This is a genomic window from Streptomyces ureilyticus (assembly GCF_011045025.1).
Taxonomy (GTDB): domain Bacteria; phylum Actinomycetota; class Actinomycetes; order Streptomycetales; family Streptomycetaceae; genus Streptomyces; species Streptomyces ureilyticus.
Genome location: NZ_JAAKZX010000075.1, coordinates 1 through 40971, shown reverse-complemented (window position 1 = coordinate 40971; position 40971 = coordinate 1). Strand labels below are relative to the sequence as shown.

The 40971-nt window shown below is 70.2% G+C and carries 32 protein-coding genes and 2 pseudogenes; 20 read left to right on the top strand and 14 right to left on the bottom strand.

The window, feature by feature from the left end; all coding sequences use genetic code 11:
- The 6 genes and pseudogenes from G6048_RS23240 to G6048_RS23215 all read left to right on the top strand — a co-directional run.
- A pseudogene (locus G6048_RS23240) lies at positions 1–701 on the top strand (MFS transporter); the annotation flags it as partial.
- Between the two features lie 69 nt (positions 702–770).
- Positions 771–1736: a pirin family protein gene (locus tag G6048_RS23235; protein WP_165341524.1), complete on the top strand. Its 966-nt coding sequence runs from the start codon at positions 771–773 to the stop codon at positions 1734–1736.
- Between the two features lie 393 nt (positions 1737–2129).
- Entirely contained in the window at positions 2130–4934 is a 2805-nt protein-coding gene (gene lanKC, locus G6048_RS23230; RefSeq protein ID WP_165341523.1) for a class III lanthionine synthetase LanKC, read from the top strand.
- Positions 4931–5074: a SapB/AmfS family lanthipeptide gene (locus G6048_RS23225; RefSeq protein ID WP_165341522.1), complete on the top strand. Its 144-nt coding sequence runs from the start codon at positions 4931–4933 to the stop codon at positions 5072–5074. Before lanKC ends, G6048_RS23225 begins: the two co-directional genes overlap by 4 nt.
- Before the next feature lie 142 nt (positions 5075–5216).
- A complete protein-coding gene (locus G6048_RS23220) occupies positions 5217–7004 on the top strand; it encodes an ABC transporter ATP-binding protein (RefSeq protein ID WP_165341521.1) in 1788 nt (595 codons plus the stop codon).
- Entirely contained in the window at positions 6997–8916 is a 1920-nt protein-coding gene (locus tag G6048_RS23215) for an ABC transporter ATP-binding protein (RefSeq protein ID WP_328826740.1), read from the top strand. Before G6048_RS23220 ends, G6048_RS23215 begins: the two co-directional genes overlap by 8 nt.
- Before the next feature lie 33 nt (positions 8917–8949).
- Here the strand turns inward: G6048_RS23215 and G6048_RS49755 are convergent, their stop codons facing one another.
- The 4 genes from G6048_RS49755 to G6048_RS23195 form a co-directional block, all read right to left on the bottom strand.
- Positions 8950–9558: a response regulator transcription factor gene (locus tag G6048_RS49755; RefSeq protein WP_165341520.1), complete on the bottom strand. Its 609-nt coding sequence runs from the start codon at positions 9556–9558 to the stop codon at positions 8950–8952.
- Between the two features lie 311 nt (positions 9559–9869).
- On the bottom strand, positions 9870–11144 hold the full coding sequence (locus tag G6048_RS23205; protein WP_165341519.1) for a sugar ABC transporter permease: 1275 nt from the start codon (positions 11142–11144) through the stop codon (positions 9870–9872).
- A gap of 5 nt (positions 11145–11149) precedes the next feature.
- On the bottom strand, positions 11150–11932 hold the full coding sequence (locus G6048_RS23200; protein ID WP_165341518.1) for an ATP-binding cassette domain-containing protein: 783 nt from the start codon (positions 11930–11932) through the stop codon (positions 11150–11152).
- 37 nt (positions 11933–11969) lie between these two features.
- A complete protein-coding gene (locus tag G6048_RS23195; RefSeq protein WP_165341517.1) occupies positions 11970–13052 on the bottom strand; it encodes a substrate-binding domain-containing protein in 1083 nt (360 codons plus the stop codon).
- A 424-nt stretch (positions 13053–13476) separates the two neighbouring features.
- Between G6048_RS23195 and G6048_RS23190 the strand changes: the two genes are divergently transcribed.
- The 3 genes and pseudogenes from G6048_RS23190 (at position 13477) to G6048_RS23180 (ending at position 18290) form a co-directional block, all read left to right on the top strand.
- A complete protein-coding gene (locus G6048_RS23190; RefSeq protein ID WP_165341516.1) occupies positions 13477–16014 on the top strand; it encodes a SpoIIE family protein phosphatase in 2538 nt (845 codons plus the stop codon).
- Positions 16011–17111 carry a sugar ABC transporter substrate-binding protein gene (locus tag G6048_RS23185; protein WP_165341515.1) on the top strand — a complete coding sequence of 367 codons (1101 nt, stop codon included), beginning with the start codon at positions 16011–16013 and terminating at the stop codon, positions 17109–17111. The genes G6048_RS23190 and G6048_RS23185 overlap by 4 nt, the downstream gene beginning before the upstream one ends.
- 145 nt (positions 17112–17256) lie before the next feature.
- Positions 17257–18290: pseudogene (locus tag G6048_RS23180) on the top strand (DNA topoisomerase IB).
- A gap of 206 nt (positions 18291–18496) precedes the next feature.
- Here G6048_RS23180 and G6048_RS23175 read toward each other — a convergent pair.
- The 8 genes from G6048_RS23175 to rhaI all read right to left on the bottom strand — a co-directional run bounded on the left by G6048_RS23175 (position 18497) and on the right by rhaI (position 27829).
- The gene (locus G6048_RS23175) at positions 18497–19324 is read right to left on the bottom strand and encodes an SAM-dependent methyltransferase (protein ID WP_206342026.1); all 828 of its coding nucleotides are present in this window, start codon (positions 19322–19324) and stop codon (positions 18497–18499) included.
- A 151-nt stretch (positions 19325–19475) separates the two neighbouring features.
- Positions 19476–19784, bottom strand: a complete 309-nt coding sequence (locus tag G6048_RS23170) for a hypothetical protein (protein ID WP_165341514.1) — start codon at positions 19782–19784, stop codon at positions 19476–19478.
- A gap of 117 nt (positions 19785–19901) precedes the next feature.
- Positions 19902–20564 carry a LutC/YkgG family protein gene (locus tag G6048_RS23165; protein ID WP_165341513.1) on the bottom strand — a complete coding sequence of 221 codons (663 nt, stop codon included), beginning with the start codon at positions 20562–20564 and terminating at the stop codon, positions 19902–19904.
- Positions 20561–22039: a LutB/LldF family L-lactate oxidation iron-sulfur protein gene (locus tag G6048_RS23160; protein ID WP_206342025.1), complete on the bottom strand. Its 1479-nt coding sequence runs from the start codon at positions 22037–22039 to the stop codon at positions 20561–20563. The genes G6048_RS23165 and G6048_RS23160 overlap by 4 nt, the downstream gene beginning before the upstream one ends.
- Positions 22040–22079: 40 nt before the next feature.
- A complete protein-coding gene (locus G6048_RS23155; protein WP_165341512.1) occupies positions 22080–22835 on the bottom strand; it encodes a (Fe-S)-binding protein in 756 nt (251 codons plus the stop codon).
- Positions 22836–22938: 103 nt separating this feature from the next.
- On the bottom strand, positions 22939–24402 hold the full coding sequence (locus G6048_RS23150; protein ID WP_206342024.1) for a rhamnulokinase: 1464 nt from the start codon (positions 24400–24402) through the stop codon (positions 22939–22941).
- A gap of 20 nt (positions 24403–24422) precedes the next feature.
- The gene (locus G6048_RS23145) at positions 24423–26462 is read right to left on the bottom strand and encodes a bifunctional aldolase/short-chain dehydrogenase (RefSeq protein ID WP_165341511.1); all 2040 of its coding nucleotides are present in this window, start codon (positions 26460–26462) and stop codon (positions 24423–24425) included.
- 197 nt (positions 26463–26659) lie between these two features.
- Positions 26660–27829, bottom strand: coding sequence for an L-rhamnose isomerase (gene rhaI / locus G6048_RS23140; protein ID WP_165341510.1), 1170 nt, complete (start codon positions 27827–27829; stop codon positions 26660–26662).
- A gap of 273 nt (positions 27830–28102) precedes the next feature.
- On the opposite strand from rhaI, the gene G6048_RS23135 reads away from it, so the two are divergent.
- The 9 genes from G6048_RS23135 to G6048_RS23095 all read left to right on the top strand — a co-directional run bounded on the left by G6048_RS23135 (position 28103) and on the right by G6048_RS23095 (position 37883).
- The gene (locus tag G6048_RS23135; protein WP_165341509.1) at positions 28103–29620 is read left to right on the top strand and encodes a sugar ABC transporter ATP-binding protein; all 1518 of its coding nucleotides are present in this window, start codon (positions 28103–28105) and stop codon (positions 29618–29620) included.
- Positions 29617–30654, top strand: a complete 1038-nt coding sequence (locus G6048_RS23130; RefSeq protein ID WP_165341508.1) for an ABC transporter permease — start codon at positions 29617–29619, stop codon at positions 30652–30654. Before G6048_RS23135 ends, G6048_RS23130 begins: the two co-directional genes overlap by 4 nt.
- Positions 30647–31660: an ABC transporter permease gene (locus G6048_RS23125; RefSeq protein WP_165341507.1), complete on the top strand. Its 1014-nt coding sequence runs from the start codon at positions 30647–30649 to the stop codon at positions 31658–31660. The genes G6048_RS23130 and G6048_RS23125 overlap by 8 nt, the downstream gene beginning before the upstream one ends.
- Before the next feature lie 36 nt (positions 31661–31696).
- The gene (rhaS, locus tag G6048_RS23120) at positions 31697–32782 is read left to right on the top strand and encodes a rhamnose ABC transporter substrate-binding protein (RefSeq protein ID WP_165341506.1); all 1086 of its coding nucleotides are present in this window, start codon (positions 31697–31699) and stop codon (positions 32780–32782) included.
- A 17-nt stretch (positions 32783–32799) separates the two neighbouring features.
- Positions 32800–33120, top strand: a complete 321-nt coding sequence (locus G6048_RS23115) for an L-rhamnose mutarotase (RefSeq protein ID WP_165341505.1) — start codon at positions 32800–32802, stop codon at positions 33118–33120.
- A 67-nt stretch (positions 33121–33187) separates the two neighbouring features.
- On the top strand, positions 33188–34612 hold the full coding sequence (locus tag G6048_RS23110) for a BNR repeat-containing protein (RefSeq protein WP_165341504.1): 1425 nt from the start codon (positions 33188–33190) through the stop codon (positions 34610–34612).
- A 79-nt stretch (positions 34613–34691) separates the two neighbouring features.
- The gene (locus G6048_RS23105; RefSeq protein ID WP_165341503.1) at positions 34692–35717 is read left to right on the top strand and encodes a LacI family DNA-binding transcriptional regulator; all 1026 of its coding nucleotides are present in this window, start codon (positions 34692–34694) and stop codon (positions 35715–35717) included.
- A 56-nt stretch (positions 35718–35773) separates the two neighbouring features.
- Positions 35774–37075 carry an alpha/beta fold hydrolase gene (locus G6048_RS23100; protein ID WP_165341502.1) on the top strand — a complete coding sequence of 434 codons (1302 nt, stop codon included), beginning with the start codon at positions 35774–35776 and terminating at the stop codon, positions 37073–37075.
- A gap of 64 nt (positions 37076–37139) precedes the next feature.
- Positions 37140–37883 (top strand): PIG-L deacetylase family protein, encoded by a 744-nt coding sequence (locus G6048_RS23095; protein ID WP_165341501.1) that lies wholly within the window; start codon positions 37140–37142, stop codon positions 37881–37883.
- An 18-nt stretch (positions 37884–37901) separates the two neighbouring features.
- Here G6048_RS23095 and G6048_RS23090 read toward each other — a convergent pair whose 3' ends face one another.
- Positions 37902–38102, bottom strand: a complete 201-nt coding sequence (locus tag G6048_RS23090; RefSeq protein ID WP_165341500.1) for a DUF5999 family protein — start codon at positions 38100–38102, stop codon at positions 37902–37904.
- 196 nt (positions 38103–38298) lie between these two features.
- Between G6048_RS23090 and G6048_RS23085 the strand changes: the two genes are divergently transcribed.
- Positions 38299–39123: a pentapeptide repeat-containing protein gene (locus tag G6048_RS23085; protein ID WP_165341499.1), complete on the top strand. Its 825-nt coding sequence runs from the start codon at positions 38299–38301 to the stop codon at positions 39121–39123.
- 109 nt (positions 39124–39232) lie between these two features.
- On the top strand, positions 39233–39958 hold the full coding sequence (locus G6048_RS23080) for a DUF2470 domain-containing protein (RefSeq protein WP_165341498.1): 726 nt from the start codon (positions 39233–39235) through the stop codon (positions 39956–39958).
- On the opposite strand, the gene G6048_RS23075 is transcribed toward G6048_RS23080, so the two are convergent.
- The coding region (locus G6048_RS23075; protein WP_165341497.1) for a lactonase family protein at positions 39926–40971 on the bottom strand (1046 nt) is incomplete at its 5' end. The two genes, G6048_RS23080 and G6048_RS23075, sit on opposite strands and share 33 nt — an antisense overlap.

Genomic DNA, 40971 nt, shown 5'->3' with positions numbered 1-40971 from the left:
GGGTGATGTTCGGGGTGTCGGTGGGGTTGCTGTGGGCGGTGCGGGTCGGGCCGGTGGAGGCAGTGGGGCGTGCGGGGGCCGGCGAACGCGCGCCGCGCGGGCGCCTGTTGGGCGAGCTGCGGGACGGTCTTCGGCACCTGCGTGGGCATCAGCGGCTGCGTCGTCTCGTCTGGGTCATCGGGCTCGGCGAGATGTGCTTCAGCGGGCCGCTCTTCGCCGGGCTCGTGCTGCTTGCTGACGAACGGGGCTGGGGCACTGCCGCGCTCGGCTGGATTCTGACCGCGTTCAGTGTCGGCGGAGCCGTGAGTGCGCTGACGATGGCGGTCGCGCGCCACGTGTCCGGAGCCGGGGCCGTACTGGCGGGATCGTTGCTCGTGACCGCCGTAGTGGTCACGGTGCTGGGCCGGATCGGCTCACCCGGAAGCGCCATCGCGCTGGGCGGGCTGCTCGGTGCGGTCAGTGGTGTCGCGATGGTGCTCGGCAATGCCCTGCTGCAAAAGGCGGCCGAGCCCCGGTACCTGGGGCGCCTCACCTCGGTGACGACGCTCTGCACGCTGGGGCTCAGCCCTCTTCTCTACCCGCTCACCGGCCTCGTCGCCGCGGCCTGGGGCGCGGCGACCTTCTTCGCGGCGTGCGGAGCGATCTGCGCACTCGCGGCGGCGACCGCACTCACGCAACCCCTGCGCGGCGCACGCCTTTGAGTCGTGTGCCCTTCGACGGGCGGGCCGATGGCCTGACGGAAACTCCCCCGCAGGGCTAGGTTGAGCGACATGAGCAATCTTGATCGCGAGGCAGTTCCCGCTCTCTGCGGTGGCCGGGGTTTCGTGGTGTCCGAGCCGGTGCGTGAGCTCCTCAGTCCCCGCAAGGTCAAGCTCGGCGAGTCCAGCGAAGTTCGCCGTCTGCTGCCCAACCTGGGTCGACGTATGGTCGGCGCCTGGTGCTTCGTCGATCACTACGGGCCCGACGACATCGCCGACGAGCCCGGTATGCAGGTGCCGCCGCATCCGCACACGGGCCTGCAGACCGTCAGCTGGCTGCACGAGGGCGAGGTGCTGCACCGCGACTCCACCGGCAGTCTTCAGACGATCCGCCCGCGCGAACTCGGCCTGATGACGTCCGGCCGGGCCATCAGTCACTCCGAGGAGAGCCCGCGCTCGCACGCCCGCTTCCTGCACGGCGCGCAACTGTGGGTGGCTCTGCCCGACACCCACCGCCACACCGACCCGCTCTTCGAGCACCACGCCGATCTGCCCGTCGTCACCGCCCCAGGCCTCAGAGCCACGATGATCCTCGGCGCGGTCGACGGCGCCGCCTCACCCGGCACGACGTACACCCCGATCGTCGGCGCCGACCTCGCGCTCGACCACGGCACCGACCTACGCCTCCCGCTGGAGCCGGACTTCGAGTACGCCGTCCTGTCCATGTCCGGCGAGGCGCACGTGGACGGCGTACCACTGCTGCCCGGCTCCATGCTCTACCTCGGCTGCGGCCGCTCCGAACTGCCCCTGCGCGCCGAGTCGGACGCGGGCCTGATGCTCCTCGGCGGCGAGCCCTTCGAGGAGGAGCTGATCATGTGGTGGAACTTCATCGGGCGGACGCAGGAGGAGATCGAGGCGGCTCGGAAGGACTGGATGGAGGGCTCCCGCTTCGGTGAGGTCAAGGGCTACGACGGGGCGCCCCTGCGTGCTCCGGAACTGCCGCCGGTGCCGCTGAAACCACGGGGACGGGTGCGCTGACCTGGGATGATCCGTCCTGAGTACATCACCGGCAGATGCTTTCTCCGTCCCCCTCGGCAGACCCGGTCGAGGGGGACGGACACGTCTGGGCACGGTTGGCCCCGGGGCGCTTGGCGACTTGCCGGTGTTGGCGTCTGTGACCAGGTCTGATCGGGCACTTGCTGACACGGCGGCGACGCAGGAGCCATGCCGCTGGTGGCGCGACCATCAGAACGAGTAGGGGCGCAAGGTACTCGCAGCCGAGCATCGGACCGTGGTGGTCGTCTATGCCTTTCGCGCCGTGACAGGGCTGTCTCCCGAGTGCTGCGTTTGTCATGGGTGACCGATGACAGGCGTGACTGTACGAGGCCGCACACCCGCCGGAGTCTGGTGATGACCCAGCAGAGGAGACACATGGAGAAGCGATACGAGGTCTTCTGTCTCGCCGATGACCACTTCTACGAGACACCGAACCGGCTCTTCGGTGCCGTCGACGGCACACCGCAGCTCTACGAGCCCGCCAGCCGGCCCGCGCCGGACGGCTGGCGCCGGCACCGGTCCGGTGACTGGCTGCACCTGTCGCCGGCCAACGGGCAAACTCCCGCCCAGGGCTGGAAGATCCACGTATCGGCCTGCCTGGACAACGCGGAGAAGGCCGCCTGCGTCGTCTGGGACTACTGCGTCTCCCGCACGATTCCGTTCAAGTTCGTGCCCGGACCGAACCACCTCTTCCTGAGGAACTCGAAGTATGCCGGGCGAGGCACCAGCGGGAAGTTCGCCACCCTCTATCCGAGCGATGAGAAACAACTCCACCGTACTCTCGGGGAGTTGGGCGAGTTACTGGACGGCGAGCCGGGACCGTACATCCTCACCGATCTGCGCTGGCGACAAGGACCCCTGTATGTGAGGTATGGGGGCTTCACCCAGCGGTTCTGCACGGACGCCGACGGGACACTCGTGCCTGCTGTCGAGGACGGCAGCGGCCGGTTGGTGCCGGACCGCAGGGATCCGGTGTTCCACGTCCCGGAGTGGGTGGTCCTGCCCGACTTCCTCGAGCCGGAGCTGGCAGCCCGCAACGCCACGACCACCGGCGGCCTGCCCTACCGGATCGAGCAGGCCCTGCACTTCTCCAACGGGGGCGGGGTCTACGCCGGCCACGACCTGCGGACCGGTGAGAAGGTCGTCCTCAAGGAGGCCCGGCCGCACGCCGGTCTGGCGGCGGACGGCGCGGACGCCGTCACCCGGCTGGAGCGCGAACGGGCGATCCTGGAGCGCCTTTCCGGGTCGGGCGTGGCGCCGGAGGTGCGGGACTGGTTCGTGCTGGACGGCCATCGCTTCTTGGTGATGGAGTACTTGGAGGGGAGCACCCTCAACACGTATTTCGGCCGACGCCATCCGCTGCTCATCGCCGATCCCGATCCTGGCGTGCTCGCCGACTACACCGCCTGGGCGCTGCGCGTGCAGCGGTCCGTCGAGCACGCCCTCGCCTCCGTGCACGACCGCGGGATCGTCTTCAACGACCTGCACCTGTTCAACATCCTCATCGGCCCCGACGAGGAATCCGTGCGCCTGATCGACTTCGAGGCCGCCGCGCACATCGACGAGGACCGCCGTCAGGTCGTCGCCCACCCCGGTTTCCTCGCGCCGGCCGACCGCCGTGGCTTCGCCATCGACCGCTATGCCCTGGCGTGCCTGCGTCTCGCGCTCTTCCTCCCACTGACGACGCTGCTCGGCGTCGACCGCGGTAAGGCCGCCCATCTCGCCGACGCGGCTGCCGCGGAGTTCCCCGTGCCGCGCGCGTTCCTGGCCGACGCCGTACGCGAGATCACCGGGACGCCGCAGTCGCACCGGGACGGAACACCGCAGGGCCGCCGTCGACGGGCCGAACGCTATCTGCCGGTCGACCCTGGCGACTGGCCGCGCAGCCGGGACTCGATGTACCGGGCGCTCATCGCGAGTGCCACACCCGAACGAGACGACCGCCTGTTCCCCGGGGACATCGAGCAGTTCAAGGACGGTGGCGGCACCAGCCTGGCGCACGGGGCGGCAGGCGTCCTGTACGCCCTCGCCGAGACCGGCTGCCCACGCCAAGAGCCGGCCGAGGAGTGGCTGCTGCGGCACACCTCGGCGCCCGGACCCGGCACTCCACTCGGCCTGTTCGACGGGCTGCTCGGCACCGCCTGGGTCCTGGCGCGCCTCGGCCACACCGGACCCGCGCTGGAATTGACCGAGAGGGTGCTGGGCGAGAGATGGCAGCGCCTGGGACCCGACCTGTACGGAGGGCTGGCCGGGGTCGCGCTCGCCTTGGACGAGTTGTCGCGCACCACGGGCGAGACGGTCCTGCACGACCGCGCCCTGGAGGCGGTCCAGTTGCTCGCGGACCGGGCCGAGCACCTCCCCGCCGGCCCGGACCCGCTCCGGGCCCCGCCCGGCGGCGCGAACGGAGCAGGCCGCGGTGAGCGGGCCCGCAGGGCGGACAAGGCCGGTCTGCTGTACGGATCCAGCGGCTCCGCACTGTGCTTCCTGCGGCTGCACGAACGCACGGGGGCACCTGCCCTGCTGGAGCTGGCCGCCCGCCACCTCCGCGCCGATCTGGCGCGCTGCGCGATGGACCGCTCAGGCGCGCTGGCCGTGGACGAAGGCCGCCGCTCCATGCCGTACCTCGGCCGGGGAAGCGTGGGCATCGCCATGGTGCTCGACGACTACCTCGCCCACCACGACGATGAGGGCCTCGCACGTGCCCGCACGGCCATCCTTCCCGCCGCCACGTCACGCTTCTATGCCCAGTCGGGGCTCTTCGGCGGGCGCGCGGGCATGGTGCTGCACCTCGCCCGCACCACCACCCCCGAGGTCGCTCCCCGTCATCTGGCCGACCAGGTGGCCCGTCTGTCCTGGCACGCCGTGCCCTACCGCGGGCAGCTGGCCTTCGCCGGCGATCAGGTGATGCGCCTGTCGATGGACCTCGCCACGGGAACGGCGGGCTGTCTGCTGGCGATCGGCGCCGCGCTCGACGAGCGGCCAGCGGCGTTCCCCTTCCTCCCGCCGCTTCGGCGGCCCCAGAGCCGGTCCCCGCAGCAGGGGGCCGAAACGGAAGATCCACTAACACGTGCTGAGTCCGTACGGACATCACCTGCGCACGTCACCAACGGAGATTCCGCGGGGCGACGCCTTGCCGGGATGCGTACGGAGGCAGCACCGAGCCGAAAGGATGCACCATGACACTGCTCGACCTGCAGACACTCGAGACTCCCGAACCGCCGGAGTCGCCGGAGTCTCCTGAGAACGCCGCTTCGACGGTGAGCAGCGCGAGCCTGCTGCTGTGCTCCGCGAGCACGTCCTCCACCACCCTCTGCCTGTGACCGCCCTGCCCCGACGCGGCCCCGCCCCTGTGACAACCGGGCGTCGGTGACGCACAGGGCGTGCCCTCGGACGGCAGCCGTCGTCCGGGGGCACGCCTGGTGACTGCCGTGCCCCGCGGCCCCTGCCGGGAAGGTCGAAGCGATGCGCCTGGGAGCCCCCCGCCGCCACGAGCCTGGTCCCTCAACCCACCGTTTCCTGCGCGAGGTTGTGCGGCACAGCGCCGGCCGCTGCACGGCGCTGTGCCTGATCGGCGTGGCCACCGCGACTGCGGAGCTGGTCATGCCCTTTCTGCTCGGCCACGCCGTCGACGCGCTGCTGACGGACCGGCAGGCACCGTGGGCCGTGCGCTGGACTGTGCTGGCGGCGGCCCTGACGGGCACGCTCATCGCCGCCCAAGCGGGCGAGGCCCTGCTTACCGGAACGACCGCTGCCCGTACGGCGGCCTGGACGCGCGGGCGGCTGCTGCGTCACATACTGGCGGTCGGGCCGCCCGCCCAGGACCGCTTCTCCCCTGGAGACCTGGCCTCCCGGGTGGTCAGCAACGCCGCACACACCGGCGCGGCTCCGGCAGCCGTCGCCGGGCTGCTGGCCGCCGGGGTCACACCGCTGGGCGCGCTGCTCGTCCTCACGCTCCTCGATCCGTGGCTGGGAGCGGCTTTCATCCTCGGCATGCCCCTACTCGTGCTGTTGCTGCGTGCCTTCGTGCGCGACACCTCCGACAGCGTCTCGCGTTACCAGCGGGTTCAGGGTGAGATGGCCGGCCGTCTACTGGAGACGCTGCGCGGGGCACGCACGGTGGCCGGCGCGGGCACCATCCGGCGTGAAAGGTCCCGCATCCTGCGCCCGCTGCCCGAACTGGGCGGGCACGGACACCGGACCTGGCGAGTCCTGGGCCGTTCGACGGCTCGGGCCGCGGCGATCCTTCCGCTGCTGCAACTCCTCGTCCTGGCCGCCGGCGGCCTGCTTCTGACCGCTCACCGCCTGACGGTCGGCGAACTGCTCGCGGCCTCACGCTACGCCGCACTCGCCACCGGCATCGGCATGCTGGTTTCCCGGGTCAACGATGTCGTACGCAGCCGTGCGGCCGCCGACAGGGTCGCCGAGGTCCTCGCCGAGCCCGCCACTGCCCACGGCACACGGCGGCTCCCGGCAGGTGCCGGAACGCTGGAGTTCCGTGGCGTCGCCGCGGTGCGCGGCGGCCGCACGGTGCTCCGCGCCGTCGACGTGTCGGTTCCGGCCGGCTCCTCGCTGGCCGTGGTCGGGCGTTCCGGGACGGGCAAGTCGGTGTTCGCCGCGATCGCGGGACGGCTCGCCGATCCCGACGAGGGCGTCGTGCTTCTCGACGGGGTGCCCCTGCCGGAGCTGTGCCGCGACGAGCTGCGCCGCGCTGTCGGTTACGCCTTCGCACAACCCGCCCTCTTCGGTGGCACGGTCGGCAGTGCCATCGCCGTCGATCCCACCACCGTTCCCCGACAGACGGTCGTCTCGGCGGCCCGCCAGGCGTGCGCCGATGACTTCGTACGCCTCCTGCCGGACGGCTACGAGACTGCCTGCCGGGCCGCAGCCCTGTCCGGCGGTGAGGTGCAACGTCTGGGCCTGGCCCGGGCATTCGCGCACAGTGGCCGACTGCTCGTGCTGGACGACGCCACCTCCAGCCTCGACACGGTCACCGAGCGCCGTATCGGCGGCGCGCTGTGGCACGGGCTCGATGGCCGCACCCGTGTCGTCGTCGCCCACCGCGCGTCCACGGCGGCCCGCGCCGACCTGGTGGCCTGGCTCGACGGCGGGCAGGTGCGGGCGGTCGCCCCGCACGCCGCGCTGTGGTGCCTGCCGGAATACCGGGCCGTCTTCGAGCCGCCGTGCACCGAGGACGATCGGCCAACTCCAGCCCTTTTGCTCGATCAAGGGGGAGGAGGGCCGGGTGGCTGACGCGGCCCGTGGCGTCGCGCCCGAGGAGACCGAGTGCGGTCTGCGGGACGCCGCCCTCGCATTTCTGCGCCGCCACAGGGCGGCAGTCGCCGCCCTGGCCGGGTGGTCCGTCCTCGAAGCCGGTCAGGCCTTTCTGCTGGGCATCGCCCTGGCCCAGGCGCTGGACGACGGTTTTCTCAGGGCCCGGCCGGATGTTGGCCTGGCATGGCTCGCGGCGGCCGCCGTGTCGGTGATCGCCGCGGCCTTCGGCACCGGACGCGCCTATCGGGCGCTGGCCGGGCTGGTCGAACCGCTGCGCGACGCGCTGGTGCGCCGGGTGGTCTCCGGTGCCCTGGAGCGGGCTGTGGCCGGGCCGCACCAGACCGACGCGACCGCGGTCTCACGGCTCACTCAGCAGGTGGAGCTGGCCCGGGACACTTTTGCCGGGGTGACGATGGCCGCCTGTTCGTTCGTCTTCACCGCAGCCGGTGCCTTGGCGGGGCTGTTCGCGCTGGATCCGCTCCTCCTTGCGGTGGTGATGCCCCCGTTGGTCGCCGGACTGGGACTGTTCGTGGCGACCCTCGGCCCCCTGGCCCGGCGGCAGGAGGCCTACTTGGCCACTGATGAGGACCTTGCGCGGCAGTGCGGCGACCTCGCCTGCGGGCTGCGGGACGTCACCGCGACCGGTGCGGAGGACGTGATGGCCCAGGAGACGGACGCCCTGATCGCGGCCGAGCTCCGGGCCTCGCGGTCGCTGGCACGCTGGGAGGTGTCCCGTGTCCTGGCGATCGCTCTCGCCGGGCGGCTGCCGGTCATCCTGCTGCTGGGTGCCGCTCCGTGGTTGCTGCGCCACGGCGTGACGGCGGGCGCCCTGGCAGGCGCGCTCGTGTACGTCACGCAATCGCTGCTGCCGGCGCTGCACAACCTGACGCAGGGCCTGGGCACAGCCGGTACGCGGCTGGGGGCCGTCCTGCGGCGGCTGTGGGCCGACCCGGTGAGCGCGCCGCCGGGCAGCCGCGCGGATCAGAGTGCGGACTCCGGCGGTGCCGCAGGGGCCGCCGATGCGGCCCGCCTGACGGCTCCGGGCGGCACGGGGCCGCAGGCTGGGCGGGCTTGCTGCCCGGCCGGACGGCAAGCCCGCGTATGGGCGGCTCACCTGGCACCGTACGGGCCGTCCCCGGCCTTCAGGCCTCCCGCGGTCGAGTTGGACTGCGTCACCTTCGCCCACGGCGACCACACCCGGCCCGTCGTCCGCGATCTGCACCTGACGCTGCCGGAGGGCGAGCATCTGGCCGTCGTCGGACCCAGCGGTATCGGCAAGTCGACCCTCGTCGGCCTCATCGCCGGCCTGCTCAGCCCCCACAGAGGGCAGGTGCGAGTCGCCGGTGTGCCGGTCAGTGGCCGAGCTGCGGAAGAGCTGGCCGCCCTGCGCGTACTCATCCCTCAGGAGGCGTACGTGTTCTCAGGCACCCTCCGTGACAACCTGCTGTACTTGTGCCCGGAACCGCCGCCCGATGGCACGGTGCAGGCCGCTGTCGCGTGTCTCGGACTCGACGCTCTGGCCGACAGGCTCGGCGGACTCGACTCGTCCGTCGATCCCTCGACCCTCTCCACAGGAGAGGCCCAGCTGATCGCACTGGCCAGGGCCTACCTTTCGCCCGCACCCCTGGCCCTGCTGGACGAGGCCACCTGCCACTTGGACCCGACAGCCGAGGCCCGTGCGGAGCTGGCCTTCGCTCGCAGACCAGGCACGCTGGTGATCATCGCCCATCGGATCACCTCCGCCCAACGGGCCGGCCGGATCCTGGTTATGGACGGCGCACACGTCCAGTGGGGGACCCACGACGAGTTGCTGACGCGCTCGTCCCTGTACCGCGACATGGTCGGCCACTGGGACGCAACGGCGTTCGCGGCCGGGGGTGGACATCGGTGAAAGGAAACGTCCGCGGGGGAGCTTCCCAACGCCTCAGACCCAGCCCGCCTTCTGGGAGATGCGGATGGCATCGACGCGGTTGCGGGCCCCCGTCTTGCGGGTGATGGCCGACAGATAGTTGCGCACGGTTCCGTTCGTCAGGTGCAGGTCACCCGCTATCTCCGCAACGGAAGCTCCTTGCGAGGCCAGGGACAGAACACTCAACTCCCGCTCGGTCAGCGGGACTCGCGCCGCCTGCAGAAAGTCCCATCCCAGCGAGGTGTCCACGAACTGTTCGCCCTGCGCCACGTGCCTGATGGCTCCCAGAAGCGCCTCGCACGGCTCGCCCTTGCTGACGTATCCCTGCGCCTGCGCCTGCGAAACGCGATACAGCAGCCCCGGTCTACTGGGTGGTGCCAGCACCAGCAGCCCGCATTTCCGCTCAGCCGCGTGCTCAGCCAGCAGCGCCAACTGAGAGATGGGCGCCGCCGATTCCGGGGCGTCCACGTCCAGCACGCACACCCGCGGCTGCCAGGAAACCAACCCGGTCACCGCGTCCGACCACGACGCCGTGTTCACCTCCAGGTCATGCTCCCGGCATAACAGCATGGCCAGCGCCTGCCGTAACAGACAGGCGTCATGCACAACAAGAACCTTGATCACTGTGGCCCCCAAAGTCTAACGAGCCACTTCCGGATACCCGCCCTCCTATTCGACTATCCCGTCCAGGGAACCTCGTTCCAGCCATCGCGCCATCCAGAGGTCTTGCACGTATTCCGGTGAACCGCGACGTAGTCGGTGGTGGAGATTTTGCTCCTGCTCGCGTGCGTGGAGTCCAACTCGCTCTCTCTGTCGTGTGACTGCATCGCGCACAGGTTCGGCGTCGGCATCGCCCTGGTCATCAGGACGCCGATGACGAGGAGGCCGATGCCCCTGGGAAGGGTGCGCTGAACCGAGAGGAACCGGCAGACGCGTCAAGCCCGCCCATGCGCCTCCTGCGAGCGACGCGACAGTGAGTCGATGACCACCGCGGCGAACAGCACCCCGCCTGTGATCATGAACTGGACGGCGGCAGGCGTGTCCGTGATGGCCATGCCCGAGGCGATCGACTGGATGACCAGCATCCCGAGCACCGCCGACCAGGTCGTACCCCGTCCGCCGAACAGGCTGGTGCCACCGATGACGGCTGCGGCGATGGCATTGAGCAGCAGGATGCTCGAGCCTGAACCCTGGCTCACGGACGTGATGCGCGAGGCCAGGAACAGGCCGCCGATCGCGGCCATGGTGCCCGAGACCGCGAGCACCGCGGTCCGCACCCGCGCCACACTGAGGCTGGCGCGACGGGCCGCCTCGACACCGCCGCCGAGCGCGTAGACCTGCCGCCCGTAGTGCGTGCGGCGAAGAATGACGTCGAGGACGGCCACCACCACGAGGAAGATCAGGAGGGCGAGCGGCAGCCCCTGGAACCGGTTGAGCAGATAAGCGGAGGCGAACGCGATCACCGCGAGGCCTCCCGTGCGCACCGCTGTTTCCCGGAGTGAGCGGTGCGGCATGTCGGCGGCCTTGCGGCGCCGCCTGTCCAGGCAGGACATGAGGAAGACGAGGCCCACGCCGACCGCCGCCAGGCCGTAGGCGGCGGCGTCATTGGTGAAGTAATGGCTGGTCAACTTGGCGACGAGCCCGTTCTCGTCGAGGTTGACGGTGGCGCTGGTCCCGAGGACGTAGAGCATGAGGCCGTTCCAGGTGAGCAGCCCGGCGAGGGTGACGACGAACGCCGGCACCCGGGTTCTGGCGAAGGAGAAGCCCTGGACGGTTCCCGCCACGGTGCCCGCGAGGACTCCGATGATGAGGGCCAGCCATTCCGGCACGCCGTTGTTCACGTTCAGAACGGCGAAGACGGCCGCCGCGAGGGCGCTGATCGAGCCGACCGACAGGTCGAGCTCACCGAGCAGCAGCACGAAGACGAGGCCGACCGCGATCAGACCCGTGCCCACGATGTCCACGCTGAGATTGGACAGGTTCCGGGGTGAGAGGAAGTTCTCGTTGAGGGACTGGAAGGTGATCCAGACCGCGGCGAGGACGAGGACGGCGGGGAGCTTGCCCACTTCGCCTGCGCCCAGCCTGCGCCGGAAGGCGGCGACCCAGCTCTCCGCGGCCCGGGCGACGGCCTGCCCGGGCCGCGGCCGGCGCGCCTCGGAGGGGGGTGCGGCGGGTTCGGCCCGCGTGTCGTTGTCCGCCATGTCGCGCATACCTTTCACCACCCCGCATCCGGGGCGGCCGTCCGGCGCGGCACGTTCTCCGTGGCGCCGGTGATGGAAGAGAGGATCGTCTCCTGAGGGGCGGTGTTCACGTCGAAGAAGCCGTTGTTGCGACCGAGCCGCAGCACGGCGGCCCGGTCCGCGAGAGCTTTGACATCGCCCAGGTTGTGGCTGATGAGCAGCACTCCCTTGCCGCGGTCACGCAGCTCGTCGACGAGGTCCAGGACCTCGTTGGCCTGGTCGATTCCCAGCGCCGCGGTCGGTTCGTCCAGGAGGAGGACCCGCGGGTCGCCGAGGAGTGAGCGGGCGAGCGCGACCGTCTGCCGCTGGTCGCCGGACAGCGAGACGACTCGGGCGCGCAGGTCGGGCACATCCTTGGTCAGGCGTTCCAACAGGTGCCTGGTGCGGCGCTCCATCTCCATCTCGTCGAGGAACCCGAACCTGCGGATCTCCCGTCCGAGGAACAGATTGCCCACGACGTCGAGGTTCCCGCACAGCGCGAGGTCCTGGTAGACGGTGGCGATGCCGAGGTCCCGGGCATCGTGCGGGCGCCTGATCTGGACCGTCCCGCCCTCCCACTCGATGACGCCCTTGTCCGCGGGTGCGACCCCGGAGATCAGTTTGACCAGGGTGGACTTGCCGGCCCCTGTGTCGCCGAGAAGAGCGACCACCTGGCCGGCGCGAATCTCCAACTCGATGTCCGTGAGGACCTCGACGACGCCGAAGCGCTTGCACACACCGTGCAGCGCCAGCAAGGGGGGAGCCGGCACGCAAACCATCTCCTTCCCGGGGCCCGGACCTCGCTGGACCGGTCTGTCAGGTCAGCCCCGCCCTCTTGCAGGCGGCCTCGAGTTGGGGGGTGCAGATCTGCTGGACCGTGTACACGCGGTTCTTCACCAAGGTGTCCTTGATGGTGCCGACGGTCACGGAGACGGGGGTGAGCAGGACGGCCGGCACGGTGTCCCCGCCGCTGGTCTTCACCGTGCTCTTGGCGACGCGGTCGAGGCTTTCACCGCGGGCCGCGGCCACGGCCATTTCGGCGCCCGCTGAAGCCTCGGGCCCGAAGGGCTTGTAGACGGTCATGTACTGATCGCCGGCGACCAAGCGCCGCAAGGCCCCGAGTTCGGCGTCCTGCCCGGTGACGGGGGGCAGCGGGTTGACCTTGTTCGCCTTGAGGGCGGAGATGCTGCCGGCGGCGAGGCCGTCGTTGGCCGCGTAGACCCCGTCGATGTTGTCGGCACCGAGGGCGGAGATGGCGTTGGACATATTCATGTTCGCGGTCTCCGTCCTCCACTGGTGTGTGTCGTACGCCTTGCCGATCTTCACCTTCCCCTCGAGCTCGGACAGCGCGCCCCTCTTGAACGCCGCCGTGTTGGGGTCGCTGGGATCGCCGTTCATCATGACGATCTGGCCTCCGGGCACCCTGTCGCCCATGGCGTTCACCAGTGCCCTGCCCTGCTGTCTGCCGACCTCCTCGCCGTCGAAGGAGACATAGCCGGAGACCGGGCCCTCGGCGAGCCGGTCGTACGCGATGACCGGGATACCCGCTTCGTCCGCCTTCCTGACCGCGGCGCCGAGCGATCTGGCGTCCACGGCGACCAGCACGATGGCATCGACCCCCTTGGTGATCATCGAGTCCATCTGCTGCCGCTGGACGGCCACGGCGTTCTCGGCGTTGGCATGCTCGACCGTGCAGTCGTCGCACAGCTCCTGGACCTTCTTCTCGAACAACGGCCTGTCCTGCGCCTCCCAGCGTTCCGTGGTGGCGGCCGGCAGCAGCAGACCGATCTCCGGCGTCCCCCCGTCGGAGTCGTTCCCGGCACCCCCGCATGCTGTGAGAGCAACGGCCGTCGAGACGGCGGCCATGACGACGGCCGCGTCCCGTATGCAGGCCTTCATGTGAGAGACCTCCCTTGTCCTGCACCTTGCGCGGTGAGGGGGCGCTCACGGACTACGCGCGACCGGCCTTCAACGGGTACGCGTGGGGAAACGGCGCGCGTGCGTCGCGGTGTGGGGGATGCGAGTGCGGTGGGGGCGTGGAAGTGGCAGCCGACCACGTCGTCAGTGTGACACCGGCTGTGGTGATCCGCGATCGCAGCGGGTCGCGTCCCGCGAGGTGTGTGGCGACGCGGAGTGTGTCGCGCCGGAGGTCGCGGCCCGCGCTACGGCGGTCCGGATTCCTGCACCGCTCCGTCGGCCATCGACGTCCGGCACAGATGCCAATCAAGTAGATCTGTCCGTTTAGTCCCCGTGTGCGATTCTGGTAGTGGGTGCCCCGGTCTTGTCGGTACCTGCGGCATGGACGGGAGGTAGGTTGCGAAAGATGCCTCCTCATGACGGCCGTGCCCGGGCCGGAGTCACGGAGCTGCGGGCATCCGACTCCGGCGCCGCGCACACCGGTTCTCCGCCTCCGGTGCCAGAGGCCGCCGTGAGTGACCGGGCCCTGACGTTCGCCGGAGCGGCGGTGGCGGCGGTCTATGTGCCCGGTGCCGGGACCGAAGAGCTGCTGCTGGTGGAAGCCGCCGGATACGCCACGTCCCAGTACGGGCTGCCGGACCGGCTGCCCCTGCCCGGCGGCTCACCCGCGGCGCACGCCCTCCGCACCGACCGGCCGCTGTGGCTGAACCCCGCCGCACTCGCCTCCTACCCCGAGGGCGGGCCGACGCCGCCGCGAGCGGACACATCGCTGGGCGCGCTGCCACTGAGGGCGGGGGGCAGGCGACTGGGCTGCCTCGTCGTCGTGGGGCATCTCGCGGACGGCTTCGAGGCCGAGCAACGGAGCTTCCTCGAGCGATACGCCGACGCCGTCGCCGGCATACTCCAGGCCGGGACCAGCCGGCCCGTGCCGTCGTCGCTCCTGAGTCCCGCCCTGCGGAGTCTGCGCCTCGGCACCTTCGTCCTGGTGCCGGACACCGGCCTGATCGACGCGGACGAGACGCTGCTCGAGCTGGTCGGGATCGCGCCGGACGACTTCGACGGCAAGGCCGACACCCTGATCGTGCATGTCCTCCCGGAGGACATGCACGCGATGGTGTCGGTCCTTGAGCCGTCCGGCCAGGCCTTCGGCCGGCGGGAGCTGGAGTTCCGTGTCCGCCGCCCCACCGGTGAAATGCGCTGGCTGAGCCTGATGTGCAGGGTGGTGGCGGCCACCGATGACCGGCCGGAGCAGGTGCTGGGCCTGGTCATGGCGACCTCGGTGCTGCGCCGGACCGCCGACGACGTCTCCCGGATCCAGTGGTTGACCGCCGCACTCGACGATGCCACGACAGTCGGCGACGTCAGCCGAGTCGTGGTCACCGCACTGCGTGAGCCGCTGGGCGCCGACCGGGTGGCGCTCGCCGAGTTGCAGGACGACCGGCTCATGGTCAGCGTGCTCGACCCGCCGCACCCCGACGCCTGGCCGGAGATATGGCGATCCGAGTGGCGCTCGGAATGGCCCGACGCACCGGTCAGCGCCCTGCCCACCCTTCAGGTGGCCCTGCGGGACGGACGTATCGATCTGTGGCCCGCCGGCACCCCCCTCGAACCCGGCCTTGCAGGCATCGGCACCGGAGGTCTGGCCGTGCTGCCCCTCCCCGCCCAGGGCCGGGTCGCCGGTGTGTGCCTCGTCGGCTGGGACCGGCCGCACGAGTTCGTCCCCGAGGAGCGGTCCCTGCTGACCGCCACCGCGGCGCTGGTCGGGCAGGCCCTCAGGCGGGCCCACGCGTACGACGCCGAGCAGGAGCTCGCGACGATGCTGCAGCGCAGCCTGCTGCCCCGGCGCCTCCCCGAACTGCCCGGCGGCACGGCCGTCGCCCGCTATCTGCCGGCCAGGCGGGGGCTGCAGGTGGGCGGTGACTGGTACGACGTCATCGCCCTCTCCGAGGATCGCGTGGCGCTGGTCATCGGGGACGTACAAGGACACAGTGCCGGAGCCGCGACGATCATGGGCCAGATGCGTACCGCGGTCAGGGCCTACGCGGTGGAGGGCCACCCGCCCGATGTGGTCGTCTCCCACGCCAACCGCCTCCTCGTCGGCATGGAGACCGACCTGTTCGCCACCTGCTGCTATGCCGAACTGGACCTGGAGGAGGGCAACATCCTTTTCGTCCGGGCCGGACACCTCTCCCCGCTGGTACGTCATCCCGACGGCAGCACCGAGGAGGTGGAGGTCGAGGGCGGCCCTCCGCTGGGCATCCTCGCGGAGGCGGAGTTCCCCATCACCGCGGGCGCACTGGCCCCCGGCGCGGTGCTCGCCCTGGTCACCGACGGGCTGGTCGAGGCCTCGGACCTGCCGCTGGACGAGGGCATGCGCCGTACCCGCATCGCGTTCGCCGCGGCCGATCCGGTGGATCCTGGGCGGATGGCCGACGAACTCCTCGGCGACATCGGGCGTCGTGAGGACGACGTGGCCCTGTTGCTGCTGCGCTACGACGGCATGGAGATCCGGCCGATACGGGCCGGCTGGACGGTGTGGCGGCTGCCCGACGCCGTCATGCATGCCCGCCGTTTCACGTCCCGCACACTGCGTCGGTGGAACGTCCAGGAAGTGGCCGACGCCGTGTTGCTGGTCGTGTCCGAACTGGTCACCAACGCCCTGGTGCACACCCAGGGTGAGGTCCGCGTCGACCTGACGCTCCGCGGGGACCGGGTACGCATCAGTGTGAACGACGCCTCGCCGCGTGCGCCCGCCAAGCCGGTGATCGTGGACTGGGAGGCCACCGGAGGCCGAGGCCTGGTTCTGGTCGATGCGGTGTCGGAGTCCTTCGGCACGGTGCCGGTGGCCGGCGGCAAGCAGGTGTGGAGCGAGATCGCCGTGCCGCCGCAAGCATCGGTCCTCGCGGACTCGGGGCTTCCAACGGAACGAGAGGGCCCGCCATGAGGACTCGTACGCGGGACACCCGTACGCGGCACGTCATCGCGGTACTCGTCGCGGGGGGACTCATGGCGATGGCCCTGGCCGCCTGCGGAGGAGACGGCGAGGCGGGCACGGACAGCTTCAGCGTCGGCCTGCTGCTCCCGAGCAAAGCGGTCCCCCGCTGGGAGCACTCCGACAAGCCGCTGATCGAGAAGCGGCTGAAGGAGCTGTGTTCCGGCTGCACCATGGAGTACGCCAACGCCGAGAACGACGCGACGAGGCAGCGGCAGCAGATCGACTCCATGATCACCAAAGGGGTCGGCGTGCTGATCCTCGACGCCGCCGACACCAAGGCGCTCCGCTCCTCGATCCAGGGGGCGAAGGCGGCGGGTGTACCGGTCGTCGCCTATGACCGGCTCGCCGAAGGCCCGATCTCCGGCTATGTCAGTTTCGACGGTGCGCAGGTCGGCAGGCTCCAGGGCGAGGCGCTCCTGAAGGCCATGGGCGACAAGGCGAACGGCCGGACCGTCGTCATGATGAACGGCGATCCGACCAGTCCCAACGCGGCGTGGTACAGGCAGGGCGCGCTGTCCGTCCTCACCGGCAAGGTCAAGATCGGCAGGTCGTACGACACCCAGGGCTGGAGCACGGACAACGCCCACGCCAACATGTCGGCCGCCCTCGCGGCTCTGGGCCCGGACCGGATCGGCGGCGTCCTGGCGGCCAACGACGCCATCGCCGCAGGCGTCATCTCCGCTCTCAAGAAGGCCCCTGTCAGGGAGCTTCCTCCCATCACCGGCCAGGACGCCGACCTCGACGCTGTGCGGCGGATCATCATCGGCGAGCAGGTCATGACGGTGTACAAGCCCTTCAAGGCGGAAGCCGACGCGGCCGCCGCGATGGCCGTCGCCCTGGGACGCGGCGAGGAACTCAGCGAAGTCGCCACGACGACGACGGACAGCCCCACGACCAAGGACATCCCGTCCGTCCTGCTCACTCCGCGCGCCGTGACGGTCGCCAACATCAACCAGACAGTCGTCAGGGACGGCGTGTACACCATCGACCAGATCTGCACACGGGAATTCCGGCCTGCCTGCGACGCGGCCGGACTTACCCGCTGACTCACACTCGGGAGGCCGGCCGCCGCGCGTCTGACGGTGATCAAGACGGCCCACATGGTGCCCGGCGCTTCGGGTACCCGCTCGTCGGACTTCGGCCGAAGACGTGCGGTCCGCTCAGCGATTGGATGCATGCACGGAGGGTGCGGTGCGCCTCTATCACAGCCGTCCGACTGACCCCGGGTACCGCCGCCTGCGCCACGGACGCGGCTTCCGTTACCTCGACGCCCGAGGGGAGCCGCTCCGCGATCCGGCCGAGCTGGCCCGGATCCGAGGGCTGGTCATACCGCCGGCCTGGCGGGACGTGTGGATCTGCACCCGGGGCAACGGCCATCTGCAAGCTGTCGGTACCGACGCCGCCGGACGCCGCCAGTACCTGTACCACCCGCAGTCCGTGCCGAGCAGGAGCAGGCCAAGCACGAGCACGTCCTCGACGTCGCCGAGACTCTGCCCGCGGTACGGGAGGCTGTCGAGGGGCATCTGGGCGATCGCGGGCTGACCCGGCAGCGGGTCCTGGCCACGGCCGTACGCCTGCTCGACCTCGGCTTCTTCCGCATCGGCAGCGACCGCTACACCGACCTGAACAACAGCTACGGCCTCACCACCCTGCTGCGTGAACACTCCCGCTGCCAGGCCGGTGCGGTCTTGTTCACCTACACCGGCAAGCACGGCAAGGAGATCGCCCAGACGGTCGCGGACCCCGCCGCCTGCCGTAGCCTCACCGCGCTGCTGCGGCGCCGGGGCGGCGGCGACCGGCTCCTCGCCTACTGGGAGGGGCGCACCTCGCACGACCTGAGCAGCGATGACGTCAATGCGTATCTCAAGGAACTGGCCGGCCTGGAGATCACCGCGAAGGACTTCCGTACCTGGCACGCCACCGTCATGGCGGCCGTGGCGCTGGCCGTCTCGCAGCCCGTCGCTCGCAGCGAGACCGCCCGGCGCAGGGCCATCGCCCGGGCGGAGCGCGAGGTGGCCGGGTACCTCGGCAACACGCCTGCGGTCTGCCGGGCTTCCTACATCAACCCGCGGGTGGTCGAACTCTTCGAGGAGGGCGTGACGGTCGCCGCCGCGCTGCCTCACCTTGGTGACGAGGGCGCGTACGGCATCCCCGCGACCCAGGGACCCGCCGAACGGGCCGTGCTGCGCATGCTGCGGAACGGGCACCTTGCTGAAGGGGACTGAGCGGGAGGCGTACGCCTGCGTTCCTGCGAGGCTCGGCGTACACGGCGACCGCTACAACGACCAGCACATGCGCCTCGTCGGCAAGTGAGCCGACCGCCGTTCCCACGAGCGCGAGCGCTCTGTGAGCGTCGCAGCGGGGAGCGGTGTCGGATCACCGTGGCAGGCGCCCATCCGACGCCCGCCCGATGCCCGCGCGCCGCTGCGGGTTACGCCTTGCGTGCCACTCCGCCGAAGCTGTCCACTTCCTGGGGCTCGTCCGGTGCCTGGGGCTCGTCTTCCTCAGCGGTGACGGCCTCAGACGGCCCGGGGCGCCACTGGGCGACGGAGACCAGGCCGGGATCGAGGAGTTCGAGGCCGTCGAAGAAGCGGGCGAGCTGCTCGGGGCTCCGATTGGTGCGCGGGTTGTCGCTCGCCTGGTTCCACTGCTCGACCATGGCGCGCATCTCCTCGGGATGAAACACCTCGGTGCTGTCGCAGAACACGAGGTGACTGCCGGACGGCAGGGCGTCCACCAGCCGCTCGACAATGCCGTACGCACTGTCGTCGGATACGTGGGCCGCGATGCCCAGCAGCATCAGCGCGACCGGCTGCTCGAAGTCCAGCGTCCGGGCGGCGCCTTCCAGGATGGCCGCGGGGTCACGCAGGTCGGCGTCGATGTAGTCGGTGGCGCCCTCGGCGGTGCTGGTCAGCAGCGCCGTGGCGTGGGCCAGCACGATCGGGTCGTGGTCCACGTACACGATCCGCGCCTCGGGAGCGATCCGCTGGGCGACCTCATGGGTGTTGTCGAACGTGGGCAGCCCCGTGCCGACGTCGAGGAACTGGCGGATACCGACCTCACCGGCCAGATACGTGACGGTCCGTTTGAGGAACGCCCGCTGGGCCCGGGCGATCTGGACGATCTCCGGGTTCACCCCGCGGATCTGGTCACCGACCTCGCGGTCGATCTCGTAGCAGTCCTTGCCCCCGAGCCAGTAGTTCCAGATCCGCGCGGAGTGCGGCACGCTGCTGTTGATCAACGGAACGTCATGAGGCATGGGGCATCTCCGAGTTGGCCTGAAGTTACCGCCCAACATTAAGCCGGTGAGCGGCGTACGTCATCGGTTGCGTGATCTTTCCGAGAACGTACGGTCGGCCGAGGGAGTTCCGCATCTGAGCGGCACCCCAGTGCAGCTCAGCGGCCGCCGCTCAGCGACGCCGCCGCAAGGTGAAGGCCGCGCCTCCCGTGATGAGCACGCCCGCCGCGCCGCCCGCCACGAGGGGCAGGGCCGTACTCGCACGGTCGCCGACGATGGATTCCTCGGAGGACACGGACTCACCGCGCCCGCTCGTGACGCTGACCGGGGACTCGGCGGGCGTGGTGGTGACGATCGTCGACGACTTCGCGGGGGTGGCGCCCTCCGGGGCTCCCTGCGCTGCGGCGGGGCAGGCGGCCCACACCGTGAGCAGCAGCGGAGCCACTCCGACGAGGGCGGCGATGCGGCGGTGTGCGGTCATCCGACGGGTTCCTCCTTGGCACGGCAAACGGGTCGGCTCGCTGTGCCATGGCGCATGAGCCACGGCTGTCGGCCGCCCCGTTGTCTCCATGACGTACGAAACCCGGGCTCGATCCGTTCAATTCCCGCCGACAGTGCGGTCGTTCACGAGTACCACCTCGAGGGTGCGCGGACCGTGCACTCCCTCGACCCGGTCGAGCTCGATGTCACTGGTCGCCGAAGGGCCGGAGATCCAGGTCAGCGGGCGTGCCGGGTCGAGACGCGGGAGAGCCTGCGGGACCGAGGAGACGACCTGGTCCGGTACGCGTACGACACAGATGTGGTGATCCGGGACGAGCGTGATGCGGCGGCGGCCCTGATCCGGTCCGCCGTCCAGCACGAGGGTGCCGGTCTCGGCGATCGCCACCGCACACGCCGTGATCACGCTGTCGACCTGGTCCAGCTCGTGCGGTGTGCTCTCGCCGCGGTCGGGAACGCGCGTGACATCGGTCGCCGCCAGCCACGCCTCGTCCAGGCCCGGCGGCACGGCCACCGACGTCGAGCCCCGCCCGGCGATCAGCCCGGCGATCAGCTCCGCAAGACCGCCGGCCTCGCAGCGGTGCACGATCGCCCGGTAGTCCGCCAGGTTCTCGGCGAGCAGATCCACCGTCTCCTCGACACTCCGGTCCCCGTGCTCGGGCAGATAACTCCGGTCAACGGCCTGCTCGTACGGAGTGTCGCCGCGTGGCACGTCCGCGATCGCGCGCCGCACCCGGCCGAGGATCACATCCCTGGTACTCACTTACCGGTGTCCTTTCCGCCGTGCGTACGCTGCCACCAGTCGCGGAAAGGTTCCGACGGCACCGTCGGCAGATCACGGGTCGCGCTCCACGCCGCGCCGGGACCGGGCAGCGAACGGGGGTGGAAGCGGCGGCTCCGCGACGCCAGCCGCTGGCCGGTGCGCAGGGCGCCCGGGTGCTTGAACGCCCAGCGTGCCGCGCGCATCGCGGCCCGCTCGGCGGCGTGTCCCTTCGCGGGCTTGAGGACGACCTTGTTGCCGTCCCGGGTCACCGCACCGCCCTCGACGACCCGCTCCCGCAGATGCACCAGCACCTCGGGGATGTCGATCGCCACCGGGCACACCTCGTAGCAGGCTCCGCACAACGAGGAGGCGTACGGCAGCGAGGCGTCGATCTCGCTTGCGGTGCCCCTCAGTTGAGGGCTGAGGATAGCGCCGATCGGGCCCGGGTAGACCGAGCCGTACGCATGGCCGCCCGCCCGCTCGTACACCGGGCAGACGTTGAGACACGCCGAGCAGCGGATGCAGCGCAGGGCCTGGCGGCCGACCTCGTCGGCGAGCGTGTCGGTGCGGCCGTTGTCGAGGAGGACCAAGTGGAAGGTGCTCGGTCCGTCCCCGTCGGTGGTGCCGGTCCACATGGACGTGTACGGGTTCATGCGCTCGGCCGTCGAGGAGCGGGGGAGCGTCTGCAGGAAGACCTCCAGGTCCTGCCAGGTGGGCACGATCTTCTCGATGCCGACGACCGAGATCAGCGTCTCGGGGAGGGTCAGGCACATACGGCCGTTGCCCTCGGACTCGACGACGACCATGGTGCCGGTGTCGGCGACCATGAAGTTGGCGCCGGAGATGCCGACCTTGGCGCGCAGGAACTTCTCGCGGAGGTGCAGCCGGGCGGCCTCGGCGAGTTCGGCGGGAGTGTCCGTCAGCCCCTCGGGGGCCGGGCGGCCCCACTCGCTCATCTCGCGGGCGAAGATCTCGCGGATCTCGCCGCGGTTGCGGTGGATCGCCGGGACGAGGATGTGGGAGGGCCGGTCCTTGCCCAACTGCACGATGAGCTCGGCCAGATCGGTCTCGTACGCGTGGATGCCCTCGGCCTCCAGCGCCTCGTTGAGGCCGATCTCCTGGGTGGCCATGGACTTGACCTTCACGACCTCGGTCTCGCCGGTCATCTTCACCAGGTCCGTGACGATGCGGTTGGCCTCGTCCGCGTCGGCCGCCCAGTGCACGATGCCGCCCGCCGCCGTGACCGACTCCTCCAACTGCACGAGATACCGGTCGAGATGACGAAGAGTGTGGTCCTTGATCTGCTTGCCCGCCTCGCGCAGCTCCGCCCAGTCGGACACCTCCGCGACCGCCTTGGCGCGCTTGGCTCGGATCGTGTGCGTGGCGTGGCGGAGGTTGCCGCGCAGGGTCTGGTTGTAGACGGCTTCGTGCGCAGCCTTCGGGAAGGCCGGCATACCGACGAAGGTGCCGCTCATGCGCTCGGCTCCTCTACGGTGCTCCCGCTCATGTCACGAGTCATGTCAGAGGCTCCTCTTCCGTGCTCGCCAGGATCTCCGCGATGTGCACCGGCCGCATCTCCGTTCTGAGGCGGGCCATCGTGCCGCCGATGTGCATCAGACAGGAGTTGTCCGCGGCACACAGGGCGTCCGCGCCCGTCGATGCCGCGTTACGGACCTTGTCGGCGCCCATCGCCGCCGAGACATCGGAGTTCTTCACGGCGAACGTGCCGCCGAAGCCGCAGCACTCGTCGGCGCCGGGCAACTCCCTCAGCTCCAGGCCCTTGACCGCCTGGAGGAGCCGGCGCGGACGGTCGCCGAGGCCCAGGCTGCGCAGACCGTGACAGGTCGGGTGATACGTGACGGTGTGCGGGTAGTACGCGCCGACGTCGGTCACGCCCAGGACGTCCACGAGGAACTCCGTGAGCTCGTACGTCTTGGGCACGACCGGTGCGAGCGTGCGCGCGAGGGTGTCGCTGCGGCCCTCCGCCCGCGCCCGCTCGCCCATGCGCGGATACAGCTCCCGGACCATCGCGCCACAGGAGCCGGAGGGCGTCACGATCGCCTCGTACTCCCCGAAGACATCGGAGAAATGCCGGGCCAGTGGCTCGGCCTCATGGCGATAGCCGGTGTTGTAGTGCGCCTGCCCGCAACAGGTCTGGCCCATCGGGAAGTCGACGTCGACGCCCAGCCTGGTCAGCAGTTTCACCACGGCACGGCCGGTTTCCGGATACAGCGTGTCGTTGACACAGGTCAGGAACAGGGCGACACGCATCGCGGCTCCTTGGGGTCGATCATCGGATGAGTCAGGTTACGACGTGGACGCGCCGACGGCGAGGGGGCCCGGCTCACCGGGCGCCCTGTTCGGCGGTTCCGGCTCACCGGGCGGTGAGCCGGGCCTCCGCCGCACGCCACGCCGCCGTGTCACCCCGCGGTTCGTACCGCTCCAACCGCTGCGTACGGGCGAGGAGTTGCCGCATCGCCGTACGGTCGCCGACCAGGCCGTCCGCCCGCGCCTGGACAAGGACGTTGCCCAGAGCCGCGGCCTCCGCCGGGCCTGCCACGACCGGGAGGCCGCAGGCGTCAGCCGTCAGCTGGCACAGGAGGGCATTCCGGGTGCCGCCGCCGACGATGTGGACGACATCGACCGGGTGGTCGGCGAGGGCCTGGGCTTCGGTGATCGCCCGGCGGTGGGCGAGGGCGAGCGAGTCGAGGATGCAGCGCGTGATCTCGGCGGGGGACTCGGGCACCGGCTGGCCCGAGTCCCGGCAGGCGTCGGCGATCCGTGCGGGCATCCGGCCGGGGGCGAGAAACGCGGCGTCCCCGGCGTCCACGACGGACCTGAGCGGCGGGACGTCGGCCGCCGCGCGCAGCAACTCCGTCAACTCCGGGTCCCCCCAGGCCCGTAGACACTCCTGGAGCAGCCACAGCCCCATGATGTTCCGGAGATAACGGACCGTGCCGTCGAGCCCCAGCTCATTGGTGAAGTTGGCCGCCCGGCTCGCCTCGGTCAGTACGGGCGCGTCCAGCTCCAGGCCCGCGAGCGACCAGGTGCCGGTGCAGATGTACGCGAAGCGCTCGCCGCCCGTGGCCGGGACGGCCGCGACTGCGGACGCCGTGTCGTGCGAACCGACCGTGGTCACCGGGACCGGACCGGTCAGCCCGGTCTCCTCCAGGACCTCGGGGCGCAGCAGGCCCGCCGGATCTCCGGGCCGCCGCAGCGGTGCGAAGAGCCCGAGGTCGATGTCCAGGCGTGAGGCGACATCCTGTGCCCAGTCGCGGGTGCGCGGGTCGATCAGCTGGGTCGTCGAGGCGTTGGTGAGCTCCGTGCCCGCCTCGCCCGTGAGCCAGTACGTCAGCAGGTCCGGGATGAGCAACAGCCGCTCGGCGTGCGCCAGTTGAGCCGACTCACGAGCCGCCGCCAACTGGTACAGCGTGTTGAACGGTGCGTACTGAAGGCCCGTCCGCGCATACAGCTCGTCCGCCGGAACCGTCGCCCACACCTTCTCCGCGACACCTTGGGTGCGGGTGTCGCGATAGTGCACCGGGTTGCCGAGCAGCGCGCCGTCCGCGTCCAGCAGCCCGTAGTCCACGGCCCAGCTGTCGATGCCGACCGAGTCGACCCGCCCGGCCACCTGCCCCGCCGTACGCAGCCCGTCGAGGACACCGGCGTACAGCGAGAGGATGTCCCACCGCAGCCCCTCGGGAGTGCGCACCGGCCGGTTCGGGAAGCGGTGCGCCTCGGTGAGGCCGAGGGAGTCCGGCCCGACGCGGCCGACCATGACGCGCCCGCTGGACGCGCCGAGGTCGACCGCCGCGTACGACTTCACCGGAGCCGTCATTGGAGCTGTCATCGGAGCCGTCACCGCAGGAAGGCGGCGGCGACGCCGGCGTCGACAGGAATGTGCAGGCCCGTGGTGTGGGTCAGGTCCCCACCGGTCAGGGCGAATACGGCGCCCGCCACATGCTCCGGCAGAACCTCGCGCTTGAGGATGGTCCGCTGGGCGTAGAACTCGCCGAGCTTCTCCTCCTCGATCCCGTACGTGGCGGCGCGCTGTGCGCCCCAACCGCCCGCGAAGATGCCCGAGCCGCGCACCACACCGTCCGGGTTGACGCCGTTGACGCGGATCCCGTGCTCGCCCAACTCGGCGGCCAGCAACCGGACTTGATGCGCCTGGTCGGCCTTGGTCGCGGAGTACGCGATGTTGTTGGGGCCCGCGAACACGGCGTTCTTGGAGGCGATGTAGACGATGTCGCCGCCCAAGCCCTGCTGGGTCATCACCCGGGCCGCCTCGCGCGAGACGAGGAACGAACCGCGGGCCATGATGTCGTGCTGGAGATCCCAGTCCTTCGCCGTCGTCTCCAGCAGAGGCTTGGAGATGGAGATGCCGGCGTTGTTGACCACGAGGTCGACTCCGCCGAAGGCGAGCACCGCCGCCTTGAAGGCCTGGGCGATCTGCTCCTCGGAAGTCACGTCGACCGTGACGGAGACGGCCTTGTCGGGGCCGCCCAGCTCCTCGGCGACCTGCGCGGCCCCCTCGGCGTTCAGGTCCGTGACCACGACACACGCGCCCTCGGCCGCGAGCCGCTGCGCGATCGCCCTGCCGATCCCGCTGCCCGCACCCGTCACCAGCGCGACCCGCGTCGCGAGCGGCTTGGGCTTCGGCATCCGCTGGAGCTTGGCCTCCTCAAGGGCCCAGTACTCGATACGGAACTTCTCCGACTCCTCGATCGGCGCGTACGTGGAGACCGCCTCGGCCCCGCGCATCACGTTGATCGCGTTGACGTAGAACTCGCCGGCCACCCGCGCGGTCTGCTTGTCCTTGCCGAAGCTGAACATGCCGACACCGGGCACGAGCACGATCGCCGGGTCGGCGCCGCGCATCGCGGGGGAGTCGGGCTGGGCGTGGCGCTCGTAGTACGCGGCGTATTCCTCGCGGTACTCGGCGTGCAGCTCCTTGAGACGGGTGATCGACTCGTCGACGGAAGCGGTCGGCGGCAGGTCGAGGACGAGCGGCCTGACCTTCGTACGGAGGAAGTGGTCGGGGCAGGAGGTGCCGAGGGCCGCGAGGCGCGGGTGCTCCGCACTCGCGAGGAAGTCCAGGATCACCTCGGAGTCGGTGAAGTGCCCGACCTGCGGACGGTCCTGCGAGGCGATGCCACGGATGACCGGCGCCAGCGCAGCCGCCCGCTCCTTCCGCTCGACGGAGCCGAGAGCCGCGTAACCCTCGATCACCGGCCCGAACGGCTCGTCCTTCCCGTGCTCGGCCAGGAACGCCTCGGCGGTACGGATGATGTGCAGCGAGTTGCGCTCACACTCCTCGGAGGTCGCGCCCCACGCCGTGATCCCGTGCCCACCGAGGACGCACCCGATGGCCTGAGGATTGGCCTCCTTCACGGCCGCGATGTCCAGCCCGAGCTGGAAGCCGGGCCGCCGCCACGGCACCCACACCACCGTGTCCCCGAAGCACTCGGCGGTCAGCTTCTCCCCGTCGGCGGCACACGCGAGCGCGATACCGGAGTCGGGGTGGAGGTGGTCGACGTGCGCCGCGTCCACCAGCCCGTGCATGGCGGTGTCGATGGAGGGAGCCGCACCGCCCTTCCCGTGCAGGCAGTAGTCGAACGCGGCCACCATCTCGTCCTCGCGCTCGACGCCGGGGTACACCTCGGTGAGCGCCCGCAGCCGGTCGAGTCGGAGAGCGGCCAGCCCCGACTCCTTCAGGGTGCCGAGATCGCCACCGGATCCCTTGACCCACATGAGCTCGACGTCGCCGCCGGTCACGGGGTCGGTGTCGGTGCCCTTGGCGGAGGTGTTGCCGCCGGCGTAGTTGGTGTTACGGGGGTCGGCGCCGAGCCGGTGGGAACGGGAGAGGAGGGCGTCGGCTTCGGGGTGGGGTGCCATGGGTTTGATCAGTCCTTACGTGATGTTGTTGGCGGAGGGTGAGTGGAGCGCCCCTTCGGGGGCGCGGGGCTGTATCAATGTGCGGCTCCGCCGCGATGGGGGTCCCCCGCTCGAGCGAATTCGAGAGTGGGGGAGCGACCAGCCAGACTCAGCCCGCAGACTGCAACCGGCTTTGCTCGGCAGACGCAACGCAGCGGTCACGCCCCCCAGCCGGCCTGCTCCCCACCCACCCGCTCCTCAGCAATCTTCGAAGCCCACCCAGATCGGCGGTACGCCCCCATGGGGTCGGCGTCCAACCCCATCTCCTCGCGCACCTCGCGCAGCAACGGCCGCACGTCAGTGTTATACGCATCCATAAGCACGGCGTTCGCCTCAAGAACGTCCCCGCCCCGCTGGGCGGCACCCAACGCCTCCCGGTCCACCAGCAGCGCCTTAGCCGTGGCTTCCTGCACGTTCATCACCGACCGAATGATCGCCGGAATCTTCGCCTCGATGTTGTGGCACTGATCGAGCATGAAGGCGACGTCGGGCGTGAACCCCCCGCCTCGAATCACCTCGTACATGATCCGGAACAGCTGGAACGGATCAGCCGCCCCCACCATCAGGTCGTCGTCGGCATAGAAGCGCGAGTTGAAGTCGAACCCCCCGAGCTTCCCCTCACGCAGCAGCGTCGCGACGATGAACTCGATGTTGGTGCCGGGCGCATGGTGCCCGGTGTCGACCACGACCTGCGCCTTCGACCCGAGCTTGAGGCAGTGCGCGTACGCCGTACCCCAGTCCGGGACATCCGTCGTATAGAAGGCGGGCTCGAAGAACTTGTACTCCAGAAGCATCCGCTGGTCGTCACCGAGCCGCTCGTACACGGCGGCCAGCGCCTCCGCCAGCCGGTCCTGACGCTCGCGGATGTCGTCCTGGCCGGGATAGTTCGTGCCGTCCGCGAACCACAGCTTCAGGTCCTTGGAGCCCGTCGCGTCCATGATGTCGACGCACTCGAGCAGATGATCAAGGGCCTTGCGCCGCACCGCCGGGTCGGCGTGACAGACGCTGCCGAGCTTGTAGTCGTCGTCCTGGAAGGTGTTGGAGTTGATGGTGCCGAGCTTTACGCCGCGGTCCTGCGCGTACTTGGCCAGCTCTGCGTATCCATTGGAGCCGTCGACCTTGTCCCAGGGGATGTGCAGCGCCACGGTCGGCGCGACGCCCGTATAAGCGTGCACCTGCGCCGCGTCGTCCAGCTTCTCGAAGGGATTGCGCGGCACTCCGGCCTGCGCGAACACCTTGAAGCGGGTCCCCGAATTCCCGTACGCCCATGACGGCGTCTCTACGGCCTGGGTCTTGAGAGCGGCCTTCACCGCGGCGAGCTCGGTCACTTCGGGACTCCTGTGACTTCGGGTCTGGAAGACGTCTTCTGAAGGGCATCGGTCTGAAACGATTCAGAACGCGAAGCTATGAGTCGTCCGCAGGACTGTCAAGCCCTCCTGCAGAGACTTCGTTCCGTGACTCGGTTGTGACCTCTGGCTATCGAAATTTTCGCCCGGCACCCATTGACGTGACCTGCGTGACCTGTCTAACGTCCCGGCAATCCAGTTGAAACCTTTCACGACGTCGTGAGGCCCCCGCCCCGCGTCGCTGAGGAGCCCCTCATGACCCACCCGTCCGACACGGGTCCGGCCCCCGTGCTGGCGCTCAAGGACATCTCGAAGTCCTTCGGTGCCGTACGCGCCCTGCGGGACGTGTCCCTGGAGTTGTTCCCCGGCGAGGTGCACGCACTCGCCGGAGAGAACGGCGCGGGCAAGTCGACCCTCATCAAGGCGCTCGCCGGGGTGCACCGACCGGACGCCGGCCAGGTGCTGCTGGACGGCGAGCCCACCGTCTTCCACGGTCCGGCCGACGCCCGGGACGCGGGCATCGCCGTGATCTACCAGGAGCCCACGCTCTTCCCCGATCTGTCGATCGCCGAGAACATCTTCATGGGCCGCCAGCCCCGCCGCGCCCTCGGCCGTATCGACCACAAGGCCACGCACACCGCGACGCTGGCCCTGATGCAGCGCCTCGGTGTCGAACTCGACCCCGACCGCCCGGCACGCGGACTGTCCATCGCCGACCAGCAGATCGTCGAGATCGCCAAGGCGCTCTCCTTCGACGCCCGCGTCCTGATCATGGACGAGCCGACCGCCGCCCTCACCGGCAGCGAGGTGGCCCGTCTCTTCGGAGTCGTCCGCACGCTGCGCGAGCAGGGCGCCGCGGTGCTGTTCATCTCGCACCGCCTGGAGGAGATCTTCCAGATCTGCCGGCGGGTCACGACCCTGCGCGACGGCGCCCTGATCTCCAGCGAGCTGCTGGACGGCATGACCGAGGACGATCTCGTACGCCGTATGGTCGGCCGCGATCTCGAGGAGCTGTACCCCAAGCAGGAGGTACGGGCGGGCGAAGTGGCGCTCAGCGTCCGCCGGTTGACCCGCGAGGGCGTCTTCACCGACATCTCCTTCGACGTCCGCCGCGGCGAGATCGTCGGACTCGCCGGGCTCGTCGGAGCCGGTCGTACGGAGGTGGCGCGAGCCGTCTTCGGCGTCGACCGCTGGGACGCCGGCGAGGTCGAGATCGACGGCAAGGCGCTGACCAACGGCGCGCCGTCCACCGCCATGGCCGCCGGCCTTGCCCTCGTCCCCGAGGACCGGCGGGCCCAGGGCCTCGTGATGGACATGTCGATCGAGCGCAACATCGGCCTGACCGGGCTGCGTACGACCGTGAAGGCGGGCCTCATGGACCGCGGCGCCGAGCGCAGCCGGTCCCTCGACTGGGCCGTCAAGCTCCAGGTCAAGTACGCCCGCATCGCCGACACGGTGAACACGCTGTCCGGCGGCAACCAGCAGAAGGTCGTCCTCGCCAAGTGGCTCGCCACCGGCCCGAAGGTACTGATCGTCGATGAGCCGACGCGCGGCATCGACGTCGGTACGAAGGCCGAAGTGCACCGGCTACTCAGCGAGTTGGCCGCCGACGGGGTCGCCGTCCTGATGATCTCTTCCGACCTGCCCGAGATCCTCGGCATGGCCGACCGCGTGCTCGTGATGCACGAGGGCCGGATCACCGCCGAGATCCCCCGCACCGAAGCCACCGAGGAAACCGTGATGGCCGCAGCCACGGGGAGGGCCGCCGCATGACGGTGACCGCACCCCCCGCGCCCCCCGCCGAAGTGGAGAAGTCGAGCGGTACGCGACTTGTCGACCGGGTCTTCAAGATGCGCGAACTCGCCATCCTGGTCGTCTTCCTGGTGATGATCGCCGTCACCCAGGCGGGCAACAGCGAGTTCCTGTCCGAGCAGGGCGTCAAGGACCTGCTGCTGAACGCGACCATCCTGATGCTGGTCGCCACCGGCCAGTCCCTGGTCGTGATCACCCGGAACGTCGACCTGTCGGTCGGCTCGACCCTCGGCATCAGCGCCTTCGCCGCCGGTACGTATCTCCAGGACGGCGGCAACTCCGTCGTGGCCATCTTCCTGGCCGTCCTGCTCGGTGTCGGCATCGGGCTGCTGAACGGACTGCTCGTCAGCCTCGGCCAGGTGCCCGCCCTCGTCGTCACCCTCGGCACGCTGTACATCATCCGCGGCATCGACTCGATCTGGGTCGGCTCACGGCAGATCACGGCGGCCGATCTCCCCGACGGCTTCGCGGACTTCGGCTCCGGCGGCATCTGGGCGGTGCCCTATCTCGCCCTGATCGCACTGGCCGTACTGATCGCCACCGCCTACTACCTCAAGCACTTCGGCAGCGGACGCGAGCTGTACGCGCTCGGCTCCAACCCCGAGGCCGCCCGGCTCGCCGGCATCCAGGTACGCAAGCGGATCCTGGTCGCGTACACCTTCTGCGGAGCCCTCACGGGTCTCGCCGGCGCCCTGTACCTGGCCCGGTTCGGCAACGTCGACTCCGGCACCGGCAACGGCTACGAACTCACCGTCGTCAGCGCGGTGGTGGTCGGTGGCGTCGTCTTCACCGGCGGCTCCGGCAGTGTCTACGGGGCTGCTCTTGGCGCCCTGCTCCTTACCTCCATCAACAGCGTGCTGCCCGCCCTCGGCGTCAGCTCGGTCTGGGTGCTCGCCATCAACGGCATCCTGCTCATCCTCGCCATCGCGGTCGACCGCATCGTCGCCCTGCGCGTGGCGTCCGCCCTGAAGAAGAGGAACGCCCGCCATGGCTGACTCGCTGCTCGGGCGCGCCGTCCGCTGGGACACGGTCGTCGGCGCCCTCCTCATCGTCGTACTGCTGCTGTCCTTCACCACCGTCGACGGCTTCGGCAACGCCCTCAACCTGTCGTTCCTGATCGGCAACACCCTGCCGATCGCGCTGATCGCCCTGCCGATGACACTGCTCGTGGTGGCCGGCGAGATCGACCTCTCGGTCGCCTCCACAGCCGGCCTGTCCGGGGCCGTGATGGGTGCGCTCTGGAACCAGGGCATGACCATCGAGACGATCATCCCGATCTGCCTGCTGCTCGGCGTGGTCTGCGGGCTGATCAACGGCCTGCTGGTGACCCGGCTCGGGCTGCCCTCCCTCGCCGTCACCATCGGCACCCTCGCCGCCTACCGGGGCATCGCACAGATCGTGCTCGGCTCGGACGCGGTGACCGACTTCCCCGCCCAGTACCTGGACTTCGCGTCCGGACGCATCGGGGACACCTTCATCCCGTACGCCTTCTTCCCCTTCCTCGTGCTGCTCGCGATCGCCGTGGTCGCGCTGCACGCCACCCCGTTCGGACGCTCGCTCTTCGCGATCGGCGCGAACGAGGAGGCCGCACGGTTCGCCGGCCTCCGGGTGAGGCGGCAGAAGCTGATCCTGTTCACCCTGACCGGTCTGATGGCCTCGCTCACCGGCATCTTCTGGGCGCTGCACTACGCCAGCGCCCGTTTCGACAACGCCACGGGCCTCGAACTCTCCGTCGTGGCCGCCGTGTTGCTCGGCGGTATCGACTTCGACGGAGGCAAGGGCACGCTCGGCGGCGCGATCGCGGGAGTCTTCCTGCTCGGCGCGCTGCAGAACGTGATGAGCATCCAGGACGTCTCCGCCCAGTCGCAGATCGTCGTCACCGGCGTACTGCTCGTCGTCTCCGTGCTCGGCCCCCGGGTCGCACGGCAGATCTCCATAGCGAGGGCGGGCCGAAGAGCCGCCTCGGCGCCTGTTTCCAAGGCCCCCACCCCGACCTCGTAAACCCTTCTCGCTCACCCTCGTAAAAGGACCACCGACATGCGCAAGTCATCTCTCCGCCGCAGCGCCGTCGCGCTCGCCGCCGTCACCTCGCTCTCCCTCGCCGCCACCGCCTGCGGCGGCGGCACCACCAAGGAGGACGTCAGCAAGGAGGGCGGCGGCGCCGCCACTGCCGGCAAGGCCGACCCGAACGCCGAACTGAAGAAGGGCCTGACCGTCGGCTTCCTGCCCAAGCAGGTCAACAACCCGTACTTCACCACCGCCGACAAGGGCGGCGAGGCGGCCCTCAAGGAGCTGGGCTCCAAGTACAAGGAGGTCGGCCCGTCCAGCGCCACCGACACCGCCGGCCAGGTGAGTTACGTGAACACGCTCACCCAGCAGCAGGTCGACGCGATGGCCGTGTCCGCGCAGGACCCGGGTGCCCTGTGCACCGCGCTCAAGCAGGCCATGAGCAACGACATCAAGGTCGTCACCTACGACTCCGACACCAAGCCCGACTGCCGCAACGCCTTCGTGTCGCAGGCCAGCGCCGAGGACCTGGGCCGTACCGAGGTGCAGCTGCTCGCCGAACAGATCGGCTACAAGGGCGAGATCGCGGTGCTGTCCGCCGCGCAGACGGCGACGAACCAGAACGTCTGGATCGACTTCATGGAGGACGAGCTCAAGGATCCCAAGTACAAGGACATGAAGCTCGTCAAGGTCGCCTACGGTGACGACGACGCCCAGAAGTCCTTCCAGCAGACCCAGGGCCTGCTCCAGGAGTACCCGAACCTGAAGGGGATCATCTCCCCGACCACCGTCGGCATCAAGGCGGCCGCCCAGTACCTGTCCGGCTCCAAGTACAAGGGCAAGGTCAAGCTGACCGGCCTCGGCACCCCGAACGACATGCGCAAGTACGTCAAGAACGGCACCGTCGAGGCGTTCGAGCTGTGGAACCCGGCGGAGCTCGGCGAGCTGGCCGCGCGTACGTCCGTGGCGCTGGCCTCGGGGCAGATCACCGGCAAGGAGGGCGAGAAGTTCACCGCCGGTGACATGGGCGAGTACACCATCGGCAAGGACGGCGTGATCAACCTCGGCAAGCCGACCGTGTTCGACGCCAAGAACATCGACGACTTCAACTTCTAGGCCCCGGAGGGTCCTTGATGCAGCGCGTGTGCTTTCTGCTGAAGGTCCGCGAGGACCGGATCGCCGAGTACCGCGAGCGGCACGCCGCCGTGTGGCCGGAGATGCTCGAAGCGCTCTCGGCCACCGGCTGGCACAACTACTCGCTCTTCCTGCGCGAGGACGGCCTGCTCGTCGGCTATCTGGAGACCGAGGACTTCGAGGCGGCCCAGGCCGGCATGGAAGCCGCCGAGGTCAACGCCCGCTGGCAGGCGGAGATGGCGCCGTTCTTCGAGTCACTGGACGGCGCCCGCCCCGACGAGGCCATGAAACCGCTCACCGAGGTGTTCCACCTCGCGTGACAGACCCGCTCGACACAACCCAACTGGCTCAAGTGCCCGATCTCGCCCGACAAAGGAGTCCCCCGAGATGAGAAGACGTACGCTGCTGGCCGGCACCATCCTCAGTGCCGTGGCCGGCCCGGTCATCGGCGCCGGTGCCGCACGGGCCGCCGACCCCGGCCCCTCGGTCACCCGCATCGGCAGCAGCCGCCTCGACGCACAGGCCATCTTCTTCGTGTCGTACGACGGCCTGGTCAACAACAACTCGTTCCAGAAGAACGGCCTGTTCACGTACAAGGGCTACCAGTACGCCGCCTGGTACACCGCCGACCGCAACGCCGTCGTCGGTCGCCGCGCGCTCGGCGCGAGCACCTGGTCCACCGTCAAGGTCGGCCACACCCTGCGCTACAACGACTCCCACAACGTGATCTCCATGGGCGTCTCGAAGACCGACGGCCGGCTGCACCTCAACATGGACTCGCACAGCGACGGCTTCACCTACGTCAAGTCGGTGGCCGGGCTCCTCGACAACCCCGCCGGGCTGAGCTGGACCACGAGCCGCTTCGGCGCACCGCAGTCCACCCTCGACGGGCTGGCGCTCACCTCGCAGTTCACGTACCCGCAGTTCATCTCCACCCCCGAGGGCAGGCTCCAGCTCAGCTACCGCGTGGCGGTCTCAGGCAACGGTCGCAACGCGCTCGCCGAGTACGACGGCACCAGGTGGACCAACCTCGGCGAGTGGACCAGCTCCACCGGCACGTACACCAGCGAGCACGGCTCGAGCACGGCCCGCAACATGTACCTGCACGGCATCGACTACGACCGCAACGGGCGCCTGCACGCCATGTTCACCTGGCGCGAGCAGAGCAACTCCGTCATGTGCAACAGCGGCGGCATCACCAACCACGACACCGGCTACGTCTACTCGGACGACCGCGGCCGCACCTGGCGCAACAACGCGGGCGCCGTCGTCGGCACCACCGGAAGCTCCGACCGGGTCTCCGTCACCGACGCGGGTCTCGTCGTGGACCCGCTCAACCCGGACCACTCGCTGATGAACCAGGAGAGCCAGTTCACCGACTCGGCCGGCCGGCCGCACGCCATCATCAGCTACGTACCGGGCCGCTTCGGCCAGTGCACGACGAACTACGTGGCCAACCGCACGGCCAACGGCCGCGCCTTCCTCGTCCGCAAGAGCTCCTCCGGCCCCTGGCAGAAGACCGAGATCCCGGTACCGCTGAACTCCAGCCAGCGCACCAAGCTGGTCATGGACAAGTACAACAACGCGTATGCGATCTTCCCGTTCGGCCGGATCGCCGGTGCTTCGGCGGCCTCCGGACACACCGACTGGCGGATCCTGTTCGACGGCGCCGGGCTGAACGCCTTCGGCGAGGTAGTGATCGACGAGATGCGGATCGCGCAGGACGGGGTCCTGTCGGTCATGTACCAGGAGAAGTCCAGCGGTACGACACCCTCGGCGCTCCATGTCGTCGACTTCCGGCTGCCCGCGTGAGCGCAGCTCGTGGCGGTGGGCACGCCGGTAATGTGAGGGCCTGCCCGCCGCCCCTTGTCACCCTGGAGGTTCCTGCCTGATGGCTCATTCGGTGGGTATCAAGGACGTCGCCCGCGTCGCCGGTGTCTCGGTGGGCACCGTCTCGAACGTGATCAACCGGCCGGACACGGTCGCCTCCGAGACGCGGGCCCGCGTGCTGTCCGCCATAGACCGGCTCGGCTATGTCCGCAGCGAGTCGGCGCGGCAGCTGCGCGCCGGGCGCAGCCGGATCATGGGCCTGCTCGTCCTGGACATGGGCAACCCCTTCTTCGTGGACGTGGCCCGCGGCGCCGAGCGCGCCGCCCGCGACGCCGGTCTCGGCGTGATGGTCTGCAACAGCGCGCAGAGCCCGGGCGAGGAGGCCGAGTACCTGTCGCTGTTCGCCGAACAGCGGGTACGGGGCGTGCTGTTGACTCCCGCCGACGCGACCGGGCGGAACATCGAGACGTTCCGCCGGCACGGCATCCCGTTCGTGCTCGTCGACCGGGTCGCCGAGGTCGCCACCGAGTGCTCGGTCTCGGTCGACGACGTGGCGGGCGGCGCGCTGGCCGTGCGGCATCTGATCGACGCCGGACACCGCTCCATCGCGTACGTGAGCGGGCCGCCCGGACTGAACCAGGTCAGGGACCGGCGCACGGGCGCGCTGAACGCGCTGGCCGAGGCCGGCCTCGGCGCGGACTGCCTGCGCGAACTGCCCACCGAGCGGCTCGACGTGGCCGCGGGCCGCGACGCCGGCGCCCGGCTCCTCGGCCTCGCCGAGCGCCCGACCGCCGTCTTCTGCGCCAACGACCTGCTCGCGCTCGGCGTCCTCCAGGCCATGTTCGCGGCCGGCGTCTCCGTCCCCGACGACCTCGCGATCGTCGGCTACGACGACATCGAGTTCGCCGCCGCGGCCGCGGTCCCCCTCACCTCCGTTCGGCAGCCCGCCGTGACCATGGGCGCGCTCGCCGCGGAACTCCTCCTGGAGGAGACCGAGTCCGAGACGGCCCCGGTCCCGCACGAGCACCGAAGCGTCGTACTCCAGCCGGAACTCGTCGTACGCCGCTCCAGCCTGGCCCCGCGCTGATGACCATGTGCTGAACTGGCACCGAAAGGCCAGTTCGTACATCCTCGGGAGCCGCAGTGAGCGTCCGTTACCGTCAGCCCGGCGTCGTCCTCACCGACCGCCGCTTCACGGTGCCCCTCGACCACGACGACCCGGACGGGGAGACGATCGAGCTGTACGCCCGTGAAGTCGTCGCCAGCGACAAAGCCAAGGGTGACCTGCCCTGGCTGGTCTACCTTCAGGGCGGCCCCGGCTTCGGCGCCAACCGCTTCATCGGCAAGCAGGCCTGGCTCGGCCGCGCCCTCAAGGAGTACCGGGTGCTGCTGCTCGACCAGCGCGGCACCGGCAACTCGACGCCCGCCAACCGCCAGACGCTCCCGCTGCGCGGCGGCCCACGTGAACAGGCCGACTATCTCGCGCACTTCCGCGCCGGCTCCATCGTCCGCGACTGCGAGGCCATCCGCCCCGCGGTCACCGGCGGCGCCCCGTGGACGGTTCTCGGCCAGAGCTTCGGCGGCTTCTGCACGGTGGCCTATCTGTCGTACGCGCCCGAAGGCCTGCGCGCCGCCCTGATCACCGGCGGCCTGCCCTCCCTGGACGCGCACGCGGACGACGTCTACCGGGCCGCGTACCCGCGCATCGAGCGCAAGGTCGCCGCGCACTACGCCCGTTACCCGCAGGACATCGAGCGGGCCCGGCGGATCGCCGAGCACCTGCTGGCGCACGAGGTCGTCCTGCCGAACGGCTACCGGCTCACCGTCGAGGCCTTCCAGTCCCTCGGCATCGTCCTCGGCAAGAGCGACGGCAGCCACCGCCTCCACTACCTCCTGGAGGACGCCTTCGTCCGCACCCCGCAGGGCCCCGCCCTCTCCGACGCCTTCCAGGAGGAGGTACAGGGGCTGCTGTCGTTCGCGGGCCACCCGCTGTACGCGCTGGTCCACGAGGCCTGCTACGGCCAGGGCGCGGAGCCGACCGGCTGGGCCGCGGAGCGCGTGCGAGCCGAGTTCCCGCAGTTCGACGCGGCCAAGACCCTCGTGGGCGACGGGCCGCTGCTGTTCACGGGCGAGTCCGTGCACCCGTGGACGTTCGACTGCGATCCGGCCCTGCGCCCGCTGCAAGAGACGGCGGATCTCCTCGCCGAACGCACCGACTGGGCCCCGCTGTACGATCCCGCGCGCCTCGCCGCCAACGAGGTCCCCGTGGCCGCGGCCGTCTACCACGACGACATGTACGTCGACACCGAGCACTCGCTGGAGACGGCGGGCACCATCCGAGGTCTGCGTGCCTGGGTGACGAACGAGTTCGAGCACGACGGCGTACGAGCCGGCGGCCCGCGCGTACTGGACCGGCTGATCGCCCTGTCGCAGGACGAGGTCTGAACGACTGTCGCGGGCCCGGTTGTTGCTCGGGCGCATACGACCGGGCCCCAGTAATCTGCGAACCATGACGGAGCCGACGGACGACCAGCTCAAGCCCATGCCCGACGACTGGCAGCGCGCTCTCGCCGTGGTGGCCCACCCGGACGATCTCGAGTACGGCTGCTCGGCCGCGATCGCCGCGTGGACGGATGCGGGCCGGGAGGTCGCGTATGTGCTGGCGACCCGTGGTGAGGCGGGCATCGACACCCTGGACCCCGCCGAGTGCGGGCCGCTACGGGAGCGGGAGGAGCGGGCCAGCGCGGCCGTCGTCGGGGTGAGCGAGGTGGAGTTTCTGGACCACCGGGACGGGGTCGTCGAGTACGGGATCGCGCTGCGGCGGGACATCGCGGCGGCGATCCGCAAGTACCGGCCCGAACTGGTCATCACGCTCAACCACCGCGACACCTGGGGCGGGGTCGGCTGGAACACCCCGGACCATGTCGCCGTGGGCCGGGCCACGCTCGACGCCGCCGCCGACGCGGGGAACCGGTGGATCTTTCCCGAACTGACCGACCAGGGCCTCGAACCCTGGAACGGGGTCCGCTGGGTCGCGGTCGCCGGTTCGGCGAGCCCCACACATGCGGTGGACGCGACGCCGGGGCTGGAGCGGGCGGTACGGTCTCTTCTCGAACACCGCACGTACATCGAGGTGTTGACGGACGAGGACCCTGAGACGTACGTACGTGGCTTCCTGATCGGCTACGCGCAGGAGTTGGGCGAACGCTTCGGCGGGAAGCCGGCCGTGGCCTTCGAGCTGTTCGGCCGGTAGCTGTCCGGCCGGTAGGTCTCAGGCGGCCACGGTCAGCGGGCCGAGGGCGCGGAGCGGGTTGACGACGCTGCCGTCGGGGAGGAGTTCGCCGGTGTCGTCGAAGACGATGGTTCCGTTGCACAGCCGGTACCAGCCCTGCTCGGGGTGGGCGGACACGATCACGGCGGCGTGGTGGTCGGGGCTCTCGGCGGTGGGGCACGGGGTCTGGTGGGTGCACATGACGCTCTCCTCGGGTTCGTGGGGCTCGTAATTTTTGGTTCGTATCTCTGTAGTAGCGGAGCTTGTTTTCTTCTGTATGTGGAGACCCCCACAAGGCCGGAAACTCATCGGTGAGTTTTCGTTCGGTGAAGGGGAGTTGGATGTCCGAGCGGGGGAGCCGGACGGGTCGGAGCGGGCCCGACGTAGGCTTGATGGCATGCACGACCATCCCCTCGACCTGCACGATCTCCGCGCGGACTGCACCCGCTGCTTCGGCCTGTGCTGTGTCGCGCTGCCCTTCTCGGCCTCGGCGGACTTCCCGGTCGACAAGGAGGCGGGGAAGCCCTGTTCCCACCTGCGCACCGACTCCCGCTGCGGCATCCACACCGAACTGCGGCAGCGCGGCTTCACTGGCTGCACGGTCTACGACTGCTTCGGCGCCGGGCAGCGGGTCTCGCAGACCACCTTCGGCGGGGAGGACTGGCGGACGGGGACGCGGGAGCAGGCCCGGCGGATGTTCGACGTCTTTCCGGTCGTACGGCAACTCCATGAGCTGCTCTGGTACCTGACGGAGGCGCTGACCCTGCCCGCCGCCCGTCCCGTCCACGCCGACCTCCGCCGACTGCTCGGGGAGACCGAGCGGCTGGCCCGTCAAACCCCGGAGGAACTGGGCGAGTTGGACGTGGCCGCGCACCGGCAGAAGGTCAACGTGCTCCTGCTGCGGACGAGTGAGCTGGTGCGGGCGGGTACCCGTGGCCGCAAGAAGGACCGCCGGGGCGCCGACCTCATGGGCGCCCGCCTCAAGGGAGCCGATCTCAAGGGCGCCAACCTGCGCGGCGCCTACCTCATCGCCGCCGACCTGACCGGCGCCGACCTGCGGGGCGCGGACCTCATCGGCGCGGATCTCCGCGACGCCGACCTGACGGACGCGGACCTGACCGGCGCCTTCTTCCTGACCCAGCCGCAGCTCAACTCGGCCCGGGGCAGCGCGAGTACGAGGCTGCCGGGGACGGTCACCCGCCCCGAGCACTGGACCGCGTAGCTCTGAGGACCGGCCGTCGCCTGCAGTACCTCTGAAAAGAGCCTGACGTGGTTGGCGTGAGCCTCGATCTTCGGTAGGTTAGGCAAGGCTTACCTAAGGGAGGTTTGGGATGGGTGACCGTCATACCTGGACCGCCGTGCCGGCAACGGCACAGCGGGCCCGCTCCGTGCTCGCCACGGCATGGTCCTGCGCGGTGACCGCCGAGTGCGGCCGCGAGGAGTTCATCGGCGTCCACACCGTCGCCGAGGACGGCCGCGTGCTGCTGCGCCTGCCGGACGACAGCCTGCTCACCACGGCCGCGATCTGCGCGCCGCGCGGCGAGCCGTCCGCCGTCCTCGAGTTCGCCGACGTGGCGCCCGTCCCGGTACGCAACCGCATCCGCGCCCGGCTCTGGATGGCCGGCTGGTTCGCGCCCGACGAGGGCCACCTGACGTTCACCCCGACCCGCATCGTGATGCGCGACTCCGGCGGGGCGGTCGTGGTCGACCGCGACGAGTACGCCCGCGCCGAGCCCGACCCGCTGGCCACCGCCGAGGCCCGGCTGCTGACCCACCTCGCAGACGCCCACCCGGACGCCGTCGAGCGGCTCACCCGCCTGGTCGAGCCCGACAGCCTGCACGGCGCGGTACGCGTCCAGCCGCTCGCCGTCGACCGGCACGCGCTGACCCTGCGCATCGAGCGCTCGCGCGGCCACGGCGACGTACGACTGCCCTTCCACCGTCCCGCAGACGACCTCGGCCAGCTGACGGAACGTATGCACATCCTCCTGTCCCAGGCGAGTGCCGGAACCTGCCCCCGCACGCTACAGAGGCAGCGCACAGACGGCGACGGGTGAGGCGAACGGCTCGCCCGCGAGCCGGAGTTCGCCCGACTTCTCGTCGACGTGGAAGACGCTGACCGTGCTCGACTTCTGGTTCGAGGCGAACAGCAGGTTCCCGTCCGGCGAGAAGGCGATGTGACGCGGGAAGTCCCCGCGCACCGGCACGATGTCCAGCAGACGCAGCCGGGCCCCGTCGGCCTCGACGGCGTACCGGGTCAGGCTGTTGTGGCCCCGGTTGGCGAGATAGGCGTACGAGCCCTTGGGCGTGACCAGCAGTTGCGACGGGTAACTCGTGCCCCCGCCCGTGCCCGTGGACTGCGGATCGCCCGGCGTCAGCCGTCCCGTCGCCGGGTCGTAGGCGCACACGGTGACCGTGTTGTCGAGTTCGTTCGCCAGATAGGCGAAGCGGCCCCCGGGGTGGAAGGTGAGATGCCGCGGACCCGCGCCCGGGCGCGTGCGTGCCTGCGAGACCGGGCGGAGGGTGCCCGCGGATTCGTCCAGGCGGTACGTGTAGACCGTGTCCGTGCCCAGATCGACCGCGAGCACATGGCCGCCGTCCGGGCTGGTGATGAACTGGTGCGCGTGCGGCCCGTCCTGGCCGGGGCCGGGCGGCGGGCTGGAGTGCGTGACCAGATCCGTCCGCTCGCCGAGCGCGCCCGAGGCCTCGATGGGGTGCACCGCCACGCTGCCGGACCCGTAGTTGGCGCTCAGCAGCCAGCGCCCGCCCGGGTGTACGGACAGGTGAGCCGGGGCCGCGCCACCCGTGGAACGGGTGCCAAGTACCTTGTTTTGACCGCGAGTTGAGAGCTGGACGGCCGTCACGCCGCCGTCCTCGCGCTCATTGACGGCGTAGAGCGTACGGCCGTCCGGGTGCGCCGCGAGATAGGACGGGTCGCCGACGCCGGTGAGGGTTCCCTCGCCGGTGATACGGCCCGTCGTGGTGTCGTACGTCGCGAGTCCGATGCCGGTGCCGCCGCCCTCGACCGAGGTGTACGTGCCGAGGAACAGGGGGCGGGGGCCGGTGGGGC

What these genes read in the sequence shown, in the direction of transcription:
- G6048_RS23235 (WP_165341524.1), top strand. Translation starts at nt 771, where the DNA reads ATGAGCAATCTTGATCGCGAGGCAGTTCCCGCTCTCTGCGGTGGCCGG.
- lanKC (WP_165341523.1), top strand. Translation starts at nt 2,130, where the DNA reads ATGGAGAAGCGATACGAGGTCTTCTGTCTCGCCGATGACCACTTCTAC.
- G6048_RS23225 (WP_165341522.1), top strand. Translation starts at nt 4,931, where the DNA reads ATGACACTGCTCGACCTGCAGACACTCGAGACTCCCGAACCGCCGGAG.
- G6048_RS23220 (WP_165341521.1), top strand. Translation starts at nt 5,217, where the DNA reads ATGCGCCTGGGAGCCCCCCGCCGCCACGAGCCTGGTCCCTCAACCCAC.
- G6048_RS23205 (WP_165341519.1), bottom strand. Translation starts at nt 11,144, where the DNA reads ATGCGCGACATGGCGGACAACGACACGCGGGCCGAACCCGCCGCACCC.
- G6048_RS23200 (WP_165341518.1), bottom strand. Translation starts at nt 11,932, where the DNA reads ATGGTTTGCGTGCCGGCTCCCCCCTTGCTGGCGCTGCACGGTGTGTGC.
- G6048_RS23195 (WP_165341517.1), bottom strand. Translation starts at nt 13,052, where the DNA reads ATGAAGGCCTGCATACGGGACGCGGCCGTCGTCATGGCCGCCGTCTCG.
- G6048_RS23190 (WP_165341516.1), top strand. Translation starts at nt 13,477, where the DNA reads ATGCCTCCTCATGACGGCCGTGCCCGGGCCGGAGTCACGGAGCTGCGG.
- G6048_RS23185 (WP_165341515.1), top strand. Translation starts at nt 16,011, where the DNA reads ATGAGGACTCGTACGCGGGACACCCGTACGCGGCACGTCATCGCGGTA.
- G6048_RS23175 (WP_206342026.1), bottom strand. Translation starts at nt 19,324, where the DNA reads ATGCCTCATGACGTTCCGTTGATCAACAGCAGCGTGCCGCACTCCGCG.
- G6048_RS23170 (WP_165341514.1), bottom strand. Translation starts at nt 19,784, where the DNA reads ATGACCGCACACCGCCGCATCGCCGCCCTCGTCGGAGTGGCTCCGCTG.
- G6048_RS23160 (WP_206342025.1), bottom strand. Translation starts at nt 22,039, where the DNA reads ATGAGCGGCACCTTCGTCGGTATGCCGGCCTTCCCGAAGGCTGCGCAC.
- G6048_RS23155 (WP_165341512.1), bottom strand. Translation starts at nt 22,835, where the DNA reads ATGCGTGTCGCCCTGTTCCTGACCTGTGTCAACGACACGCTGTATCCG.
- G6048_RS23150 (WP_206342024.1), bottom strand. Translation starts at nt 24,402, where the DNA reads ATGACGGCTCCGGTGAAGTCGTACGCGGCGGTCGACCTCGGCGCGTCC.
- G6048_RS23145 (WP_165341511.1), bottom strand. Translation starts at nt 26,462, where the DNA reads ATGGCACCCCACCCCGAAGCCGACGCCCTCCTCTCCCGTTCCCACCGG.
- G6048_RS23135 (WP_165341509.1), top strand. Translation starts at nt 28,103, where the DNA reads ATGACCCACCCGTCCGACACGGGTCCGGCCCCCGTGCTGGCGCTCAAG.
- G6048_RS23130 (WP_165341508.1), top strand. Translation starts at nt 29,617, where the DNA reads ATGACGGTGACCGCACCCCCCGCGCCCCCCGCCGAAGTGGAGAAGTCG.
- G6048_RS23125 (WP_165341507.1), top strand. Translation starts at nt 30,647, where the DNA reads ATGGCTGACTCGCTGCTCGGGCGCGCCGTCCGCTGGGACACGGTCGTC.
- rhaS (WP_165341506.1), top strand. Translation starts at nt 31,697, where the DNA reads ATGCGCAAGTCATCTCTCCGCCGCAGCGCCGTCGCGCTCGCCGCCGTC.
- G6048_RS23115 (WP_165341505.1), top strand. Translation starts at nt 32,800, where the DNA reads ATGCAGCGCGTGTGCTTTCTGCTGAAGGTCCGCGAGGACCGGATCGCC.
- G6048_RS23110 (WP_165341504.1), top strand. Translation starts at nt 33,188, where the DNA reads ATGAGAAGACGTACGCTGCTGGCCGGCACCATCCTCAGTGCCGTGGCC.
- G6048_RS23105 (WP_165341503.1), top strand. Translation starts at nt 34,692, where the DNA reads ATGGCTCATTCGGTGGGTATCAAGGACGTCGCCCGCGTCGCCGGTGTC.
- G6048_RS23095 (WP_165341501.1), top strand. Translation starts at nt 37,140, where the DNA reads ATGACGGAGCCGACGGACGACCAGCTCAAGCCCATGCCCGACGACTGG.
- G6048_RS23090 (WP_165341500.1), bottom strand. Translation starts at nt 38,102, where the DNA reads ATGTGCACCCACCAGACCCCGTGCCCCACCGCCGAGAGCCCCGACCAC.
- G6048_RS23085 (WP_165341499.1), top strand. Translation starts at nt 38,299, where the DNA reads ATGCACGACCATCCCCTCGACCTGCACGATCTCCGCGCGGACTGCACC.
- G6048_RS23080 (WP_165341498.1), top strand. Translation starts at nt 39,233, where the DNA reads ATGGGTGACCGTCATACCTGGACCGCCGTGCCGGCAACGGCACAGCGG.